Source organism: Pseudomonas sp. CG7 (assembly GCF_023701885.1).
Lineage (GTDB): Bacteria > Pseudomonadota > Gammaproteobacteria > Pseudomonadales > Pseudomonadaceae > Aquipseudomonas > Aquipseudomonas zanjanensis.
The window spans coordinates 1-57,671 of the sequence record NZ_JABAEE010000017.1; the positions used below are offsets into that span (position 1 = coordinate 1).

General features: G+C 61.8%; 44 protein-coding genes and 1 riboswitch (1 of these 45 running past the window's edge). Of the genes, 33 read left to right on the forward strand and 11 right to left on the reverse strand.

Translation table 11 applies throughout. The annotated features are described in order from the left end of the window. Nucleotides 1–282: 282 nt before the first annotated feature. Together aceF and aceE are read right to left on the reverse strand one after the other, a co-directional pair. The gene (gene aceF / locus HGO40_RS09575; RefSeq protein ID WP_250962789.1) at nt 283–1,917 is read right to left on the reverse strand and encodes a dihydrolipoyllysine-residue acetyltransferase; all 1,635 of its coding nucleotides are present in this window, start codon (nt 1,915–1,917) and stop codon (nt 283–285) included. Between the two features lie 11 nt (nt 1,918–1,928). After that, nucleotides 1,929–4,574 carry a pyruvate dehydrogenase (acetyl-transferring), homodimeric type gene (gene aceE, locus HGO40_RS09580; protein ID WP_250962790.1) on the reverse strand — a complete coding sequence of 882 codons (2,646 nt, stop codon included), beginning with the start codon at nt 4,572–4,574 and terminating at the stop codon, nt 1,929–1,931. Between the two features lie 382 nt (nt 4,575–4,956). On the opposite strand from aceE, the gene glnE reads away from it, so the two are divergent. From glnE to HGO40_RS09620, 8 genes are all read left to right on the forward strand, one after another. Next, nucleotides 4,957–7,896, forward strand: coding sequence for a bifunctional [glutamate--ammonia ligase]-adenylyl-L-tyrosine phosphorylase/[glutamate--ammonia-ligase] adenylyltransferase (gene glnE / locus HGO40_RS09585; protein WP_250962791.1), 2,940 nt, complete (start codon nt 4,957–4,959; stop codon nt 7,894–7,896). 342 nt (nt 7,897–8,238) lie between these two features. Beyond that, complete coding sequence (waaF, locus tag HGO40_RS09590) at nt 8,239–9,273, forward strand: lipopolysaccharide heptosyltransferase II (RefSeq protein WP_250962792.1); 1,035 nt, start codon at nt 8,239–8,241, stop codon at nt 9,271–9,273. Nucleotide 9,274: 1 nt separating this feature from the next. Continuing rightward, entirely contained in the window at nt 9,275–10,333 is a 1,059-nt protein-coding gene (gene waaC, locus HGO40_RS09595) for a lipopolysaccharide heptosyltransferase I (RefSeq protein WP_250962793.1), read from the forward strand. Further along, nucleotides 10,333–11,457 (forward strand): glycosyltransferase family 4 protein, encoded by a 1,125-nt coding sequence (locus HGO40_RS09600; RefSeq protein ID WP_250962794.1) that lies wholly within the window; start codon nt 10,333–10,335, stop codon nt 11,455–11,457. Before waaC ends, HGO40_RS09600 begins: the two co-directional genes overlap by 1 nt. Then, nucleotides 11,454–12,260 carry a lipopolysaccharide core heptose(I) kinase RfaP gene (gene rfaP, locus HGO40_RS09605; RefSeq protein WP_186708074.1) on the forward strand — a complete coding sequence of 269 codons (807 nt, stop codon included), beginning with the start codon at nt 11,454–11,456 and terminating at the stop codon, nt 12,258–12,260. Before HGO40_RS09600 ends, rfaP begins: the two co-directional genes overlap by 4 nt. After that, nucleotides 12,260–12,994 carry a lipopolysaccharide kinase InaA family protein gene (locus HGO40_RS09610; RefSeq protein WP_250962795.1) on the forward strand — a complete coding sequence of 245 codons (735 nt, stop codon included), beginning with the start codon at nt 12,260–12,262 and terminating at the stop codon, nt 12,992–12,994. The genes rfaP and HGO40_RS09610 overlap by 1 nt, the downstream gene beginning before the upstream one ends. Further along, nucleotides 12,991–13,743 (forward strand): lipopolysaccharide kinase InaA family protein, encoded by a 753-nt coding sequence (locus tag HGO40_RS09615; RefSeq protein ID WP_250962796.1) that lies wholly within the window; start codon nt 12,991–12,993, stop codon nt 13,741–13,743. Before HGO40_RS09610 ends, HGO40_RS09615 begins: the two co-directional genes overlap by 4 nt. Beyond that, a complete protein-coding gene (locus tag HGO40_RS09620) occupies nt 13,743–15,203 on the forward strand; it encodes a lipopolysaccharide kinase InaA family protein (RefSeq protein WP_250962797.1) in 1,461 nt (486 codons plus the stop codon). The genes HGO40_RS09615 and HGO40_RS09620 overlap by 1 nt, the downstream gene beginning before the upstream one ends. A gap of 683 nt (nt 15,204–15,886) precedes the next feature. Here HGO40_RS09620 and HGO40_RS09625 read toward each other — a convergent pair. After that, nucleotides 15,887–16,309 carry a hypothetical protein gene (locus HGO40_RS09625; RefSeq protein WP_250962798.1) on the reverse strand — a complete coding sequence of 141 codons (423 nt, stop codon included), beginning with the start codon at nt 16,307–16,309 and terminating at the stop codon, nt 15,887–15,889. 1,457 nt (nt 16,310–17,766) lie between these two features. On the opposite strand from HGO40_RS09625, the gene HGO40_RS09630 reads away from it, so the two are divergent. From HGO40_RS09630 to HGO40_RS09640, 3 genes are read left to right on the forward strand one after another with little or no spacing between them, the layout of a single operon-like run. Beyond that, a complete protein-coding gene (locus HGO40_RS09630) occupies nt 17,767–19,515 on the forward strand; it encodes a carbamoyltransferase family protein (protein WP_250962799.1) in 1,749 nt (582 codons plus the stop codon). After that, nucleotides 19,508–20,413: a glycosyltransferase family 2 protein gene (locus HGO40_RS09635; protein ID WP_250962800.1), complete on the forward strand. Its 906-nt coding sequence runs from the start codon at nt 19,508–19,510 to the stop codon at nt 20,411–20,413. The genes HGO40_RS09630 and HGO40_RS09635 overlap by 8 nt, the downstream gene beginning before the upstream one ends. Beyond that, complete coding sequence (locus HGO40_RS09640) at nt 20,410–21,696, forward strand: CDP-glycerol glycerophosphotransferase family protein (RefSeq protein WP_250962801.1); 1,287 nt, start codon at nt 20,410–20,412, stop codon at nt 21,694–21,696. Before HGO40_RS09635 ends, HGO40_RS09640 begins: the two co-directional genes overlap by 4 nt. 8 nt (nt 21,697–21,704) lie before the next feature. Here the strand turns inward: HGO40_RS09640 and HGO40_RS09645 are convergent, their stop codons facing one another. Beyond that, nucleotides 21,705–22,337 (reverse strand): BUD32 family EKC/KEOPS complex subunit, encoded by a 633-nt coding sequence (locus HGO40_RS09645; RefSeq protein ID WP_250962802.1) that lies wholly within the window; start codon nt 22,335–22,337, stop codon nt 21,705–21,707. A 153-nt stretch (nt 22,338–22,490) separates the two neighbouring features. On the opposite strand from HGO40_RS09645, the gene HGO40_RS09650 reads away from it, so the two are divergent. From HGO40_RS09650 to hldE, 7 genes are all read left to right on the forward strand, one after another. Continuing rightward, on the forward strand, nt 22,491–23,597 hold the full coding sequence (locus tag HGO40_RS09650; protein ID WP_250962803.1) for a capsular polysaccharide export protein, LipB/KpsS family: 1,107 nt from the start codon (nt 22,491–22,493) through the stop codon (nt 23,595–23,597). Between the two features lie 150 nt (nt 23,598–23,747). Next, nucleotides 23,748–24,794 (forward strand): O-antigen ligase family protein, encoded by a 1,047-nt coding sequence (locus HGO40_RS09655; protein ID WP_250962804.1) that lies wholly within the window; start codon nt 23,748–23,750, stop codon nt 24,792–24,794. A gap of 133 nt (nt 24,795–24,927) precedes the next feature. Continuing rightward, the gene (msbA, locus tag HGO40_RS09660) at nt 24,928–26,718 is read left to right on the forward strand and encodes a lipid A export permease/ATP-binding protein MsbA (protein WP_250962805.1); all 1,791 of its coding nucleotides are present in this window, start codon (nt 24,928–24,930) and stop codon (nt 26,716–26,718) included. Beyond that, the gene (locus HGO40_RS09665; protein WP_250962845.1) at nt 26,718–27,614 is read left to right on the forward strand and encodes a GNAT family N-acetyltransferase; all 897 of its coding nucleotides are present in this window, start codon (nt 26,718–26,720) and stop codon (nt 27,612–27,614) included. The genes msbA and HGO40_RS09665 overlap by 1 nt, the downstream gene beginning before the upstream one ends. 37 nt (nt 27,615–27,651) lie before the next feature. Beyond that, nucleotides 27,652–29,085: a PIG-L deacetylase family protein gene (locus tag HGO40_RS09670; RefSeq protein WP_250962806.1), complete on the forward strand. Its 1,434-nt coding sequence runs from the start codon at nt 27,652–27,654 to the stop codon at nt 29,083–29,085. A gap of 80 nt (nt 29,086–29,165) precedes the next feature. Further along, on the forward strand, nt 29,166–29,768 hold the full coding sequence (gene cysC / locus HGO40_RS09675) for an adenylyl-sulfate kinase (RefSeq protein ID WP_502943246.1): 603 nt from the start codon (nt 29,166–29,168) through the stop codon (nt 29,766–29,768). Between the two features lie 94 nt (nt 29,769–29,862). Continuing rightward, the gene (hldE, locus tag HGO40_RS09680) at nt 29,863–31,284 is read left to right on the forward strand and encodes a bifunctional D-glycero-beta-D-manno-heptose-7-phosphate kinase/D-glycero-beta-D-manno-heptose 1-phosphate adenylyltransferase HldE (protein WP_250962808.1); all 1,422 of its coding nucleotides are present in this window, start codon (nt 29,863–29,865) and stop codon (nt 31,282–31,284) included. A 145-nt stretch (nt 31,285–31,429) separates the two neighbouring features. On the opposite strand, the gene HGO40_RS09685 is transcribed toward hldE, so the two are convergent. From HGO40_RS09685 to HGO40_RS09700, 4 genes are all read right to left on the reverse strand, one after another. Next, nucleotides 31,430–32,395, reverse strand: coding sequence for a hypothetical protein (locus HGO40_RS09685; protein ID WP_053117832.1), 966 nt, complete (start codon nt 32,393–32,395; stop codon nt 31,430–31,432). A 34-nt stretch (nt 32,396–32,429) separates the two neighbouring features. Further along, on the reverse strand, nt 32,430–33,242 hold the full coding sequence (locus HGO40_RS09690) for an aldo/keto reductase (RefSeq protein ID WP_250962809.1): 813 nt from the start codon (nt 33,240–33,242) through the stop codon (nt 32,430–32,432). Beyond that, nucleotides 33,239–34,414, reverse strand: coding sequence for an FAD-dependent oxidoreductase (locus HGO40_RS09695; protein WP_250962810.1), 1,176 nt, complete (start codon nt 34,412–34,414; stop codon nt 33,239–33,241). Before HGO40_RS09695 ends, HGO40_RS09690 begins: the two co-directional genes overlap by 4 nt. 262 nt (nt 34,415–34,676) lie before the next feature. Beyond that, entirely contained in the window at nt 34,677–35,009 is a 333-nt protein-coding gene (locus tag HGO40_RS09700) for a DMT family transporter (protein WP_003197153.1), read from the reverse strand. 103 nt (nt 35,010–35,112) lie between these two features. Here HGO40_RS09700 and HGO40_RS09705 point away from each other — a divergent pair, with 103 nt between their 5' ends. Together HGO40_RS09705 and waaA are read left to right on the forward strand one after the other, a co-directional pair. Then, complete coding sequence (locus tag HGO40_RS09705; RefSeq protein WP_186708041.1) at nt 35,113–36,003, forward strand: LysR family transcriptional regulator; 891 nt, start codon at nt 35,113–35,115, stop codon at nt 36,001–36,003. Between the two features lie 22 nt (nt 36,004–36,025). Beyond that, nucleotides 36,026–37,300, forward strand: coding sequence for a lipid IV(A) 3-deoxy-D-manno-octulosonic acid transferase (gene waaA, locus HGO40_RS09710; protein ID WP_250962811.1), 1,275 nt, complete (start codon nt 36,026–36,028; stop codon nt 37,298–37,300). A gap of 188 nt (nt 37,301–37,488) precedes the next feature. Here the strand turns inward: waaA and HGO40_RS09715 are convergent, their stop codons facing one another. Beyond that, complete coding sequence (locus tag HGO40_RS09715) at nt 37,489–38,928, reverse strand: TolC family outer membrane protein (protein ID WP_186708037.1); 1,440 nt, start codon at nt 38,926–38,928, stop codon at nt 37,489–37,491. Nucleotides 38,929–39,084: 156 nt separating this feature from the next. After that, nucleotides 39,085–39,190: riboswitch (TPP riboswitch) on the forward strand. Between the two features lie 161 nt (nt 39,191–39,351). Here HGO40_RS09715 and thiC point away from each other — a divergent pair. Beyond that, nucleotides 39,352–41,241: a phosphomethylpyrimidine synthase ThiC gene (gene thiC, locus HGO40_RS09720; RefSeq protein ID WP_186708035.1), complete on the forward strand. Its 1,890-nt coding sequence runs from the start codon at nt 39,352–39,354 to the stop codon at nt 41,239–41,241. 197 nt (nt 41,242–41,438) lie between these two features. Further along, nucleotides 41,439–42,731, forward strand: coding sequence for a putative hydroxymethylpyrimidine transporter CytX (gene cytX, locus HGO40_RS09725; protein ID WP_250962812.1), 1,293 nt, complete (start codon nt 41,439–41,441; stop codon nt 42,729–42,731). On the opposite strand, the gene HGO40_RS09730 is transcribed toward cytX, so the two are convergent. Further along, nucleotides 42,700–43,446: a DUF3298 domain-containing protein gene (locus HGO40_RS09730; RefSeq protein ID WP_250962813.1), complete on the reverse strand. Its 747-nt coding sequence runs from the start codon at nt 43,444–43,446 to the stop codon at nt 42,700–42,702. The genes cytX and HGO40_RS09730 overlap by 32 nt on opposite strands. A gap of 214 nt (nt 43,447–43,660) precedes the next feature. Between HGO40_RS09730 and HGO40_RS09735 the strand changes: the two genes are divergently transcribed. From HGO40_RS09735 to HGO40_RS09780, 10 genes are all read left to right on the forward strand, one after another. Continuing rightward, entirely contained in the window at nt 43,661–44,278 is a 618-nt protein-coding gene (locus HGO40_RS09735) for an NUDIX domain-containing protein (protein WP_250962814.1), read from the forward strand. After that, the gene (locus tag HGO40_RS09740; protein WP_092205313.1) at nt 44,269–44,721 is read left to right on the forward strand and encodes a DUF1249 domain-containing protein; all 453 of its coding nucleotides are present in this window, start codon (nt 44,269–44,271) and stop codon (nt 44,719–44,721) included. The genes HGO40_RS09735 and HGO40_RS09740 overlap by 10 nt, the downstream gene beginning before the upstream one ends. A 99-nt stretch (nt 44,722–44,820) precedes the next feature. Further along, nucleotides 44,821–45,636 carry a 3',5'-cyclic-AMP phosphodiesterase gene (gene cpdA / locus HGO40_RS09745; protein ID WP_250962815.1) on the forward strand — a complete coding sequence of 272 codons (816 nt, stop codon included), beginning with the start codon at nt 44,821–44,823 and terminating at the stop codon, nt 45,634–45,636. A gap of 1,103 nt (nt 45,637–46,739) precedes the next feature. Further along, nucleotides 46,740–47,072 carry a DUF6124 family protein gene (locus HGO40_RS09750; protein ID WP_250962816.1) on the forward strand — a complete coding sequence of 111 codons (333 nt, stop codon included), beginning with the start codon at nt 46,740–46,742 and terminating at the stop codon, nt 47,070–47,072. 242 nt (nt 47,073–47,314) lie between these two features. Continuing rightward, the gene (locus HGO40_RS09755) at nt 47,315–47,923 is read left to right on the forward strand and encodes a YqiA/YcfP family alpha/beta fold hydrolase (protein WP_250962817.1); all 609 of its coding nucleotides are present in this window, start codon (nt 47,315–47,317) and stop codon (nt 47,921–47,923) included. A gap of 41 nt (nt 47,924–47,964) precedes the next feature. Then, nucleotides 47,965–49,869, forward strand: a complete 1,905-nt coding sequence (gene parE, locus HGO40_RS09760; protein ID WP_250962818.1) for a DNA topoisomerase IV subunit B — start codon at nt 47,965–47,967, stop codon at nt 49,867–49,869. Next, a complete protein-coding gene (locus tag HGO40_RS09765; protein WP_250962819.1) occupies nt 49,869–50,855 on the forward strand; it encodes an esterase-like activity of phytase family protein in 987 nt (328 codons plus the stop codon). The genes parE and HGO40_RS09765 overlap by 1 nt, the downstream gene beginning before the upstream one ends. Then, nucleotides 50,852–51,373, forward strand: coding sequence for a retropepsin-like aspartic protease family protein (locus HGO40_RS09770; protein ID WP_250962820.1), 522 nt, complete (start codon nt 50,852–50,854; stop codon nt 51,371–51,373). Before HGO40_RS09765 ends, HGO40_RS09770 begins: the two co-directional genes overlap by 4 nt. 10 nt (nt 51,374–51,383) lie before the next feature. Beyond that, entirely contained in the window at nt 51,384–53,648 is a 2,265-nt protein-coding gene (gene parC, locus HGO40_RS09775; protein WP_250962821.1) for a DNA topoisomerase IV subunit A, read from the forward strand. A 179-nt stretch (nt 53,649–53,827) separates the two neighbouring features. Next, nucleotides 53,828–54,535, forward strand: a complete 708-nt coding sequence (locus tag HGO40_RS09780; RefSeq protein ID WP_186708017.1) for a PqiC family protein — start codon at nt 53,828–53,830, stop codon at nt 54,533–54,535. Between the two features lie 404 nt (nt 54,536–54,939). Here the strand turns inward: HGO40_RS09780 and HGO40_RS09785 are convergent, their stop codons facing one another. Further along, nucleotides 54,940–56,457 carry an AhpA/YtjB family protein gene (locus HGO40_RS09785; RefSeq protein ID WP_250962822.1) on the reverse strand — a complete coding sequence of 506 codons (1,518 nt, stop codon included), beginning with the start codon at nt 56,455–56,457 and terminating at the stop codon, nt 54,940–54,942. A 133-nt stretch (nt 56,458–56,590) separates the two neighbouring features. On the opposite strand from HGO40_RS09785, the gene serB reads away from it, so the two are divergent. After that, nucleotides 56,591–57,671, forward strand: the 5' portion of a protein-coding gene (serB, locus tag HGO40_RS09790; RefSeq protein WP_250962823.1) for a phosphoserine phosphatase SerB. It continues 134 nt past the right edge of the window; 1,081 of the gene's 1,215 nt are visible here — the first part of the coding sequence; the start codon lies at nt 56,591–56,593; the stop codon falls past the right edge of the window.

The window sequence follows — 57,671 nt, forward strand, 5'->3', positions numbered from 1 at the left end:
AAAACTGGCGGGGTAGGAAAATTGCCGGGCTGTCTGACATACCGCTATCGCGAGCAAGCTCGCTCCCACAGGAGGGGCTCATCAGTTTCAGGTGCAGTGCGGCACCACAAGACCCTTGTGGGAGCGAGCTTGCTCGCGATGAGGCCGGCCCATCCAGCATCCCTGTACCTGGCTTGATTTCCAGGCAAAAAAAAGCCCCGCCAAACGGACGGGGTTGAGGTACGAGCGTGGCGCTCGGAAACGGTGCTCCGAATGGCCCTCCCAAGGGAGGGCCGCCCGGTGTTACAGCAGGATGGTGCGGATGTCGCCCAGCAAGTCGCTCAGGCGCTTGGTGAAGCGTGCGGCGGCGGCGCCGTTGATCACACGGTGATCGTAGGACAGCGACAGTGGCAGCATCAGCTTCGGCTGGAAGGCTTTACCCTCCCAGACTGGCTGGATGGTGGCCTTGGAAACACCCAGGATCGCCACTTCCGGCGCGTTGACGCTCGGCGTGAAGCCGGTGCCGCCAATGTGGCCGAGGCTGGAGATGGTGAAGCAGGCGCCCTGCATGTCGTCAGCGGTGAGCTTCTTGTTCCGGGCTTTTTCGGCGAGGGCAGCGGCTTCGCCAGCCAGTTGCAGCAGGCTCTTCTGGTCGACGTTGCGGATGACCGGTACCAGCAGGCCTTCCGGGGTGTCGACGGCAAAGCCGATGTGCACGTATTTCTTGCGGATCACAGCCTTGCCGCTTGGGGCCAGGGAGCTGTTGAAGTCCGGCAGTTCCTTGAGCAGGTGCGCGCAAGCCTTGAGCAGCAGTGGCAGCACGGTCAGCTTCACGCCGGCCTTTTCCGCCACGGCTTTCTGCGCGACGCGGAAAGCTTCCAGCTCGGTGATGTCGGCCTGGTCGAACTGCGTCACGTGGGGGATGTTCAGCCAACTGCGGTGCAGGCTCGACGCGCCGATCTGCATCAGGCGAGTCATGGCCACTTCTTCGGTTTCGCCGAAGCGGCTGAAGTCCACCGCCGGAATCGGCGGGATGCCCGCGCCGCCGGTGGCGCCTTCGGCCGGTGCGTTCTTGGCCTTTTGCATCATGGCCTTGACGTAGGCTTGCACGTCTTCCTTGAGCACGCGACCGTGAGGGCCGCTCGGGCCTACGGCGGACAGCTCGACACCGAATTCACGGGCCAGCTGACGCACTGCAGGGCCAGCATGCACCTTGGCACCGCTAGGCGCAGTGGCGACCGGAGCAGGGGCTGCTTCAGCCTTGGCCACAGGCGCGGCGGCTGGTGCTGGAGCGGCCTCAGCCTTGGCGGCTGGCGCAGCGGCCGGGGCAGGCGCGGCAGGTGCCGAGGCGCCGGCTACTTTCAGCTTCAGGATCAGGTCACCGGTGCCGACTTCGTCGTCCAGCTTGACCTCGACGCTTTCCACCACGCCGGCGGCCGGCGATGGGATTTCCATGCTGGCCTTGTCGGATTCCAGGGTGATCAGCGACTGGTCGGCTTCGACGGTGTCGCCAGCCTTGACCAACACTTCGATGATCTTGGCCTTGCCCGACGAACCGATGTCCGGGACATGAATGTCCTGGACGCTGGCAGCGGCAGGCGCCGCAGCGGGCGCGGGAGCCGCTTCGGCAGCCGGCGCGGCGGCAGGCGGTTCAGCCGCTGCCGGGGCAGCCGCAGGGGCGGCCGCTTCAGGCGCCGCAGGGGCGCCCTCGACTTCCAGCTCCAGCAGTTCGTCGCCTTCCTTCAAGCGGTCGCCCAGCTTCACTTTCAGGCTCTTGATGACACCGGCCTTCGGCGCAGGCACTTCCATGCTGGCCTTGTCCGATTCAAGCGTCAGGATGCTCTGGTCGGCTTCGATACGGTCGCCGACCTTCACAAACAGTTCAATTACTTCACCTTCACCGCTGCCGATGTCAGGTACGCGAATGAGTTCGCTCACGAAAATTCTCCTCAGCAGTCCAGTGGGTTGCGTTTTTCCGGATCGATGCCGAACTTGGCGATGGCTTCGGCCACCACTTTAGGTTCGATATCGCCACGGTCAGCCAGGGCTTCCAGGGCTGCCAACACAACGAACTTACGGTCGACTTCGAAGAAGTGACGCAGCTTCTTGCGGCTGTCGCTACGGCCGAAACCGTCGGTGCCCAGCACTTTGAATTCCTTGGAAGGCACCCACTGGCGGATCTGCTCGGCGAACAGCTTCATGTAGTCGGTAGAGGCGATGACCGGACCTTTGCGACCGTTCAGGCACTCTTCGACGTAGCTCAGCTTTGGCTTCTGGCCAGGGTGCAGGCGGTTGCTGCGTTCTACGGCCAGGCCGTCGCGACGCAGTTCGTTGAAGCTGGTGACGCTCCAGACGTCGGCACCGACGTTGAACTCTTCACGCAGGATCTTCGCCGCTTCACGCACTTCACGCAGGATGGTGCCGGAGCCCATCAGCTGGACGTGATGCGCCGCTTCGCGGGTGTCTTCCTCGAGCAGGTACATGCCCTTGACGATGCCTGCTTCCACGCCGGCCGGCATGGCTGGCTGCTGGTAGGACTCGTTCATCACGGTGATGTAGTAGAAGACGTCCTGTTGCTCTTCGGTCATCTTCTTCATGCCGTCCTGGATGATCACCGCCAGCTCGTAGCCGTAGGTCGGATCATAGGTGCGGCAGTTCGGGATGGTCCCGGCCAGCATGTGGCTGTGGCCGTCTTCGTGCTGCAGGCCTTCACCGTTGAGGGTGGTACGGCCGGCGGTGCCGCCGATCAGGAAGCCACGGGTACGGCTATCGCCAGCGGCCCAGGCCAGGTCACCGATACGCTGGAAGCCGAACATCGAGTAGAAGATGTAGAACGGCAGCATCGGCTGGTTGTGGCTGGAGTACGAAGTACCGGCGGCAATGAAGGAGCTCATGGCGCCCGCTTCGTTGATGCCTTCCTCGAGGATCTGGCCCTTCTTGTCTTCGCGGTAGAACATCACCTGGTCTTTATCGACTGGCTCGTAGAGCTGGCCGACGGACGAGTAGATGCCCAGCTGGCGGAACATGCCTTCCATACCGAAGGTACGGGCTTCGTCCGGGATGATCGGGACGATGCGCTGGCCGATTTCCTTGTCCTTGACCAATTGCGCGAGGATCCGCACGAAGGCCATGGTGGTGGAGATTTCACGGTCGCCCGAGCCGTCCAGGATCGCCTTGAGGGTTTCCAGTGGCGGGGTCGGGATGCTGAAGCTCTTGGCGCGACGCTGTGGCACGAAACCGCCCAGTGCGGCACGGCGCTCGGCCAGGTAACGGGCTTCGGCGCTGCCTTCTTCAGGCTTGAAGAACGGCAGGTTTTCCAGCTCGCTGTCCTTGACCGGAATGTCGAAGCGGTCGCGGAACAACTTCAGGCTGTCGACATCGACTTTCTTGGTGTTGTGCGCGGTGTTCTTCGCTTCGCCGGCACCGGTGCCATAACCCTTGATGGTCTTGGCCAGGATGACGGTCGGCTGTTCTTTGTGGTTGACCGCCTGGTGGTACGCCGCGTAGACCTTGTACGGGTCGTGGCCGCCACGGTTGAGCTTCCAGATCTCGTCGTCGGACAGGTCGGCGACCATGGCCTTGAGTTCAGGCGAGTTGAAGAAGTGCTCGCGGACGAACGCGCCGTCCTTGGCCTTGTAGTTCTGGTATTCGCCGTCGATGACTTCGTCCATGCGACGTTGCAGGATGCCGTCGACGTCCTTGGCCAGCAGTGGGTCCCAGAAGCGGCCCCAGATGACTTTGTTGACGTTCCACTGGGCGCCACGGAACACGCCTTCGAGTTCCTGGATGATCTTGGCGTTGCCGCGAACCGGGCCGTCGAGGCGCTGCAGGTTGCAGTTGATGACAAAGATCAGGTTGTCCAGCTTCTCGCGGCCGGCCAGGGAGATCGCGCCCAGGGATTCCGGCTCGTCGCACTCGCCGTCGCCCATGAAGCACCAGACCTTCTGCTTGCCTGGCTGGATGAAGCCACGGGCTTCCAGGTACTTCATGAAGCGTGCCTGGTAGATCGCCTGGATCGGGCCCAGGCCCATGGAAACGGTCGGGAACTGCCAGAAGTCCGGCATCAGCCAAGGGTGCGGGTACGAGGACAGGCCGTTGCCGTCCACTTCCTGGCGGAAGTTGTTCATCTGGTCTTCGGTAATGCGGCCTTCCATGAACGCACGGGCGTAGACGCCTGGCGATGCGTGACCCTGGAAGTAGATCAGGTCGCCGCCGTGTTCGTCGGTCGGGGCCTGGAAGAAGTAGTTGAAGCCGATGTCATACAGCGTCGCGCTGGAGGCGAAGCTGGAGATGTGACCGCCCAGGTCAGAATCTTTCAGGTTGGTACGCATGACCATGGCCAACGCGTTCCAGCGTACCAGCGAGCGAATGCGGCGTTCCATGAACAGGTCGCCAGGCATGCGTGCTTCGTGGGTAACGGGGATCGTGTTGCGGTACGGCGTGGTGATGGCGTAGGGCAGTTGCGAACCGCTGCGGGTCGCGAGTTCGCGCATACGGGTCATCAGATAATGAGCACGGTCTTCGCCTTCTTTGTCGAGAACCGATTCCAGGGCGTCCAGCCATTCCTGGGTTTCGACGGGATCGAGGTCTTGCATGGCTTGCTCCAGGGCGGAAAGGCTACCAGAATCGGTTGCCTGAGTTTGCGACTGGCCTTGTGGGCAGACGATATAAATTCTTGGATTGCCGAAGGTTGTTTCGGCGGCGTGTAGTTTTACTACAAATCGTCGGCCGTTTCAGCCTTTCGAATGTATAGACGAGTAGTAAAACTACACCTGAGCGGCTCGTGGCCCCTCGTTTCGTTGTGAGAATAATCGTTACTGTTGGTCTTTAGCCAACTCGAACAGGTAAAAACTTGATGCCGGCTGCCAATAAAATCAGATTTTCAGCTATTTATCATCTTTGTTCGACAGTCGATCAGGTAGTGTCTTTTGAAAAAACACTACATCCAGCCTTTCCCGCGCCGATCAAGGATAGACCATGAGCCTGCCCTCGCTTGTCGAAGTACCTGCGATTCTCCAGTCATTGGTCAGTCGTGCCGAGCAGTCGTTCCGTGCGGCGGTCGCCTGCCTCGACGACGATCATGGGCTGTCGGCCTGGACCCCGCAACGCTGGGAGGCGTTCAGCCGCATTGCCGCCGCCAGCGACTTTGTCATCGAGCAGAGTGTCCGTGACCCGGTGATGCTCCTGGAGCTGGTGCGCAGCGGTGAACTGGACCGTAGCCTGGCACCCGGCGAAATGTGTACGCAGATCGGCGCGGCCGTCCAGGCCGCCGAAACCGAAGACGAACTGGGCCGCGTCCTGCGTCGCCAACGTACCCGCCAGCAGGTACGGATCATCTGGCGCGACCTGACCCGCCAGGCCGATCTGGTCCAGACCTGTCGCGACCTCTCGGACATGGCCGACACCTGCATCGACCAGGCTTACCGATGGTTGTACCAGCGCCTCATCCAGCAGTTCGGCACGCCCACCGGACGACGCAGCGGCGAGCCGCAGCAGATGGTCATTCTCGGCATGGGCAAGCTGGGGGCGGTGGAGCTGAACCTGTCGTCGGACATCGACCTGATCTTCGCGTACCCCGAGGGCGGTGAAACCGTGGGCGTCAAGCGGCCGCTGGATAACCAGGAATTTTTCATCCGCGTCGGCCAGCGCCTGATCAAGGCCCTCGACCCGATGACCGTCGACGGTTTCGTGTTCCGCGTCGACATGCGCCTGCGCCCCTATGGCTCGGCCGGTGCGCTGGTGCTGAGCTTCAATGCCCTGGAGCAGTATTACCAGGACCAGGGCCGCGACTGGGAACGCTACGCCATGATCAAGGCGCGGGTGGTGGCCGGCGACCAGGTGGCCGGCGCGCAACTGCTCGACATGCTGCGTCCGTTCGTCTATCGCCGTTACCTGGATTTCTCCGCCATCGAAGCGCTGCGCACCATGAAGCAACTGATCCAGCAGGAGGTGCGGCGCAAAGGCATGGCCGACAACATCAAGCTGGGCTCGGGCGGCATTCGCGAGGTCGAGTTCATTGCCCAGGCGTTCCAGCTGATCCACGGTGGACGCGACTTGAGCTTGCAGCAGCGGCCGCTGCTCAAGGTGTTGAACACCCTGGAGGGCCAGGGTTACCTGCCGGCCAAGGTGATCGATGAGCTGCGCCAGGGCTACGAATTCCTGCGTTATACCGAGCATGCGATCCAGGCCATTGCCGATCGCCAGACCCAGATGCTGCCAGACAGCCCGCAGGATCAGGCGCGCATTGCGTCCATGCTGGGTTTTGCCGACTGGTCGGCCTTTCATGAGCGACTGATGTACTGGCGCGGGCGCGTGGCCTGGCATTTCGGCCAGGTCATCGCCGACCCGGATGAAGAAGAGGGCGGTGAAAGCGAAGTGGTGGTCGGCGGCGAATGGTTGCCGTTGTGGGAAGACAGCCAGAATGAAGAAGTGGCGTGCCGTCAGTTGGAAGAGGGCGGTTTCGTCGATGCGCCCAAAGCCCTCAAGGCCCTGGCCGTCCTGCGTGGCAGCCCGCAATTGCGTGCCATGCAGCGCTTGGGGCGCGAGCGCCTGGATGCATTCATTCCACGCCTGCTGGCCCAGGCTGTGGAGCATGCCGATCCGGACCTGGTGTTGGAGCGGGTGCTGCCCTTGGTAGAAGCTGTGGCCCGCCGTTCGGCCTATCTTGTGTTGTTGACAGAAAACCCCGGGGCCCTGCGGCGCTTGCTGACGCTGTGCGCAGCGAGCCCGTGGATTGCCGAGCAAATCACCCGTTTCCCGCTGCTGCTCGATGAATTGCTCAACGAGGGCCGGCTGTTCAAGCCGCCCCTGGCGCCGGAATTGGCGGCGGAGTTGCGTGAGCGCCTGACGCGCATTCCCGAGGATGATCTGGAGCAGCAAATGGAGGCGTTGCGGCATTTCAAGCTGGCGCACCGTCTGCGGGTGGCGGCGTCGGAAATCGCCGGCAGCCTGCCGTTGATGAAGGTCAGCGATTACCTGACCTGGCTGGCCGAGGCGATTCTCGAACAAGTGCTGGCCCTGGCCTGGCGCCAGACGGCCGCCAAGCACGGCGTGCCGTTGCGCACCGACGGCAGCCTGTGTGATCCGGGCTTCATTATTGTCGGTTATGGGAAAGTCGGCGGCCTGGAATTGGGGCATGGTTCTGACCTGGACCTGGTGTTCATCCACGATGGCGACCCGCAGGCGGAAACCGATGGCCCGAAACCCATCGACGGCGCGCAATTCTTCACCCGGCTTGGCCAGCGGATCATTCACCTGCTGACCGCCCAGACCAACTCCGGGCAGTTGTATGAAGTGGATATGCGCCTGCGACCGTCCGGGGCGTCGGGGTTGCTGGTCAGTTCCCTCGGGGCGTTTGCCCGCTACCAGGAGAACGAAGCCTGGACCTGGGAGCATCAGGCGCTGGTGCGAGCCCGTGTGCTGGTGGGCAGCCAGGACGTGGGCCAGGCGTTCGAAAAGGTCCGCGTCCAGGTGTTGGGACGCAAGCGTGACTTGCCGACGCTGCGCCAGGAAGTCAGTGAGATGCGCGCCAAGATGCGTGACAACCTTGGCAGCAAGACCACCGCCGCCGGGACCGCGCCGAATGCCTTCGAGGCCGCGGCACCCTTCGACCTCAAGCAGGATGCCGGAGGTATCGTCGATATTGAATTTATGGTGCAATACGCGGCCCTGGCGTGGTCCGAAGAGCATCCATCGCTGGTGCGCTACACCGATAACATCCGCATCCTGGACGGGTTGCAGGAAGTCGGGTTGATGCCGGCCGAAGACGCGACGCTGTTGCGCGAGGCCTACAAAGCCTACCGCTCCGCCGCTCACCGCCAAGCCTTGCAGAAAGATGCCGGGGTGATCGCAGGCGACCAGTTCGTGGATGAGCGCCGGCAGGTAGTGCGGATCTGGCGGGAGCTGGGACTGAGCTGAAGCTTTAAATGTGGGGGCGAGCTTGCTCGCGAAGGCGGAGTGTCAGGCGACATTGATGTTGGATGGGCTGGCCTCATCGCGAGCAAGCTCGCTCCCACAGTTGATTGGCGGTGCTGCACGGTGCTGGAAACGTATGCAGGCCCCCTGTGGGAGCGAGCTTGCTCGCGAAGGCGGAGTGTCAGGCGACAATGATGTTGGATGGGCTGGCCTCTTCGCGAGCAAGCTCGCTCCCACAGTTGATTGGCGGTGTGTTGTAGATTAGGGCAACAGGCAACGACCTAAGCCACAGTGATTCTCGAGGCGGGGAGGCGTAGGCCTCCCCGTATCGTTTTTGGAAAGCACATGAATATTTTGATCGTTGGGCCCAGTTGGGTCGGTGACATGGTGATGGCGCAGACACTGTTCCAGTGTTTGAAACAGCGTCATCCGCAGTGCGAAATCGACGTCCTGGCCCCTGAATGGAGCCGGCCGATCCTGGAACGTATGCCCGAAGTGCGCAAGGCCTTGAGCTTCCCGCTCGGCCACGGCGCGCTGGAGCTGGCGACCCGTCGGCGCATCGGCAAATCCCTGGTCGGTCAGTACGACCAGGCGATCCTGTTGCCCAACTCGTTGAAGTCGGCGCTGGTGCCGTTCTTCGCCGGCATCCCCAAGCGCACCGGCTGGCGTGGCGAGTTTCGCTACGGCCTGCTCAACGACGTGCGCAAGCTGGACAAAGAACGTTATCCGTTGATGATCGAGCGCTTCATGGCCCTGGCCTACGAACCTGGCTCCGAGTTGCCCAAGCCGTATCCGCGGCCGAGCCTGCGGATCGACCCGGTGACCCGTGACGCGGCGCTGGCCAAGTTCGGCCTGAGCCTGGATCGTCCAGTGCTCGCCCTGTGTCCAGGTGCAGAGTTCGGCGAATCCAAGCGCTGGCCGGCGGAGCACTACGCCCAGGTGGCCGAGGCGAAAATTCGCGAAGGCTGGCAAGTCTGGCTGTTCGGTTCGAAAAAAGATCACCCGGTAGGCGAGGACATCCGCTCGCGGCTGATCCCGGGTCTTCGGGAAGAGTCGGTGAACCTCAGTGGCGACACCTCCCTGGCCGAGGCCATCGACCTGCTGTCCTGCGCCGACTCGGTGGTCTCCAACGACTCGGGCCTGATGCATGTGGCCGCGGCCCTGAATCGTCCATTGGTGGCGGTCTACGGTTCCACCTCGCCAGGCTTCACGCCGCCGTTGGCCGACCAGGTCGAGGTCGTGCGCCTGGGCATCGAGTGCAGCCCGTGTTTCGACCGCACCTGCCGTTTTGGTCATTACAACTGCCTGCGTCAGCTCATGCCGCCGTCGGTGAACGAGGCCCTGGAGCGTTTGCAGGGCACCCCCGTGGAGGTCCGGTAACTTGCGGGTATTGCTGATCAAGACCTCTTCGCTGGGGGATGTGGTCCACACGTTGCCGGCGCTGACCGACGCGGCGCGGGCGATTCCCGGCATCAAGTTCGACTGGGTGGTGGAAGAAGGCTTTGCCGAAATCCCCACCTGGCACCCGGCCGTGGGCAAGGTCATTCCCGTGGCGATCCGTCGCTGGCGCAAGAACCTTTGGCAAACCATCAAGAGTGGCGAATGGCGACGCTTCAAGCAGAACGTGCGCGCCGAAAAGTACGACCTGGTGATCGATGCCCAAGGCCTGTTGAAAAGTGCCTGGCTGACCCGCTACGTCAAGGCGCCGGTGGCTGGCCTGGATAAGGATTCTGCGCGTGAGCCCCTCGCGGCGCGCTTCTATTCGCGTCGCCTGGCCGTGGCCCGTGGTCAACATGCGGTCGAGCGGGTGCGTCAATTGTTCGCCTTGGCGCTGGGCTATGACTTACCGAAAACCCAAGGCAGCTATGGCCTCGACATCGACCGATTGGTGGAATTGCCGCGTCCTTACCCTTATGTGGTGTTCCTGCATGGCACGACCTGGGAATCCAAGCATTGGCCCGAGCTTTACTGGCGCCAGCTCACCGAGCGCATGGCCCAGTTCGGCGTGGTCGTCAAACTGCCGTGGGGCAACCCTGCCGAGAAGGCCCGGGCCGAACGCATCGCCAACGGGCTGCGCAACGCCCTGGTACTGCCGAAGCTGAACCTCGGCGGCATGGGCAAGGTGCTTGCCGGGGCCCAGGCTTGCGTGGCCGTGGACACGGGCCTCGGCCATCTGGCCGCGGCCCTGGACGTGCCGACCATTTCCTTGCTCGGCCCGACCAATCCGGTGCTGACCGGCGCCTATGGCAGGGGCCAGATTCACCTCGCCAGTGATTTCCCTTGCGCGCCGTGCATGCAGAAACACTGCACTTATCCGCCAACCGCCGAGGATGCCCGGCGGTTTGACCTGAAACGCGAGCAGCCCCTGTGCTTCACGCGTCTGAACCCCGAGCGTGTTGCCAGCCACCTGAGCACGTTATTGGCTGAGGAGCCGCGCTGATGCAATTGGCTTTTGTCCTTTACAAGTATTTCCCCTTCGGTGGCCTGCAGCGTGACTTCATGCGCATCGCCCTGGAGTGCCAGCGACGCGGCCACCAGATCCGCGTCTACACGCTGATCTGGGAGGGTGACGTGCCGCCAGGCTTCGAGGTGCTGGTGGCGCCGGTCAAGGCGCTGTTCAATCATCGTCGCAACGAGAAGCTCACTGCGTGGATGGAGGCCGACCTGGCCAAGCGCCCGGTAGACCGGTTGATCGGCTTCAACAAAATGCCCGGCCTGGACGTGTACTACGCCGCCGACGGCTGCTTCGAAGACAAGGCGCAGAACCTGCGCAATTCGCTGTACCGGCGCTGGGGCCGCTACCGGCATTTCGCCGAGTATGAGCGGGCCGTGTTCGCCAAGGATGCCAAGACCGAAGTCCTGATGATCTCCGAAGTCCAGCAGCCGGTGTTCATCAAGCACTACGGCACGCCGCTGGAACGTTTTCACCTGCTGCCGCCGGGCATCGCCCAGGACCGTCGCCGGCCCGCCCACGCCGACGAGATTCGCGCCGCGTTCCGGGCCGAATTCGAGCTGGCCGACGACGACCTGCTGCTGGTGCAGATCGGCTCCGGGTTCAAGACCAAGGGCGTGGATCGCAGCCTCAAGGCCCTGGCCGCGTTGCCAGCCGAGCTGAGAAAACGCACCCGGCTGTTTGTAATTGGCCAGGACGACCCCAAAGTATTCCAACTGCAAAGCGCCGCGCTGGGTCTGGGCGACAACGTGCGATTCCTCAAGGGCCGCAGCGATATCCCGCGTTTCCTGCTGGGCGCCGACCTGTTGATCCACCCGGCGTACAACGAGAACACCGGCACCGTATTGCTCGAAGCACTGGTGGCGGGGTTGCCGGTGCTTGTCAGTGCGGTGTGTGGGTACGCCCATTACATCGCCGAGGCCGACGGTGGCCTGGTGCTGGATGAGCCGTTCGAACAAGCCCAGCTCACCGACTACCTGGGGCGCATGTTGAACGACGCCCAGGCACGGGCGGCCTGGAGCCGCAACGGTCTGGCCTTCGCCGAGACGGCCGACCTCTACAGCATGCCGCAGCACGCGGCGGATGTGATATTGGCGGAGCACGCGCAATGAAGTTGATGCTGGCCGAACCGTTCAAGAGCCTTTGGGCCGGGCGCGATGCGTTCGCCGAAGTCGAAGCGCTCAAGGGCGAGGTCTATCGCGAACTGGAGGCCCGGCGCACCTTGCGCACGGAGGTGGACGGTCGCGGTTTTTTCGTGAAGATCCACCGCGGAATCGGTTGGGGCGAGATCTTCAAGAACCTGTTCACCGCCAAGCTGCCGGTACTCGGCGCAGGGCAGGAGTGGAAGGCGATCCAGCGCTTGCAGGAAGCGGGTGTGCCGACCATGACGGCGGTCGCCTACGGCGAGAAGGGCAGCAACCCGGCGGACCAGCACTCGTTCATCGTCACCGAAGAGCTGGCACCGACCGTCAGCCTCGAAGACTTCAGCATCGACTGGGTCAAGCAACCGCCGCAGCCGACGCTCAAGCGTGCGCTGATCGCCGAAGTGGCGCGCATGACCGGCATGATGCACCGCGCCGGGGTCAACCATCGTGACTGCTACATCTGCCACTTCCTCCTGCACACCGACAAACCGGTGACACCAGGGGATTTCAAGCTCTCGGTGATCGACCTGCACCGCGCCCAGACCCGTCCAGCCATCACCACTCGCTGGCGCAACAAGGACCTGGCGGCGCTGTATTTTTCGGCGCTGGACATCGGCCTGACCCGCCGTGACAAACTGCGTTTTCTCAAAGGCTATTTCCAACAGCCGCTGCGTCGAATCCTCGCTGAAGAGGCTTCGCTGCTGGCCTGGCTCGAAGGCAAGGCCAACAAGCTCTATGCCCGCAAGCAGCGGTACGGGGACGCGCTCTGATGTCGGGTTGGAATCTGGAACCGGCATATGCCGAGTTGGCAGAGGATTTTGGCAGCCTCGAAGCGGTGTTCGCGTTGCAAGGGGAGCGCTTGACCCGCGACCCGTTGTCCGAGGTGATCCGGGTACAGCGCAACGGCGTGAATTATTACGTCAAGCGCTACGTCGGGGCCGGCAAAGGCTTGCGGCGCTACCTGGGCAAGCCACGGGTCAAGTCCGAATGGCAGAACCTCAAGCGCTTCGCCAAATGGGGCATCCCCACCGCTGAAGTCGTGGGCTGGGGCTTGGAGCGAAACGGCGCGACCTATGCCCGTGGCGCGCTGATCACCCGCGAATTGCCGCATACCGAAGACCTCTCGGCCCTCGCCGAGCGCCACGATCCGAGGCTGGCGGACCGTGCCTGGGTCGATAACGTCAGCCGGCAACTGGCCGGTTATACGCGAACGATGCACGACCACCGCTTCACCCATAACGATCTCAAGTGGCGCAACCTGCTCATCGACGACCGTTCGCAGCTGTTTCTGATCGACTGCCCGAACGGCGATTTCTGGCGCGGTTTCTGGCTCAAGTACCGTATCACCAAGGACTTGGCGTGCCTGGATAAAGTGGCCAAATACCATTTGTCGGCCACGCAGCGCCTGCGTTTTTACCTGCAATATCGCCAGCGCGACCGGCTCGATGCGTGCGACAAGAAGCGCATCCGCCACGTGGTGAGATTTTTCGAGGGGCGTGAATGACTGATTTTTTGGCCGCTGAAGATCGGGCGTTGTTGCAACGTCATGGCCTGGACAGCTTCGAGGCGTTGTGGGCGCGGCAACTGGAAGCGGTGGACGAACCCAACACCTCGGGCGATGGCTGGAGCAGCGTGTTCCGGCTGGAGCTGGAAGGGCAGGGTTATTACCTCAAGCGCCAGAGCAATTACCTGACCCGGACCTGGTCCCACCCGGTTGGCGAACCGAGCTTGTCCCGGGAGTTTCGCAATATCAGCCGTTATCGGCAGTTGCACATTCCCGCGCTGCAAGCGGTGTTCTACGGCCAGCGCAAAGTGAACGGCGAGGCACGGGCGGTCCTGCTGACGCGTGCGCTGGACGGCTGGGATGACCTTGATTCACTGCTGCAGCGCTGGTCGACGCTGAGTGCCGGACAACGTACAGGCATCCTTCAAGCCTGTGGTCACTTGGCGCGTCGCCTGCACAATGCCCATCAAATGCATGGCTGCTTCTATCCCAAGCATATTTTCCTGCAAGCCACCGACGGTCACTACCAGGCACAGCTGATTGACCTGGAGAAAACCCGGCCGCTGTTGTTCGGCCAACGTGACCGGGTCAAGGACCTCGAGCCGCTGTTGCGACGGGCAGGCGCCTGGAAGAGCGACGATGTGCGTCAATTGCTGTCTGTTTATCTGGAGCAGCCGCTCGACAGCGCTCTCGTCGACAGCTGGATGACCCGGCTGGCCGCCCGACGTAGCGACAAGGAGGCTCGTTGATGCTTTTGTCCGAACTGAAAAATGCCGGTCGCAATCCTGGCCTGCCCCTGAGCCTGGAGCTGGCGGACGCCGCCGGCCCGGCGCAGTTGCAGTTGTTGACGCTGCTGCGGGTTTTGCCAGGACAGCGCTACGTGGGCGCCGGCATATGGCGAGGCCGCCCGGTGTTGGCCAAGTTGCTGGTGGGCAGCAAGGCACCCCGACATTTCCAGCGTGAGCTTCAAGGCGTTCGCCTGCTGGCGGAGCAGGGGCTGACGACGCCGTTGCTACTGGCCGATGGCTTGAAGGAAGGCGAAGGTGGCTGGTTGCTGTTCGAGCTTCTGGAAGATGCCGAGAGTCTTGGTGACGCCTGGAAGCAGGTCGAACATCTGCCGATACTGGCGGATGAGCAAACGGCGGTGCTGGCCGAGGCCTTGGACGCGATTGCGCGGCTGCACAGCAAAGGCCTGTGGCAGGAAGACCTGCACCTGGACAATTTGTTGCGCCACGGCGGCAAGCTTTATCTTATCGATGGCGCTGGCAGTCGCGTCGAAACCCCCGGCCAGCCATTGCCGCGGCAAAAAGTCTTGGAAAACCTGGGCGTATTCTTTGCCCAGCTTCCCAAATCCATCGAGCCGTTCACCGAAGAACTGCTGGTGCACTACCTGCTGGGCAACGCTGAACACGCGCTGCCCATGGAAGCGCTGCAAAAGCAGATCGACAAGGTCCACGCCTGGCGACTGAAGGACTTTCTTGAAAAAGTCGGGCGCGAGTGCAGCCTTTTCAGTGTGCAGCGCGGGCCGTTCGGGCTGCGGGCGATCCGCCGCGAAGAAGAGGCCGCGATGACGCCCGTGCTCGAGCAGGCCGCTGCCTTGCTCGACCAAGGCCACCTGTACAAGACCGGCGGCGCGGCGAGTGGCGGAAAAGTGGTTGCGAACGGCCGCACACTGATCATCAAGCGCTACAACATCAAGGGGTTCGCCCATTGGCTCAAGCGCTTCTGGCGTCCGAGCCGTGCCTGGCATGCCGGGCGCGAAGGCCATCGCCTGGCCTTCCTCGGCATTGCCACGCCCAAGCCGCTGGCGCTGCTGGAAAAGCGTTTCCTGTGGCTGCGTCGTGGTGCCTATCTGGTCACTGAGCACCTGCCTGGCCCAGATATCATCGAGCGCTTCGCCCCTTACGTGGAGAGCGGCGAAGCCCCCGAGACTGAGCTGCTGGCGCTGGATCGTTTGTTCGCCGACCTTATTCGCGAGCGCATCAGTCACGGTGATTTCAAAGGGCATAACCTGTTCTGGCAAGACGATCGCTGGGCGCTCATCGCCCTCGACTCCATGTGCCAGCACCGTAGCCAGGCCAGCTTCGCCCCGGCCTACGCCCGGGATCGGGCGCGGTTCATGCGCAATTGGCCGCAGGGCAGTGCGTTGTATCGGGTGATCGATCAGCGGATGCCGAAGGGCGTCGATAGCGCGCCATCTGTCTTGTAACCGGGCACCGTGGCGAGGGAGCTTGCTCCCGCTGGGCTGCGCCTGTAGGAGTTGTCGAGCGAAGCGAGGCTGCGATCTTTCCCCAGGCACTTGAGTCTCAAGCGAAAAATCAAAAGATCGCAGGCTTCGCCAGCTCCTACAGGGCCGAGCGGGAGCAAGCTCCCTCGCCACGGACCGCGTACACCTTTAGGCCGAGAAAGGGGCGGACTCGGGTTTGAAATGGACTGCCGCTATCGGCTATTGCGAGCAAGCTCGCTCCCACAGTTTTTTGTATCGTCTGCAAACATTGTGAGCATCCGCAAAACCATGTGGGAGCGAGCTTGCTCGCGCTAGCGGTGGTTCAGCTCCATAGAGGCCTACTTACCCCGCTCTTGCTTTGCTTTGGATCTTGCGTCCTATTAGACACGTTGGCCCAGTGGCGCCTGGCCGCAGAACAGTGCGGTGTATCGGGTCATTGAGGGGGCGGTTGCCGAAAGCGGTTGAGCGTTCGGTCTGATGTGATGAGCGACCTGGCAAAGGGAGTTTTTCAACTGTTTTTTGCAGCCTGGGTAAGGAAGGTTGACTATGTGGGATTTTTTTTCATGGCTGTATTCCCGCTTCCTGTAAATATCGTCCAACGCAAAGCGTTGGACGTTAAAAGGCGAGGCTTTAATATATCTATTTTTTATACCGATATTCTCGTGTTATTCATAAAAATTTACGTTGAATTCGGTCGATTGGGAAAAGCCGCAAACAGGATCATGAATTGTTAGTTTAGTGAAAACGTTACGGCCACCTCCTTCGCCTGGATTTTTGGGTATAGGAGTGACCGTTATAATTGCATCCGAAAATGATGTGTATTGTAATCCCCCCGTTCCCTCTTTCCATTCATATCCAATTTGCCCGCTAGGAGTTCTCGACCCGCTGGCATTGTAAGTCGCAGATTCCGACATTTTTCCGCTGTCTGGACGCTGGATATCGATGTGGATAGGTTTTTGTGCCCCGTCTTCCATCTGGCCAGTGTTAGGGTTGTGTGTAGGATAGTAGCAAGTTTCATTAAGTGCGTGCGCACTCATGTTGAAGCATAGAAAGCTAACCGCCGCAGTCGTGAGCAATAACGTTCTCATGTTGTTTCTCTCCAAAGTTTTGCTGTTTAGTGCAAACATCCATAAATTCTGTTTGCAATGAGATGTTAGATGGCGTTGCTTCCATTGGGGCCTGTCAACTACGACAGTTTTTAATAATCAGTTGCGCTATTGATGTGATTTTTTAGGCTCTGTACGTAAAGAGATGTCCCAGACAACGCATGGAACAAGCCAGTGAGACCATGGCTGCGTGCTTTTCTCGAGCTTGTCGAGACGTGTGACGATGCGGTGGCTTTCTTTCAGCAACCGCTCATGCATTCGATAATGTTGCGCTGCCGGTATTTGGGTCGATCAAACGTAAGCGATCCATGACCTATATATTCAGCTGTCGTGAGCAGCCTACTGTGTTAGGTCAGACTTCTGGCGCTGCGAAGTGACAAGACGCCGGCGAGTTAGCGCAGCACTGTTCCGCAGCACAGCGGCTTAGTTTAGAGGGCAAAAAGAGCGCTTTATGATTTTTGGTGATGTGGTTGATAACAAAAAACAATAAAAAACTGTCAGTCTTGACAGTTTGATTTTTAATTGTTTTTTTTATCTTTGGGTGACTGTCAATATTGAATTGACAGGGTGAAGAATTTACTGAGGAAATTCATATGTCACAGGAGCAAGCACTTATATGCCGGCGAAATAGTGAGCAGGCTATAGCGGGCGTTTATCGAGACCTGATTATCACTTCGGCAGACTCAGGTTCAGGAAAGATGGAGGGTCGATTGGACTCCTTTAATCTCGCATCGAAATTGGGGGGCGGCGCGATACATGACGCTGGGTTCCATTACGATGTCCCTTCAGAAGGCTCAACCGTGTGGTTTACGGTTGATACTGCAAAGTTTATTTTGAAAGCAGACGATAGAACATTTAGCAGGTTGTATGGCGAGGTGACTTTTGAAGACGGATCGGTCGAGGCTTGCGCATTTAAGAAGCCTTTCCCATAAAGCTTTTCTCTTCGCTGTATTCTTGGAAGAGGGAGCCGTATGGCTCCCTTTTTAAGAGCTGTGCTTTTGCTGTATCGGACATCTTCGCGTTTTTTACGTCGTACGGTTTGCGCGGATCATCAACCACTCAGTACCAGCCTTACAAAGTAATGAAAAACTTCATGCGTGGAATGTGGGGGCTGCGGATGTGTGGCGTATGACCGTGAGATTGCCCACCGCCGATGGTTATGAAGCAATCCATGTCATGACTACTGGTCTCGGCCACCATGACTATGAATGCCCATAAATGGCTTTTTAAATAACATCATCGCAGCGAGCCGCCTATCCGGTGGGCAGGTTTTCCATTGGTCTATTGGCAACGCCTCGCAGGCCCCACTCACCGCTAGAGGCTTAAGGCCGCTTTTACGCTATAATCCCGCCCTTTAGCTGCCCCGCACCCCTGATGCGCGGCACATCCATTTTTTGCGGCGCTTGTCGCCCGTATGCAGACATAAGAGGCTAGACCCTGTGGCATTGACGATTCTTGGCCTGTCCGGCGCCCTTAGCCATGATCCTTCCGCAGCGCTGTACATTGACGGCAAGCTGATCGCGGCGGCCGAGGAAGAGCGCTTCGTACGCGATAAACATGCAAAGAACCGCATGCCCTACGAGTCGGCGAAGTTCTGCCTGGAGCAGGCCGGCATCAAGCCTTCCGACGTTGATGTGGTGGCGATCCCCTTCGCCCCGATCAGCCTGTTCGGCGAAGCGCGCTGGCACTACGCCAAGCGTTACTGGTACGCCCCGGACCGCGCCCTCGACGCGATCCTGATGGGCAACCGTCGCTACAAGCGTTATCGCCGCAAGATTGTCTGGTGCCTGGAACAACTGGGCTTCGATCCGAAAAAGATCAAGATCGAACCGGTCGAGCACCACCTGGCCCACGCTTCCAGCGCCTACCACTGCTCGGGTTTCCAGGAAAAAACCGCGATCCTGGGCATCGACGGCAAGGGTGAGTACGCCACGACCTTCTTCGGCTATGGCGAAAACGGCAAGATCCACAAGATCAAGGAATGCTTCGACCCGGACTCCCTGGGTGGCCTGTACGGCGCGATCACCGAGTTCCTCGGTTTTGAAATGCTCGATGGCGAATTCAAGGTCATGGGCATGGCGCCCTACGGCGATGCCAGCAAGTACGATTTCTCGCGCCTGGCCTCGTTCGAAAACGGCGAATTGGTGATCAACACCGACTACGCCAACGTAATCGGCCTGCGCCGTTATAAAGAGAAGGGCAAGGGCTTCTACTTCTCGCCGAAACTGATCGAGTGGCTCGGTCCGAAACGTGAAGGCGACATCGCCGACGAACCGTACATCCACTATGCGGCGAGCATGCAGGCGCTGTTCGAGAAGCTCGCACTGCAAATGATCGACCACTACCTGGGTGACGTGCTCAAGGAAACCGGCAAGCTGGCCTTCGCCGGTGGCTGTGCGCTGAACGTCAAGCTGAACCAGAAGATCATCGCCCGTGACGACGTCAAGGAGCTGTTCGTGCAACCGGCTTCCGGCGACGCCGGCACGGCAGTGGGGGCGGCGGCTTATGTGTCCCACGCCCGTGGCGTGCCGGTGGAGAAGATGGAACACGTCTACCTCGGCCCCGCCTACAGCAACGAAGATGTGATCGCCGCGTGCGCCCGTCATCCGAGCAAGCCTGAGTGGCGCAAAATCGACAACACCCCAGAGCGCATCGCCAAGATCATGGTCGACGGCAACCCCGTGGCCTGGTTCCAGGGCCGCATGGAGTTTGGCCCGCGTGCCTTGGGCGGTCGCTCGATCATCGGGTGCCCAAGCGCCAGTGGCGTGGCCGATCGCATCAACGAACAGATCAAGTTTCGCGAGCGCTGGAGGCCTTTCTGCCCGTCGATGCTCGACACCGTTGCACCGCAGATGATCAAGGTCGACCATCCGGCACCGTTCATGACCTTCACCTTCGAAGTGGCCGAGGAATGGAAAACCCGCGTGCCGGAAGTCGTCCATGAAGACGGCACCTCCCGGGCCCAGGTGCTCAAGCGCGAATACAACCCGCGCTACTACGACATGATGAAGGCCCTGGAAGTCCTGACTGGCAATGGCGTGTCGCTGAACACCTCGCTCAACCGTCGTGGCGAGCCGATGATCTGCTCGCCGACCGACGCGCTGAACATGTTCTTCGGTTCCGACCTGCAGTACCTGATCATGGAAGACATTCTGGTGGTCAAGGACGGTGTGGACGCTTATGACTGAAGTGCTGGTCAGTGTCATCATTCCGGCCTACAACTACGCCGAGACCTTGCCTCGCGCGGTGAATTCAGTCATTGCGCAGTTGAGCCAAGCCCAGGCTGAGTTGTTGGTGATCGACGATGGTTCCACCGATGCAACGCCCCAGGTCCTGGAGCAATTGCAGGCCGAACATGCCGGGGGCTTCCGAGCCTTGCGCAAGCCCAACGGCGGTCTGTCATCGGTCCGAAACCGCGGGATTGAGGAGGCTCGGGGGCAATACCTGATCTTCCTCGACGCCGATGATGAGATGGCACCCGGTGCCCTTGCCGCGGTGACCCAGCATATAACCAGTCATCCCGAGACTCGCCTGGTCATCGGCGGCCACTGGTCGGTGTTTGCGGACGGACGTCGTGTCGAGCATGAAGTAAAGCCACTACCGACCACACCGCGTGGGCGTGTTCGGGGTTATCTGCTGGACAAGACGGTGACGCTGTCCAACGGTGCCTGTGCAATGCATCGCGAAGTATTCGGGCCGGGCAACTACCCAGAGCATCTGCGCAACGTCGAAGATATCCCGGTGTTTGCCCAGGTGCTGGCGCGTTTTCCGTGCACCGTACTCCCACAGCCGCTGGCGCTGATCCACAAGCATGGCGACAGCATGCGCCATGACCTCAGGCAGAGCCTGGCGGCGGGCGTGGGCATGGTGGACGAAGTGTTTTCCCCGGCACGCATGCCGCAGGAACTGCAGGACCTGCGCCAAGCCTTCATGGCCCAGCGATGCCTGTCGTTGTTCCGCGATTGCTACAGTGCCGGCGACTATGCCAATGCCAAGGTTTTTTATGCCCAGGCCATTCGTACCGATCTTCGGTCTATCACGCGCTGGTCCTACACGCGCAAGGCCATCCGGTTGTTGTTCAAGTGAGCGCCTCGAGGTCTGACGACAATAGGTTCCAGGCCGACGGAAGCTGGGCCCGAAAGGCGCATGAACTGGACCGCTATCGCTGGAAAGTGCTGCGCGAGCGTCACGGTCGCCTTGGCAGTCTGTTGCGACTGGCTCGTGATGTGCTGGTGGATGTCGCGACTGGACTGCGCGCCAAGGCGTGCCTGAAGCGTTCGACAGGCGCGGCACCCTGCCAAGTGCTGCTGTTGCATTCGGCACCGAAGTCCATGGCACTGCAGCGCAAGAACGTGCTGATCGATGCCCTGCGCAAGCGCGGCCATCAACTGACGGAGGCCGCGCTGCGCTCTCCTGCCGACGCGTGCGCCCAGCGTATGCTCGTGGCGCCGCCACAGGCCGTACCCCTGCGTTACCTGGTCTATGCCGCCCACGCTCAATGGCTGGTGGAGACCTACCGACCCAAAGTATTGATCAACGAACGCAATGGCAGCCTCCATGCGCCGTTCCTGCGCCTGGCGTTGGCTGCGCAGGGTGCCCGGTTGCTGCACCTGGCCCATGCCACGACGTTGGAGTCATCCCGCCGGCTGGGTATGAACGACTACGATTATTACGGCGTTTTCGGGCGCAGTTCGCTGGAAGCCTTGCAAGAGCGTCGACTGCGGTTCGGTGAGTCGACAGTGGTGCTGGTCGGTTCCTACCTTGTCGACGAAAGCTATGACCTGCCTGTCGCTGATCCCTGCATCAAGACATTGTTGGTCTTGGGGGTAGGGCCTGATCGAGAAAAAGAGTCCGGTTATGAGGATAGCTATCGGCTGCTGCGCGATTGGGCCGGGCGCAATCCGCATTATCGCCTGCTGTTCAAGCGCCACCCGCGCAGCAAGGCGCAATTCTGGATCGACGCGGCGACGCGATTCGCCAACGTTGAGCTGCTGGATATCGACTGCTCGCTGGCACAGGCACTTGCCCAGGCCAGCGTAGTCGTCAATATCATGTCCAATGCCGGCATCGAGGCGGGGCTGGCAGGCCGGCCGGTGATACATGTGAATGCTGGCAACGATGTGGATATTTTTTCCCACGCGTTGTTCTTCGGGCCGCAAGTGCGCGACGAGCAGGCTTTTTCCCAGCAGTTGCAGGCGCTAGAGCGCGATTATACGGATTGCGTGGTCAAGGCCCGCGGCTTCGCCGATTATCACTTGGTACACGGTTCCAAGGGGTTGGCAAAGACCGTCGAGCTGGTCGATGACTTGTTGCGCGACAGGGATCCCGCGCAGGACTTCGAATTATCCAGGCTGCCTGCCGCCGGCTGACTGGCGATTCAGGTACCGAGCGCGAGCCTCAGCTCCCGTTCGTTGCAGGTCTGCTGATGGCTGAGGTAGTGCTCCAGGAACCGATTGTTCCTGAGCAGCCATTCGCGATCCTGGCGGTAGCGCAACATGTGTTTGAAGTTGCGCAGGCGCAGCCCTTTGCGCAGCGGCTTGCCATAGGCCCTCAGGTCGGCGACGTCGATCAGCCCCAGCGTGTCTTCAGGTGTCAGCACGACGTTGCCCAGGTGCGCGGAGCGAAAATAGATGCCCTTCTGGTGGAGGCCAGCCATGAACTCACCGAGTCGTGCCTGAAGGTCGGCAGGGGCATCCCCGTCCAGCAATTGACGAAGGGTGCGACCAGGCAGCGGGTCGTAATGGACCGCGTCACGCTCGATGGAGGGAATGCGAAAGACCTGGCGAACCCGCGGACACTCAATGCCGCGCTCGTGCAAGGCCTGGCAGTTGTCGGCAAAGCGCCTGGCATACGGCGACCATAGCGCGGAGGTCAGCAGACGCTTGCGCCGGAACAGCTTGAGTATCGAGCCATCGGCCAGGCGCAGCACTTTATCCCCTTGGCGATCGGCTTCGAGGACATCGGCACCTTCGCGCAGGTCGAGGTAAACAGTAGGATCAAGCGTTTGCATCAAGGCTCCAAGGCTTGGCCCGATGGGAGGGGCAGCCGGGTATGTTAGCGCAGTGTGCAGGCGGCAAAAACCGCTGTGGTATAGTCGCGTCAATTTTCACCGGGGCGTTCGCCTTGTTCACGGCTCGCCTGGCGCCGTCTTTCTGGATATTCCATGACGAAAACGCTGTTCATTTCCCTGGCCAAGCACCAGGGTCTTTATTTCAATCGCTTGCTCAACGAAACCGAGCTGCAAGGTAAAGTCGTTTCTCCTCAACACATGCCCTGGCCAAGGTCTCTGCGAATCTCCAGGATTGTTTCGCGCATCGATTGGTCGAGCCTGATCGAAGAGAAATGCGAGGAGCGTCGGGTCAAGAAAAAAAACAATGGCACGCTGTATCGCCTGTTGCTACGCCTCGAACTCCTGTGGATGGCGCTGCGCGCCCAGGCCTTGCTTGACCGGGAGCGCCCCGATGCGTTGGCGTTCTGGAACGGCGCCCATCGTTACTGCCGGTTGCTGGCGGCACTGGCGCCGGCCGGTTGCAAGACCTTCTTCTTCGAAAACGGCCTGTTGCCCGACACCACTACGGTGGATCCGCGCGGCGTGAACTACCTGAACGCGGTTCCGCGCGACGCAAGTTTCTACCTCGATTACCCGCATCCAGTGCCGGAAAGCCAAGCTGCGCCGGTGCTGATTCCTCGTGCGCCACGCAGTGCCGGACCGGCCCCGATCATGCTGCCCGCGCAGTTCGTCTTCATTCCGTTCCAGGATGATCGCGACAGTCAGGTCCGCCTGTTTTCCCCCTGGATCAGGAACATGCGCGATATGTTTGCCTTAGGCGAGCGACTCGCCGAGGAGACGGGCATGACTGTGGTGTTCAAGGAGCACCCGTCCAGCCGCGAGACCTACCCCGAGCTGCACGAGCGCACCCATGAACGCCTGCTCTTCGCCAACGGCAATGCCACGCAACAGTTGATCGAGGCCAGTCAGTTCGTGATCACGGTCAATTCGACCGTGGGGCTGGAAAGCCTGCTGCTGGGCAAGCCCGTGCTCACGCTTGGCCAAGCCTTTTTCAATGTGGAAGGGCTGGTGATGCATGCTGATAATGCCGACCAGGTCATGGCGTTGGCCCGTGGATTCCCGCAATGGCCGCTCGATGAGCGCTTGAGGCGCAACTTCCTTCATTATCTTTCCGAGAGCTACTGCATCAAGGGCAGCTGGAAAAATGCCGATCAGGCTCAATTGCAACGGGTCGCCGATCGGATTCTGAGCAGAACCTGAATGTTGAACACTATAAAAAGACTTATCGACCAGGACGTCCTGGTGGCATGGGCGTCCATTGGCTTTCTGGTTCTTCTATGTGGTGCTTGGGTACTGCCGGAAAACAAGCTTTATCACCAGTTGTTGATTTTCCTGCTGTGGCTGCCTGCCTTGCTGGCGTTGTTCCGTCGGGATTTTCGGTTGTTGCTCAAGCAGCCCGAGTGCGTGTTCTACGCATTGTTCATGGCCTGGACGTTGCTGGTGCTTTGGATCGAGGGAGGAGAGAACGTCCTTGGCAAGGTCAAGGTCACGATCTATGTGACACTGACGCTGTCTGGCATATTGCTGGCGGCACAGAACCGTGCATGGCGGTTCGAGTCGATGTTGCTGTATGCATCGATCGTGGGCGGTGTTTTTGCTTTGGCCTCTTGGGTCTATTTCTACCCGTTCAGCGCCCGGCCTTTCAGCGCGCGAGTACTTGCGATCGGTTTGTGGGACACCGCCATCCCTGCCGCGCATGCGGTGGGAGCCCTTGCGATCATCGGCACATTCATGTTGCAGACCAAACGTTTCAGCCCTTGGGTGATGATGCTTCTGATCATTCCTGCCTTGGGGTACGCGGTATTTTTGGGCTTCAACCAGACCCGTGGTGTATGGATCGGCCTGCTGGCCGGTCTGTTGATGGCGGGCGTGGCGCGACCGTCGCGACTGGCCGCGGCATTGATCGCTCCGGTGATTGCCGGGATCGCATTGATCGCCGTATTCGCGCCGGAAATCTTTCTGCAGCGTGGTGTGTCCTACCGTCCAGAGCTATGGGGTGCTGGCATTCGATTGATGTTGGAGCATTGGGCAACAGGGCTGGGTTTCCATGAATATCTCATTCCTGTCGCCGAAATCCGGCGGCCATTCAAGCATCCCCATAACCTTTTCCTGGATACCGGTGTACGCCTCGGTGTGCCTGGCCTGATGTTGTATGGCTTGCTATGGCTGGCTGCGGGCTGGCGTGGTTGGATTTCGCGTGCGCAACCGCTGGGTCAGGTGCTGCTGATACTGTGGGTCTTCTCCGGCGTGTCATTACTGACAGATGGCATTGGCCTATGGCTCAAGCCCAACGCGGACTGGCTGATTACTTGGCTGCCCATTGCGCTGAGCATAGTATTGGCGGCTCGGGGTAACCCCGGCATCAAGGTTTCCAATGGGAGTGTTCCTGCCTCCTGATCATGCGGCCGTGCCGTGAGGAGCCCTCCTGACGGCACTCCCACTCCTTCGTCCTGGCTGGGCCAATGTTGCAATTGGTTCGCTGTTACAATCCGCAGCTTGTCTGTCTTTTCAAACGTGCGAGGCGCACCGAATGGCCAATTCCGACCAGCAATCGAGCATGAAGATTTACGTGCGATTGCTAAAGTACGTACTCCCGTATTGGGGCGCTTTCGCCGTCAGTATCGTTGGCTTCGTGTTGTTCGCATCCAGCCAGCCGATGCTGGCGGACATGCTCAAGCATTTTCTCGACGCACTGCAAAAGCCCAATGACACCCAGTTCATGGGGGTATCGCTGGTACTGGGGGTGCCGCTGCTGATCGTGCTGATCGCGGTCTACCAGGGTATCGGTTCTTTCCTGGGCAACTACTACCTGGCCAAGGTCGCCCGGGGTGTGGTCCATGACTTGCGTTGCGCGTTGTTCGACAACCTGCTGACCTTGCCCAACCGCTACTTCGACAACCACAACTCCGGTCACCTGATTTCCCGCATTACCTACAACGTGACCATGGTCACCGGCGCCGCCACCGATGCCATCAAGGTCGTCATCCGGGAGGGGTTGACCGTGGTGTTCCTGTTTGGCTACCTGCTCTACAGCAACTGGAAAATGACCCTGGTGTTGCTGGCGATCCTGCCGGTCATTGCCCTGCTGGTGAGCAGCGCGAGCAAGAAATTCCGCAAGCAAAGCAAGAAAATCCAAGTGGCGATGGGCGATGTGACCCATGTGGCGTCGGAAACCATCCAGGGTTACCGCGTGGTGCGCAGCTTCGGCGGCGAAAGCTATGAGATCGAACGGTTCCACAAGGCCAGTGCCGATAACATGAACCGCAGCCTGGGCATGACGCGCACCCAGTCGATCTACACGCCGATGCTGCAACTGGTGATCTACATCGGCATGGCCGTGTTGATGTACCTGGTGCTTTACCTGCGTGGCGATGCCTCGGCAGGTGAGCTGGTGGCCTATATCACCGCCGCCGGCTTGCTACCCAAGCCTATCCGCCAGTTGTCGGAAGTCAGCGCCACGATCCAGAAAGGGCTTGCCGCGGCGGAGAGCATTTTCGAGCAACTCGACGAAGAGCCTGAAGTCGATACGGGGACCCAGGAGATGGCCCGGGTCAATGGTCGGCTGGAAGTGCGCAACCTGAGCTTCCAGTACCCGGGCACGGAAAAACTCGTGCTCGACGATATCTCCTTTACCGCCGAAGAGGGCCAGATGATCGCCCTGGTAGGGCGCTCGGGCAGCGGCAAGTCGACCCTTGCCAACCTCATCCCGCGTTTCTATCACCACGACAAGGGGCAGATACTGCTCGATGGCGTGGATGTCGAGCAATACCGGCTGAACAACCTGCGTCGACACATTGCCTTGGTGAACCAGCAGGTCACGCTGTTCAACGACAGCGTGACGAACAACATTGCCTATGGCGATCTCGCCGGTGCACCGTTCGAAGATGTCCGCAGGGCGGCCGAAGATGCCTACGCCGCCGAGTTCATCGAGCAAATGCCGCAGGGCTACGACACGCTGGTGGGCGAGAACGGCGTGCTGCTTTCCGGGGGCCAGCGCCAGCGCCTGGCGATTGCCAGGGCGTTGCTCAAGAACGCTCCGCTGTTGATCCTCGATGAGGCGACATCGGCCCTGGACACGGAGTCCGAGCGCCACATCCAGGCCGCCCTGGACCAGGTGATGAAAGGACGCACCACGCTCGTCATTGCCCACCGGTTGTCGACGATCGAAAAAGCCGACCTGATCCTGCTGATGGACAAGGGGCGTATCGTCGAGCGTGGCACCCCCGCCGAGCTGTTGGCGCTGAATGGCTTCTATGCACGCCTGCTCGATAAGGATTTCGTCGAGGGCGCCGACGAGCCGGCGAAGGAGTCCTTCGTTTGATCCTGAGTTACTGGCGGGCCTGGCGAGAAAGCGGGTGGACCCCGATAGACGCAGCGACTTATGCCCAAGCCTGGCATCAGTTCGGCGGCAGCGTGGCGCCACACCCCGATGTGGGCGAGCGCCTGGCCGGGCTGGTGGGTATTCCGGTGCGCTACCTGGGATGGCTCGTCGATGGCCAACTGCACGCCGCCATGCCCACCTGGGGGCGGCATGTGGCGCTAGCCAAGGATGTGCTCAAGCGTGAGGGCAAGCGTGGCATGCTCGACCTGGGCAATGCCGAGGTCATCCTGCCGGTCAGCCAAGGCGCCCAGGTTCGCCTGCGGCACCGCGTGCGGTATGTGTCCGAACTCAATGCTCCGCACGTCACTGGCCTCGTCGAGCAACCGGAAGGCCTGGCGCTGGCGCGTGAGCCAGAGGACTACAGCAAGAAGTTCCGCTACAACCAGCGCCGCGAACAGCGGCTGCTGGAAGACGCGGGGGGCAGTATCCGGCCCATGCTCGAACTGACCCCCGGCGAACAGGCCGCAGTGTATGCCGACCTGTTCCAGCGTCGCTGGAATTTCGAAGTGCCGGGCAAGACGCATCTGGCCGAGGTGTTCAGCCTGATGCGCGAATTCATGACCGGGTCGCTGATTTATCTGAATGACGAACCGGTGGCGATCCAGATTCTGTATCGGGTCGAGGCGCCCGGCTGGTTCAGCCTGGAATATATCAATGGCGGGGTTGATCCGCAGAGCCGCGACTTCAGTCCGGGCAGCGTGCTCAGCTTTGTCAACACCCAGGCCGAGTGGGAACTCGCCCGGGCAGCGGGCAAGCCGCTGCGCTACTCGTTCGGCCGCGCCGATCGCGAATACAAGGATCGCTGGTGCAACCGGGTTCCGGTCTATCAGGTTTGAGGGAGCACACGCAGCCCATGAGAGAGAGAAGAGAACCGTGAGCGCACGCAAGCAGCAACTGCTCAAACGCCATCGTCAACGCAAGCGCCTGGTACTCGCTGGCGTGCTGCTGGCGGCGCTGGTGCTCGGCTTTACGGTTTCGTGGTGGTCGTTGCCGGTATTTCTCCTGCTGGGCTGGGTTGCCCACGAAGCCTGGTTCTCCGATCATCTGTTCTATGCTCCGGGGGACGATTATCGCTATGACTTCCCGCCAGGTACGCCTCGGTTTCCCGTCAGTTTGACGGGGGGGAGGCTGCAACTCACGGGTGAATTCGACGCCGGGCAGACGCTGATCTTGCAGGTACGGGTAAAAAACCATTGGCTGGGACGCTTCCTCGACCCCCAAGTCTGGATTGGAGATGATCGCCAGGATCTCGAACGGGGCGTTTTCGGCGAGCGTTTTCTCAACCTGTCCGGACAAGGTTCGGCACTCGCGGATGGCACCCTGGCATTGCGCGGGCGTTTTTGCAGCATTGCCCCGCAGGCTACGTTGCATGTGCTGAGCAATCCGGATTTCGGCCAGCAGCGCCTGCTCATCGTCGCCCCCCATGCCGATGACGCCGAACTGGCTGCATTCGGGCTGTACAGCCGTGCCAGCGATGTGGCTATCGTGACGCTGACCCAAGGGGAAATCGAAGCCGAGCGCTATCGCGACATGGGCCTGGACCCCGCCGAGGCCGCTCGTCTCAAGGGGCGCTTGCGCAGTTGGGACAGCCTGGCCGTGCCGTTATGGGGAGGCGTGGCGCAACAGCAATGCGTGCAGCTGGGTTATTACTGCTTGCAGTTGGATGCCATGGCGAAGGCACCCGACCAAGGCTTCGGCTCGCGGGAGTCGGGCGAGAGCGATATCCGCCAGGTCCGCAGGTTCAATGCCTTGAGCCTGCCGGGTGACAGTGATGGCTTGCCCACGTGGCGCAACCTGGTGGCCGACCTGGCACGTCTGCTCGAACATCACCGGCCCGAGGTGGTGTTGACGCCGCATCCCGAGCTGGATCCGCACAGCGATCATGTCGCCAGCACCCGAGCGCTGATGGAGGCGATCGAGCTCAGTGCCTGGCGGCCGCGGACCTTGCTGCTCTATGCCAATCATCTGCACGACAACGACCGCTGGCCGATGGGGCCGGCAGGCCATGGCATTGCGCTGCCGCCGGCCATCGAACCCTTGCCGGCCGATGGGTTGTGGAGTCCGTCACTGGACGCTTCCACCCGTATGGACAAGGCCATGGCCCTGGGCATGCAACATGACTTGCAGGGGCGTCCTCCGTTCAAGCGGCGTTTGCGCCGCGCCATCCAGCGCCTGCTGGCCGGGCGCCGCTGGCCGCGCACCGGAGAAGACGAGTTTTTTCGCAAGGCGGTCCGGCGGCATGAGCTTTTCTGGGTTCGGCACTTGGACACCTCGTTGCAGGATGATCGCCAGGCCAGCCGCTCCTGATTCGTTGACGTGCCCGAGCCCGCCTGTGCTTTACTTTTGAGCAGCCGGCAGAGCTGGGAGATGCTTGATTCATGGAAAAGATGTCAAAGGTATCGACACATCAACAGAATTCGCCTCATGCCTCGACGGTTTCCCCCGAGGCCAGGGCCGCGATCAAACGCCAACAACCGCTATGCGTCTGGCTGACCGGGCTTTCCGGGGCGGGGAAGTCGACACTGGCCAATGCGCTGGAAGTGCGGCTGCACGAGCAGGGGCTTCACACCTGCCTGCTTGACGGTGACAACCTGCGCCGGGGTTTGTGCAGCGACCTGGGCATGACGCCTGAAGCGCGCAATGAGAATATCCGACGCATCGCCGAGGTGGCGCGGTTGATGGTCGACGCAGGGCTGATTGTCATCGTTGCGGCCATCTCACCCTTTCGATCCGACCGTGAGGCGGCGCGCCAGTTGTTTCCCGAGGGTAGCTTCCTGGAAATCTATGTCAGCACGTCCTTTGAGGTCTGTGCCCAGCGGGATCCAAAGGGGCTTTATCGGGAAGCGCGTGCCGGCCGCTTGAAGAATTTCACTGGCCTCGACAGCCCGTATGAAGCTCCCCTGGCCCCCGAGGGCAATATCGACACGGACGGCCTGGCGCTGCGCGAGGCCTGCGAGCGCTTGTGGGCATTGGTACGGCGTTGCCCCTGAAAGCGGCTATTGCATCCGGTTGCAGCCGTGCAAGAGCCTTCCTCAACCCTGTGCTAATATCGCGCCCCTGTTCATTTTGTATGTGGGATGCTCCATGAAGTTGTCCATGCCGCGATTCGATCAAGCCCCTGTATTGGTGGTCGGCGATGTCATGCTCGACCGCTACTGGCATGGCGGTACCTCACGGATTTCCCCTGAGGCGCCGGTACCGGTGGTCAAGGTCGAACACATCGAGGACCGCCCCGGTGGTGCCGCCAACGTGGCCTTGAACATCGCTGCCCTCGGCGCGCCGGCGTCCCTGGTGGGCGTGACCGGTGACGACGAGGCCGCCGACAGCCTGACCAACAGTCTCAAGGGGGCGGGCGTACGCGCGATATTCCAGCGCGTCGCGCACCAGCCGACCATCGTCAAGCTGCGGGTCATGAGCCGTCACCAGCAACTGCTGCGCATCGATTTCGAAGAACCGTTCGCCACCGATCCGTTGGCCCTCGGTGCCGAGGTCGACAAGCTGCTCGAAGGCGTCAAGGTCCTGGTGTTGTCGGACTACGGCAAAGGCGCGTTGAAAAACCACCAGTCGCTGATCCAGGCCGCCCGTGCCCGTGGCATTCCGGTCCTGGCCGATCCCAAGGGCAAGGATTTTTCCATCTACCGGGGCGCCAGCCTGATCACGCCGAACCTCAGCGAGTTCGAAACCATCGTCGGCGGTTGCGTCGATGAGCATGAGTTGGTGAGCAAAGGCGCGCAGTTGATGCCAGACCTCGACCTCGGTGCCTTGCTGGTGACCCGTGGCGAGCACGGCATGACCTTGCTGCGCCCCGATCACCCGGCGTTGCACCTGCCGGCCCGTGCCCGTGAAGTGTGCGACGTGACGGGCGCCGGCGACACGGTGATTTCCACCCTGGCCGCGGCGATCGCTGCCGGTGAGGAATTGCCCCACGCGGTGGCCTTGGCGAACCTGGCGGCAGGCATTGTCGTCGGCAAGCTTGGCACGGCCGCCATCAGCGCCCCCGAGCTGCGTCGCGCCATCCAGCGCGAGGAAGGCTCCGAGCGCGGCGTGCTGGGCCTGGAGCAGTTGCTGCTGGCGGTGGACGACGCCCGCGCCCATAACGAAAGCATTGTCTTCACCAACGGTTGCTTCGACATCCTGCACGCCGGCCACGTGACCTACCTCGAGCAGGCCCGGGCCCAGGGCGATCGCCTGATCGTCGCGGTCAATGACGATGCCTCCGTCAGCCGTCTCAAAGGACCCGGGCGTCCGATCAACAGCGTCGACCGGCGCATGGCGGTCCTGGCTGGCCTGGGCGCGGTGGACTGGGTGATCAGTTTCAGCGAGGGCACGCCGGAGAACCTGCTGCGCCAGGTCAAGCCGGATGTGCTGGTCAAGGGCGGTGACTACGGGATCGATCAGGTCGTGGGCGCGGACATCGTCACGGCCTACGGCGGTACCGTGAAAGTGTTGGGGCTGGTGGAAAACAGCTCGACGACGGCGATTGTGGAGAAGATCCGCAATAACTGAGCCTGTGTACTGCAGCCAGCTTGCTTTTTGTGGCGAGGGAGCTTGCTCCCGCTTGGGTGCGAAGCGCCCATAAAAAATGGGATTGCTGCGCAACCCAGCGGGAGCAAGCTCCCTCGCCACAAAAGCGCTCTGAGTCGTGTGGTTTCTAACGAGCCACCTTGCGCGGCACGATCTTCTTGAGCAACTGCCGGGCCTTGCCCTTGAGTCGGGTCAGGCCCGACTCCTTGCCCGGTGGCGTCAGCCCTTGCTGGCGCAGCCAATCCTTCCAGCGAATCCGCTCGTCGCGCACCAGCCAGCCGTCCTGCCGGGCGAAACTTTCCGCCAGGTACAGGCCACGGGTGCTGGCCGGGTGCAACTGATCCTTTTTCAAGGTGTACAGCTCGGGCAAGGGCTGCCCGTCCTGCAGGGGCATCAGGTACAGGTCCGGGCGCTTGCGGTCCAGGCGGGCCACCAGTTGGTCACCTTCCAAGCGTTCATCGACGTGAAACAGGCTCAGGGACTTGGCTTCCTTGGGCACATCCAGGCGCAAGTCATAAATCAATTGCAGCGATGCCGTCGGCAGGTGCACGTAGGCCCGTGGCCGCTCGATCAGTTGCAGGTTGGCGCTGCGCACCGGGCGGGCCGAGCCCGACAGCGGCGTCAGGCGAAACGGCAAAGCTTCGCGGTAATGCAGGGCCGTGGCGTAGGGGGCCGGCAGCCAGGTGTCGTTGAAGCGTCCACCCAGCCAGCCTTCAGGGGTTTCCAGCAGGCACTCTTCGGCAATTTCGCTGATGGCGGTGAGCAGCGGCAGGTTCAGTTCGTGGGCCGGGACATAGCCGGAAATCAGCTTGAGCACCACGTCGCCGCGATCCTGCCGACGCTGGCGCACCAGCACCCAATAATCGCGGTTCTGCCAATGCAGCGTCAGGCGTACCGAGACGCCCAGATTGGCCAGCTCCAGGGAAAAACGCTCGGCATCGGCCACCGCGACAGGGCGGCGGCGCTGCAAGGTCTGGGCGAAATTCAGCGGCATCCCGACACTCTGGTAAGTCAGGCCTTCGGGGGTCGCTTCGACGAACAGGGGCAGGGTCTTGAAGTTGCTTGGGTTCTTTCTGATGAGCGTACGCGGCATGTCGGCTCCTTCCTTCAGGCCGCGTAGGGCGGCGTCAGTGTTTACGCAGGACCGTGGCGACGGTCGCGACGTTGTGGGCGAGGTGCAGCGGATTGATGGTGCCGACAATAGCACTGGCGACCCCAGGATGCTCAAACAACAGTTCGAAACTGGCGCGAACCGGGTCTACCCCGGGGCTCAGGCAGACGTGGCCGCTGGCCAGGGCTTTTTTCACCAGGATCGCTTTGCCGTGTTTGCTGGCGTAGTCAATGACAGCCTTTTCGTTTCGTTCGTTCAGATTGTAGGTGACCATCGCGCAATCGCCTTGCTCCAAGGCTCTGAGGCCGCCGTCGACGGTCTTGCCGGAAAAACCGAAGCCGCCGATCTTGCCCTCGCGCTTGAGCGCCGCCAGCGTCGGGTAGACCTCGCTGTCGTTGAGGATCGCCAGGTCGTTGCCGTCGGAATGCACCAGGATCAGGTCGATATAGTCGGTTTCCAGGCGCTTGAGGCTGCGCTCCACCGAGAGTCGGGTATGGGCGGCGCTGAAGTCGTGGCGCGACTGGCCGTCACTGAATTCTTCGCCGACCTTGCTCACAATCACCCAGTCCTGGCGTTGGCCACGCAGCAGCGGGCCAAGGCGTTCTTCGCTGCGGCCGTAAGCCGGCGCGGTGTCGATCAGGTTGATGCCCAGGTCACGCGCCAGTTTGAGCAACATGCGCGCTTCGTTGTCATCGGGAATCTGAAACCCGTTGGGGTATTTGACGCCCTGGTCGCGGCCCAGCTTGACGGTGCCCAGGCCCAGGGGGGAAACCCGCGGGCCGTTATGGCCGAGGGGGCGGTAGAGGTCATGCAGGGTCGCTTGGATCATGGCAGCAGTTGCTCCCAGGCAGGCACGCCCATGGGCGGCTTCGGCAGGTCCGGCAGCGGGGCCGGGTGACTGGGTTGGATGCCATCGCGTTGCAGCGCGTTGAACACCCGATCGGCGAAGTCCGGGGCCAGGGCCAGTTTGGTCGGCCAGCCCACCAGCAGGCGTTCCTGCTCGGCGAGGAAGGCGTTATCCGGGCGGGTCAGGCCTGATTGCAGCGGTTCGGCGCGGTCAACCCGCAGCGTGGCCCATTGCGCGGTGCTGAGGTCGACCCAGGGCAACAGTTGGCCGAGTTCTTTCTGAGCTGCGGCGATCTGTGCCGCGGGCTCGCGGGCGACGGCATCACCTTCGGCAAGGTCGCCCCCCAGGTACCAGACCCATTGGCCATCGGCGGCGGGATGGGTAGTCACGGTGACGCGTGGCTTCGGTCCGCCGCCCAGGCAATGGGCGTAAAGCGGCTTGAGGCTCGGTCCCTTGACCAGGACCATGTGCAACGGCCGCGTCTGCATGGCCGGTTTGTTCAGGCCCAGGGCCTTGAGCAGGTCGGCGGTGCCCGCGCCCGCGCTGAGGATAATGCGTTGGGCACGGATCTCGCGGTCGTCGACCTTCAGCCCGACCAGCTCACCGGCTTCGCGCAGTGGCTCGATGCGCTGCCCGGCCAACAGGCTGTCGCCGGCCAGTTCCGCCAGGCGCGCGATCAGGCTGGGCACGTCGACCACCAGTTCGGCCAGGCGATAGACCTTGCCCTTGAAGCGCTTGTCTTGCAGGGCCGGCGGCAGTTGATCGCCCTTGACTTGGTCGACCCGTCCGCGCACGGCCTTGCTGGCGAAGAAACTGGTGAGGTTGCCGGCCAGGGTGCCCGGGGACCAGAGGTAATGGGCGTCGGACAGCATGCGTACGCCGGACAGGTCCAGTTCGCCTTCACCTTTCAGGGCTTCGCGCCAGCGGCGCGGCATGTCGGCGATGGCTTCCGAGGCCCCGGTCAAGGCGCCATGCAACGCGTACTTGGCGCCGCCATGGATGATGCCCTGGGATTTGCCACTCTGCCCGCCGCCGAGGCTGGCGCTTTCCACCAGCACAGTCGAGAACCCCTGGCGACGCAGGCGGGCGTTCAGCCAGAGGCCGGCGACGCCTGCGCCGACAATCAGAATGTCGGTGGAAATAACGGATGGCATGAGCGACCTCAGTGTTCAAGACGAGGGCGCAGTATACAGACTCGCTGCGCAGGGCATTTGTTGGCGATCAACGTAGGCCACATGGGAGCAAAGCTTTTGTGGCGAGCGAGCTTGCTCCCGCTGGATCGGGCAGCGGTGCCCAGCTTTTTGGGGCTGCTGCGCAGCCCAGCGGGGGGGACCGCCCTCGGCACACCGGCCGTAAGCCCGCAGTTGGGGGGGGGCCAGCTCAATATCGGTGTGTTCCAACTCAATGGCAGTGTTTTCAGTGCCCAGCAGTCTTGGAAAAGAGTTGGATCACGACAACCCCAAGAACAATCAACGCCATCCCCAACATCGCCGGCACGTCCAGTTTCTGCCCGTAGATGAACAGCGCCGCCACGCTGACCATGACGATTCCCAGTCCGGCCCAGACTGCATAAGCCACGCCCACCGGTACGGTGCGCACCACCAGCGTCAGCATCCAGAACGCAGTGCCGTAGCCAACGATGACCAGCAGCAAGGGCAGGGGTGTGCTCAGGCCCTTGATCGCTTTCATCGAAACGGTGGCGATCACTTCGGCGCAGATGGCAATGGCCAGGTAGTAGTAGGCGTTCATGGGCGATTCCTCTTTGACGGTTGCATCTTTCGATGGGGCCATTCTAGAGATCGTCCAGATGCGGTAAAGTCATTACCTATCTGTATTGGAGATAGGTTGAGCCATGAACGTGCAGTGGAACCTGGAGCAATTGCGGTTGTTTGCCGAAGTCGCCGAGAAGCGTTCGTTTTCCGCCGTGGCCCGGGACCAGCGCAAGGCGCAATCGGCCATCAGCAGCGCGATTGCCTTGTTGGAAGACGACTTGGGGGTGAGCCTGTTCGACCGCAGCAGCGGTCGCCAGCCTAAACTCACCGATGCGGGCGTGGCGCTGCTTGAGGAGGCCAGGGAAGTGCTGCGCCAGTGCGAGCGCCTCAATGGTCGCGCCCTGGCCTTGATGCGCGGGCAGGAAGCATCGCTGCGCCTGGCCCAGGACGAGGCCATGCCTTATCAGCCGGTCATCGACAGCCTGGCGGCCCTGGCCGAGCAATTCCCCACCCTCGAAGTGCAACTGGCCAGCGCCGCCCAGGGCGATGTGGCGCGCAAACTGGTGGAGCGGCGCGCCGACCTCGGCTTGCTGTTCTATCACGATCAGATCCCCGAAGCGCTGGAGCGCCGGGTGCTGGGCAGCGTCGAGATGGTCACGGTGTGTAGCCGGGGCCATCCTTTGGCGAACCACGCGTATGTGAGCTGCCGGGACATGGCCCGGCACCGCCAGTTACTGATGGCGACCCAATCGAGCGTCTATCCCGGTAGCGAGCAGGCCAGCCCGCAGGTGTGGCGGGCCGACAGTTTCTATGTGTTGGCCGAATGGCTGAGGAGTGGCCTGGGCTGGGCGTGGCTGCCACGGCATGTGGTGCAATACCCGGCGTACCTGGGCGATATGATCGAGCTCAACAGCGAATGGACCCCGCCGGCCCTGGTGGTGGAACTGGTCTGGCGCCGCGATGAACCCCTGGGCCCGGCCGCTCGTTGGCTGGCGGAACGTTTTGCCGTGCAGTTGCAGGCGATCGGCTGAAAAACCGATAAACTCCGCCGCCATGAACAGAACTCTCTATAGCGCATTGTTTTATCTGGGGCTGCCACTGGTAGCGATTCGGCTGTGGCTGCGGGCCCGCAAGGCGCCGGCTTATGCCCGGCGCATTGGCGAGCGGTTCTCCTGGGGGCTGCCGGCCATGGCCCCGGGGGGCATCTGGGTGCACGCGGTGTCGGTGGGCGAGAGCATTGCCGCCGCGCCGATGATCCGCGCCTTGCTGCAACGTTATCCACAGCTGCCAATCACCGTTACCTGCATGACGCCCACCGGATCGGAGCGAATCCGGGCGCTGTTCGCCAACGAGCCGCGTATCCAGCATTGCTATTTGCCTTACGACTTGCCGTGCGCCGCCAAGCGTTTTCTTGACCAGGTTCGGCCGAAACTGGCGGTGATAATGGAAACCGAGCTGTGGCCCAATCACATTCACCAATGCGCCCGGCGCGGCATTCCCGTGGCCCTGGCCAACGCGCGGCTGTCGGAGCGTTCGGCGCGGGGTTATGCCCGCTTTCCCAAGCTCACCCGGCCGATGCTCGCCGAGATGAGCCTGTTCGCCGTACAGACGGAAGCCGAAGCCGAGCGTTTTCGCCAATTGGGGGCTCGGGCGGAAACCGTCGAGGTCACCGGCTCGATCAAGTTCGACCTGACCATCGATCCGCAGTTGCTCGAAAGTGCCAGTGCCTTGCGCCGTGAGTGGCAGGCGGTGGACCGCCCGGTGTGGATCGCCGCCAGCACCCATGAGGGTGAGGACGAAGTAGTGCTGGCCGCCCATCGTCGGCTGCTCGACAGTTATCCCGATGCGTTGCTGATCCTGGTGCCCCGTCACCCCGAGCGCTTCGATTCAGTGCATCAACTGTGTGTAAGCGAGGGGCTGGTCACGGTGCGGCGCTCCGGTGGGCAACCGGTTACCGCCCAGGCTTCGGTGTTGCTTGGCGACACCATGGGCGCACTGCTGTTTCTCTATGCGTTGGCCGACAGCGCGTTTGTCGGTGGCAGCCTGGTGCCCAATGGCGGGCACAACCTGCTCGAACCGGCGGCCCTGGCGAAACCGGTGCTCAGTGGGCCGCACCTGTTCAACTTCCTCGAAATCGCCGCGCAACTGCGTGCCGCCGGTGCGCTGGCCGAAGTGGAGGATGCCGAGAGCCTGGCCCTGGCGGTCCAGCGCCTGTTCGAACTGCCCCGGGACGCCCAGCGCATGGCCGAGGCGGGGCTTGCGGTGATGCGCCGCAATCAGGGCGCGTTGCAGCGGTTGCTGGAGGGGTTAGGGCGGTTGCTCGGCTGAGCTGTTGTGGCGCGGGAGCTTGCTCCCGCTCGGCTGCGAAGCAGCCGCTAACCGGTCATCACGATTCTGACTGACAGAGCGCGGTGACTGGTTTTGGGCCTGCTTCGCAGGCCAGCGGGAGCAAGCTCCCTCGCCACAGGTAGGTCGCCCCACCACAGGAAGCCCTCGTTGCCAGTGAGGACGGTAGGTTATTGCGCTGGTCGCGAGCGCAACTGCTGTGCCGCCGCCTGTGCCAAGTCCGGCGGCAGGAAGTCCTTGTCCGGGTTGTAGTCGGGCTTGAGGTAGCGGGACAGGGCTTGCAGGTCCTCCGGACTCAACGTCCCGGCGGCCTGCTTGAGGCGCAGGTTGTCGAGGATGTAGTCATACCGGGCGTTGTTGTAGTCGCGCACCGAGGTGTACAGCTGGCGCTGGGCGTCCAGCACATCGACGATATTCCGAGTGCCCACCTGGTAGCCGATTTCCGTGGCGTCCACCGCGCTCTGGTTGGAGATGATCGATTGGCGCCGGGCCTGGACCTGTTCCACATCGGTGTTCACCGCGCGATGCAGGTTGCGGGTGTTTTCCACCACCTGGCGGCGCAGGGCTTCGCGTTGCTGCTCGGTCTGGGTGAGTTGCGAATAGGACTCGCGAACCTGGGAGCTGGTCAGCCCGCCGCTGTAGATCGGAATACTCAATTGCAGGCCGATGGTGCGTTGCTCCGCGTCGCCACCGTAGCGCTGGCCGGTGGGGCTCGGGTTGGTAAAGCCGAGGCCGTCGTTGTCACCTTTGCGGTACTGGGCGATTGCATCGAGGGTCGGCGCGTGGCCGGCCTTGCGCTGGCGCAAGGTGTCTTCGGCGGCGTCGACGGCGTAATTGCTGGCCAGCAGGTTGAGGTTCTGCTTGGCGGCAGTGTCTACCCAGGCCTTGGCGTCGTTGGGCGCCGGCGGCAGGATCGGCAGGGTGTGGACGACGCCCTGGATCGAGTTGTACTGGCGGTTGGTCAGGGTGATCAGCGCTTCGAAGGCATCTTCGACCTGGCGTTGCGCGATGATCCGGTTGGCCCGCGCGGTATCGTAGCTGGCCTGGGATTGCAGCACGTCGGTCTTGTCCGACAGGCCCACGTCGAAACGTTCGTTGGACTGGTCGAGCTGGCGCTTGAACGCGGCTTCCTCGGCCTTGGTCGAGGCCAGGTTGTCCTGGCTGCGCAGCACATTGAAATAGGCTTCGGCGCTTTGCAGGATCAGGTTCTGCTCGGTGGCAGACAACTGCAGCGATGCCTGCTCATTGACCGATTTGGCCGCTTGCAGTTGGAACCAGCGGTCTGCGCGGAAAATCGGCTGGGACAGCGTGGCCTGGTAGACCGTGGAGCTGCGGGTGGCGGTCATCGCCGGTTGGTCGAGCTCGGTACGGGTGTTGTTCAGGTCGGCACCGGCCGAAAGGTTGGGCAGCAACCCGGCGCGGGCCTGGGGCACCACTTCCTTCTGGGCGCCATACTGGGCGCGGGCGGCGGCCAGGTCGGCGTTGTTGTCCACCGCTTCCTGGTACACGCTGACCAGGTCGGTCAGGGTGGATAAAGGCGCTTCGGCGGCCCAGGCCATTCCATTGGACGCACAAGACACGGCGAGGGCCAGTGAGAGTTTGCGCAGCATGAGGCGATCCCTACGTTCAAATTGAATGCGCATAACAGGCGCGCGGCGTAGCGAGTGTAGTTGCGCCTGGGCACGGCAACAATCCTGTATATGCGCCATTCATCACGCCTTTTGCCCTGGCGATGGCGTTCTGTCGTGGTTGTGTCTAGACTGGCCGGGTTCTTGTCGGGGTGCCTTGCTATGAGGCTGAGATCGAATAATTTCGGATCCCGTTGAACCTGATCAGGTTAGCGCCTGCGTAGGGAACAAGATTTCTCGTCACCCGGCGAGTCCTCTTGTGCTTCGTCCGGGATGTCGTTCGACCATCGAACGCACTCGAGCAGCAAGCACAGCGTCCGCATTTTCGTGCAGGGACGCGTCCATTCGTTACAGGTTCGCTCCGACAAAAATCCACTGCCTGGATGTGTGTCTGGAGAGCCCGTGATGACGACAAAATCAAAAAACGCGACCAACCTCAGTGAATCGGCCCAGGTCGATCAACAATCGGTTCAGCCCTTTACCCGCTCGCAAAAAATCTACGTCCAGGGCAGCCGCCCGGATATCCGCGTGCCCATGCGCGAAATCAGCCTCGACGTGACCCCCACCGACTTCGGCGGCGAAATCAACGCGCCGGTGGTGGTCTACGACACCTCGGGTCCGTACACCGACCCGAACGTGATCATCGACGTGCGCAAAGGCCTGGCCGATGTGCGCTCGCCATGGATCGAAGCCCGTGGCGACACCGAGCGCCTGGCGGGCCTGAGTTCCAACTTCGGCCAGGAGCGCTTGGCCGACCCCGAGCTGACCAAGCTGCGCTTCGCCCACGTGAACAATCCGCGTCGCGCCAAGCCGGGTGCCAACGTCAGCCAGATGCACTACGCGCGCAAAGGCATCATTACCGCCGAGATGGAATACGTCGCCATCCGCGAAAACATGAAACTTGAAGTCGCCCGCGCCGCTGGCCTGCTTGACCAGCAACACGCCGGCCACAGCTTCGGTGCCAGCGTGCCGAAGGTCATCACCGCGGAATTCGTGCGTGACGAAATCGCCCGGGGCCGCGCGATCATCCCGGCCAACATCAACCACACCGAACTGGAACCGATGATCATCGGCCGTAACTTCCTGGTGAAGATCAACGGCAACATCGGCAACAGTGCGCTGGGTTCGTCCATCGAAGAAGAAGTGGCGAAGCTGACCTGGGGTATCCGTTGGGGTTCGGACACGGTCATGGACCTGTCCACCGGCAAGCACATCCATGAAACCCGCGAGTGGATCATCCGTAACTCGCCCGTGCCGATCGGCACCGTGCCGATCTACCAGGCCCTGGAAAAAGTCGGCGGCGTGGCCGAAGACCTGACCTGGGAATTGTTCCGCGACACGCTGATCGAGCAGGCCGAGCAGGGCGTCGACTACTTCACCATCCACGCCGGCGTGTTGCTGCGTTATGTGCCGATGACCGCCAAGCGCGTCACCGGTATCGTCAGCCGTGGTGGTTCGATCATGGCCAAGTGGTGCCTGGCGCACCACAAGGAAAACTTCCTCTACACCCATTTCGAAGACATCTGCGAAATCATGAAGGCCTACGACGTCAGCTTCTCGCTGGGCGATGGCCTGCGTCCGGGTTCGATCGCCGACGCCAACGACGAAGCGCAGTTCGGCGAGCTGGAAACCCTCGGCGAGCTGACCAAGATCGCCTGGAAGCACGACGTGCAATGCATGATCGAAGGCCCGGGCCACGTGCCGATGCAGTTGATCAAAGAGAACATGGACAAGCAGCTCGAGTGCTGCGACGAGGCGCCGTTCTACACCCTCGGCCCGCTGACCACCGACATCGCGCCGGGCTACGACCACATCACCTCCGGCATCGGTGCGGCGATGATCGGCTGGTTCGGTTGCGCCATGCTTTGCTACGTCACGCCGAAGGAACACCTCGGCTTGCCGAACAAGGATGACGTCAAGACCGGGATCATCACCTACAAGATCGCCGCCCACGCCGCCGACCTTGCCAAGGGTCACCCGGGCGCGCAGATCCGCGACAATGCCTTGAGCAAGGCGCGTTTCGAGTTCCGTTGGGAAGACCAGTTCAACCTCGGCCTCGACCCGGACACCGCCCGCTCGTATCACGACGAAACCCTGCCGAAGGACTCGGCCAAGGTGGCGCATTTCTGCTCGATGTGCGGGCCGAAATTCTGCTCGATGAAAATCACCCAGGAAGTGCGCGAGTATGCGGCGAACCAGCGCATTGAAGCGGTGGATGTCGATGTCGCCCAGGGCTTGGCGGAGCAGGCCGAGCGGTTCAAGAAGGAAGGTAGTCAGCTTTACAAGAAAGTCTGACCTGGGCGGCACTCACCTGTGGCGAGGGAGCTTGCTCCCGCTGGGCTGCGAAGCGGGCCCAAAACCAGTCACCGCGTTCTGGCAATCAGAATTGTGGTGGCCGGTTTGGCGGCTGCTTCGCAGCCTAGCGGGAGCAAGCTCCCTCGCCACAAGGATGATCCGCGCCCCAAAACAATAATCTGCCCTGAGATATCTCTGTGAACATCCAACCCAGCACCTACTCCCCCGACACCGCCGTGCCCCTGGACAAACGCGTCTTCGGCGCCCGCGATCTGTTTTCCCTGTGGTTCTCCCTCGGCATCGGCCTGATGGTCTTGCAGGTCGGTGCCTTGCTCGCGCCGGGCCTGGGCCTGAGCGGTTCGTTGCTGGCGATTTTCCTCGGCACGCTGGTGGGCGTCCTGCTGCTGGCGGCGGTCGGGGTGATCGGCAGCGACACTGGCCTGTCGGCCATGGCCGCGCTGAAGCTCAGCCTCGGCAGCAAGGGCGCGAGCGTGCCGGCGGTATTGAACCTGCTGCAGCTGATCGGCTGGGGCTCGTTCGAAATCATCGTCATGCGTGACGCCGCCAGCCTGCTCGGTGCCCGGGCTTTCAGCGAAGGCAGCCTGGGTTCGAACCCACTGCTGTGGACGCTGTTCTTCGGCGCCCTGGCCACTTTGCTCGCCGTGAGCGGGCCGCTGACCTTTGTGCGCAAGGTTCTGCGCAAGTGGGGCATCTGGTTGCTGCTGGCGGCTTGCATCTGGTTGACCTGGAACCTGTTCGCCAAGGCTGACCTGGCCGCGCTGTGGGTCCAGGCGGGCGATGGTTCGATGCCGTTGGCGGTGGGGTTCGATATCGCCATCGCGATGCCGCTGTCGTGGTTGCCGCTGATCGCCGACTACTCGCGTTTCGGCAAGCGCGCCAAAAACGTCTTCGGCGGTACGGCGGTGGGCTTCTTCATCGGCAATTTCTGGCTGATGAGCCTGGGCGTGGCCTACACCCTGGCGTTCGCGCCGAGCGGTGAAGTCAACGCGTTGCTGCTGGCCCTGGCGGGTGCTGGATTGGGTATTCCGCTGTTGCTGATTCTGCTGGACGAGTCGGAAAATGCCTTCGCCGACATCCACTCGGCGGCGGTATCGACAGGCATGTTGTCGGGGTTGAAGGTCGAGCACCTGGCCTTGGCGATTGGTGTCATCTGCACCTTGATCGCCTGCTTTGCACCGTTGGCGCAGTACCAGAACTTCCTGTTGCTGATCGGCTCGGTGTTCGCGCCGCTGTTCGGCGTGGTGTTGGTGGACCACTTCATCCTGCGCAAACGCAGCAGCCAAGTGGTGTCAGCCGCGTTGCGCTGGCCGGCCCTGTTGGCCTGGTTGGGTGGGGTGAGCACCTATCACCTGCTGGCCAATTTCTATCCGGACATCGGCGCAACCCTGCCGTCGCTGATCCTGGCAGGGTTGCTGCAACTGTTGCTGGGCCGGGCCTTCAGCTACGGCCGGGAAACAGCTCGGGCTTGAGGATGCCATTGAGGCGTGGATAGGCGATCTTCAATTCGATGTGGCCCAGGGCGTACGGCGCGATGGTGCTCACTTCGTACTTGAGGATCACCCCGCCGTAGGTCAGCGCGATGTGTGGGGTTTTCTGGAAGGACCACTGTTTCAGGAACTCGGGTTCCTGATCCAGCTTGGTGCTGATCAGCCAGCTGTTGTGAGCCACTTGCGCGGCTTTCCAGAAGGCTTCTTCCTGGCCCGGCAGCAGCATGTCCGACAGTGTCAGCACCTTGTGCTGCTGGCGCGAATAGTTGATGAAACCGCGCCCCGGCGTGCCGTGGGCACCGCCGGTGTCCAGGTAGCTGGACAGTTCGATGATCACCAGGCCGTCATGTTGCTCACGTACCTTGGCCTGCAAATAGCTGCTGTTGCCTGGCGCGGCGTTGCGCAGGAACTGCTCGCGATAGGCCGCCAGCGTCGGTGCCGCCGGGGCGTCCGGGGTGGTGCGGGTCATTTGCAGCAGGCGTTTTTCGATGATGCCGTCCAGGGCGGGTTCGGCCGGAAAGTGCAGGGTATCGATGTTCACCAACGGGCAGTCGGCACTGGCGCAACCTGGTTGCAGTTGTTCCGAAGCGTCGCGAGTGGTCTCCAGCGGTGCGCGATAGTTGGGTTGGAACAGGCTTTGGCAAGCGCCCAGGGTCAGGGCAATGGCGGCCACGGAGGCGGTTTTGAAAAGCGACATGGGCGTCCGTCATGCAACACGGAAAGGCAAAAAGTTACCCGCTTCGACTGTCAGCAAGGCAATCAGTTCGCCACTAAGCTCATTAGAGTGATTTTAAGCGCAGCCGTCCATCCCGATCTCTGGCAGGGGGCTGCCCCAAAGGGTTCGAGCGCGTTAGGATGGCGCGAAGCCGAGGTTGGAACCTCGTATTGATCGACTGCACACGAGGATTGTCATGACCGATTTCGCCAACGCCACACCGAACGCCGTGGACATCGTCAAGCGGGAGACCTGCTTCAAGGGTTTCTATAAGCTCGACCGCCTCGTCTTGCGCCACGAGTTGTTTGCCGGTGGCATGAGCCGTGAGATCAACCGTGAATTGTTCGTGCGTCATGATGCGGTGTGTGTGCTGCCCTACGACCCGCAGCGCGATGAAGTGGTGTTGATCGAGCAGTTTCGCGTGGGGGCCATTGGCAAGACCACCAACCCCTGGCTGGTAGAGTTGGTGGCCGGGCTGATCGACAAGGATGAGCAACCGGAAGAGGTTGCTCATCGTGAAGCGCAGGAGGAAGCTGGGCTTGTCTTCGCTGCGCTCTGGCCGATGACCCAATACTTTCCATCGCCGGGCGGCAGCAATGAATTCGTACATTTGTACCTGGGGCGTTGCGACAGCACGGGGGCAGGCGGCCTGCATGGCCTTCTGGAGGAAGCCGAGGACATTCGGGTGAAGGTCTGGGCCTACGAAGATGCCTTGCAAGCCGTGCGCGACGGACGTATCTGCAACGCGGCCAGCATCATTGCCTTGCAATGGCTGGCCTTGAATCGCGATGAAGTGAGGGGGCTATGGTCCTGAACAAGCTGCGCGACCGCTATCGCGTCGATCTGGTGGGGTTGCAGGCCGCCTGCGAGGCCAACTACGCCCGCCTGATGCGCTTGTTGCCAGACATGCGCAACGACCCGCTGCCACGCCGCATCGCCGTCACTCATGGCGACCAGATGCTCGGCGTGCTGGCCCTGGAAGTGCTGCAAGCCTGCCCCTACACCACCACCTTGCAGGTGCGTCAGGAGCACAGCCTGCCCTGGCTGCCGGTGCCGCAACTGGAAGTGCAGGTCTATCACGACGCGCGCATGGCCGAAGTCGTCAGCGCCGAACATGCACGACGCTTTCGTGGCATCTATCCTTACCCCAATGCGTCAATGCACCAGCCGGATGAAAAAGCCCAGTTGAACCTGTTCCTGGGCGAGTGGCTGAGTCATTGCCTGGCGCTGGGCCACGAGTTCGAAGTCGTTCGGTAGTTGTGAACCGGTTCCGGTTCGCGGGTTTCCCCTTTCGATCGTCCCCCAGCATAATTGCCGCTTCATGCAACGGCGTGATTGCGCCTGGGAGAAAGCGATTTGCCGAGCGTATCCAGCTTGACCACGGCCGATGTGGCGTTGTTGGTCCAACTGTCTGACAGCCATTTGTTCGCCGAGGCCGAGGCCTCGTTGCTGGGCATGAATACCCGTGACAGCTTGCGGGCAGTCATTGATTTGGTGCTCAAGCAGCAGCCGAACATTGACCTGATGCTCGCCACCGGGGATTTGTCCCAGGACGGCACGCTGCAATCCTATGAGGCGTTTCGGCAACTGACTGCGCGAATCGACGCGCCGGCGCGGTGGATTCCCGGCAACCATGATGAGCCGCAGGTGATGCTTGAGGCGGCGGTCAAGAGCACGTTGCTCGATCCGGTGGTGGACATTGGCAATTGGCGGGTGACGATGCTCGATTCGGCCGTGCCAGGTTCGGTGCCGGGTTTTTTGGCCGAGGAGCAGTTGATTCTGTTGGCCAATGCCTTGAGCGAGGCGCCGGAGCGGCATCATCTGGTGTGTCTGCATCATCACCCTGTTTCGATCGGGTGTGTGTGGATGGAGCCGATCGGGTTGCGTAATCCGGAGGCGCTGTTTGCGGTGTTGGATCGGTTTCCCCAGGTTAGGGCGGTGTTGTGGGGGCATGTGCATCAGGAGATAGACCGGGTGCGCGAGGGGGTTCGTTTGTTGGCTTCGCCTTCGACCTGTATTCAGTTTGAGCCGGGGAGTGAGGATTTTGCGGTGGGCTCGCAGGCGCCGGGGTATCGGTGGTTGCGGCTTTTGCCGGATGGGCGGTTGGAGACGGGGGTTGAGCGGGTGGTTGGATTTGCGTTTACCCCGGACTATGGTTCCAACGGGTATTGAGGACGAGGCGGCCTGACAGCCGGCCTATTTCTCACTGCTGTACTCCGATCCAATTGTGGGAGCGGGCTTGCTCGCGAAGGCGGCTTGACGGAGTACATATCCATTGCTGCGGTAACGGCGACTTAGGGTTCCGCCCTTACGGCGGCTCACTTTTTTTCAAACGCCAAAAAAAGTAAGCAAAAAAGGCTTGCCCCACCACTCGGTGCCTCGCCTAGGCTCGGCATGCCCGAACGCAGGCATTGCTCCGTGGGCCCACTGCGCAATGCCTGCGTTCGGCCATCGTGGTTAACGGGGCCCCAAGATCAAAAGCCAAGCCGAGGCGGCCTTAAAGCCGACCTGGCTCCCCCGCTCGTACACCCATCAGAACTGTGGGAGATCTGTGGGAGCAAAGCTTGCTCGCGAGGCGGCCTGACAGCCGACCTGATTCTCCGGTCATACCCCGAGCCGATTGTGGGAGCGGGCTTGCTCGCGAAGACGGCGGAACATCCAATACTGATGCAAGCTGGCCCACCGCTTTCGCGCGCAAGCCCGCTCCCACAGGGATCGGCAGTGGTCGCAAATTCATAGGTCACACTGACCCCATGTGGGAGCGAGCCTGCTCGCGAAGGCGGCGGCACATACAACCTGGATGCAAGCAGACCCACCGCTATCGCGAGCAAGCTCGGCTCCCACAGGGATCGGCGGTGGAGACTGATCTTATAAACGACCCAAAACCTGTGTGGGAGCGAGCTTGCTCGCGATGGCTGCCTGACAGCCGACCTGGATTGTGGGAATGGTCGGACAACCCTCCGGGCTGCAGCAGATTTTTCCGACGAGCCCTGGCGGTTGCCGGGTGGGAAGGGCTGTCGCTAGTCTTTTCCCGTCGCTGCAAATTCAGCGGTCGGGCCTGGAAACCCGATAAGTAAGGGTGCAACAGCGCGCCACATGAGATACTGCATCGCTTTTTTGCGTGTGCAGTTTTGCGTTATGGCGGCTGTGCGCGGGAGACTTTCGAGTCTGCCGGGTTTTGCTCCTTTACTCCGGTTTTCCAGCCCGCGCATAGCTGCCACCCTCTCGCCTGGAAACGGGAGATGGCGGTTCCACTACGTTAGAGGAGCTGCATCATGTTCAAAGCCACACCCAATCCCCCCGAAACCGATCCCCAAAAACTCGATGAAGCCGCCAAGCGCGCCATCGATCATTATCTCGACCCCAAGCCCGACCCCAAGAAGAAACAACCTTCAGGCCCATTGTTCTCTGTCTCGGAGAGCGCAGACACCGAAACCCTTCTAGCCTACCTCAGCGAAACCCTGGCCTCCGCCAACGCCATGCTCGGCGACCTAACCTTCGACCTGGAAGGCTCGCGTCGGCATTTTGCCCTGGGAGTCCAGCAGATGATCGAGATCAGTGAGTTGTTGGCGAACCGGGCGTTGGACATTGTTGCGCCGAGACAATGATGATTTTACGGCTGACAACGTAACCCGTGGCGAGGGAGCTTGCTCCCGCAGGCCTGCGAAGCAGGCCCTAGACCAGGCTCCGCGTTCTGTCAGTCAGATGGGGCATTGCAGGTTTGGGGCTACTGCGTAGCCCAGCGGGAGCAAGCTCCCTCGCCACAAAGCGGAGTGTCATTCAAAACACCCCAAACCACCTCGAACTCCCTGTAAACTCCGGCCTTTGCCCAACACCCAGGGAGTCGGCAATGTCGGGTTCGATCCTTTATATCCATGGCTTCAACAGCGCCCCAGCATCGACCAAAGCCTGCCAACTGGTCGAAGTGATGGCACGCCTTGGCCTCAGCGACCAGCTACAGGTGCCGGCCCTGCATCACCACCCCCGCCAGGCCATCGGTCAGCTGGAACAGGCGATTACAGAACTGGGGCGGCCGCTGCTGGTCGGCAGCTCGCTCGGCGGCTACTATGCGACTCACTTGGCCGAGCGCCACGGGCTCAAGGCCCTGTTGGTCACTCCTGCCGAGAGCCCGCATCGGATGTTCGACGGGTACCTGGGGACGCAGAAGAATTTATACACCGACGAAACCTGGGAATTGACCCACGACCACGTGACGGCCCTGGCCGAGCTGGAAGTGCCGGCGCCCCGGGATCCGCAGCGGTATCAAGTATGGTTGCAAACCGGTGACGAAACCCTGGATTATCGCCACGCCCAGCAGTATTACCGCGCCTGTGCCTTGCGCATCCAGGCCGGCGGCGACCACAGTTTCCAAGGGTTTGCCCAGCAGTTACCGGCATTGTTGAGTTTTGCCTGCATTGGCGCCGATTTGTACCAGGCGATCGACTTCACGTCGCTGTGAACCATCGCCCCTTTTTCATTGAACACTGACGACGAGACCCCATGGCCACTCCCAGCGCTAGCTCTTATAACGCAGACGCCATCGAAGTCCTCTCGGGCCTCGACCCGGTGCGCAAGCGCCCCGGCATGTACACCGACACCAGTCGGCCGAACCACCTCGCCCAGGAAGTCATCGACAACAGTGTCGACGAAGCCTTGGCCGGGCATGCGAAATCGGTGCAGGTCATCCTGCACGCCGATCACTCGCTGGAAGTCAGCGATGACGGCCGCGGCATGCCGGTGGACATTCACCCTGAAGAAGGTGTGTCGGGCGTCGAGCTGATCCTCACCAAACTCCACGCCGGCGGCAAGTTTTCCAACAAGAACTACCAGTTCTCCGGCGGTCTGCACGGCGTGGGTATTTCCGTGGTCAACGCCTTGTCGACCCAGGTGCGGGTGCGGGTCAAGCGTGACGGCAATGAATACCAGATGACGTTCGCCGACGGCTACAAGGCCACCGAGCTGGAAGTGGTGGGCACCGTCGGCAAGCGCAACACCGGGACCAGCGTGTATTTCGCCCCGGATCCGAAGTATTTCGATTCGCCGAAGTTTTCCGTCAGCCGCCTCAAGCACGTGCTCAAGGCCAAGGCCGTGTTGTGCCCGGGGCTGCTGGTCAGTTTCGAGGACAAGGCCACCGGCGAAAAAGTCGAATGGCATTACGAAGACGGCCTGCGCTCTTATCTGGTGGATGCGGTCAGTGGTTTCGAGCGCCTGCCCGACGAGCCGTTCTGCGGCAGCCTGGCCGGTAACAAGGAAGCCGGGGACTGGGCGCTGTTGTGGCTGCCCGAAGGCGGCGAAAGTGTCCAGGAAAGCTACGTCAACCTGATCCCCACGGCCCAGGGCGGTACCCACGTCAACGGCTTGCGCCAGGGACTGCTCGACGCCAGGCGCGAGTTCTGCGAGTTCCGCAACCTGCTGCCCCGTGGCGTGAAGCTGGCGCCGGAAGACGTCTGGGAGCGCATTGCCTTCGTCCTGTCGATGAAGATGCAGGAACCGCAATTCTCCGGCCAGACCAAAGAGCGCCTGTCGTCTCGCGAAGCGGCGGCGTTCGTTTCCGGTGTGGTCAAGGACGCGTTCAGCCTGTGGCTCAACGCCAACCCGGAAACCGGCCTGGCCCTGGCGGAGCTGGCGATCAACAATGCCGGTCGTCGTCTGAAAGCGAGCAAGAAAGTCGAGCGCAAGCGCATCACCCAGGGGCCGGCATTGCCGGGCAAGCTTGCCGATTGCGCCGGGCAGGACCCGATGCGTTCCGAGCTGTTCCTGGTGGAAGGTGACTCCGCCGGCGGCTCGGCCAAGCAGGCGCGGGATAAAGAGTTCCAGGCAATCCTGCCGCTGCGGGGCAAGATCCTCAATACCTGGGAAGTGGACGGCAGTGAAGTGCTGGCCAGCCAGGAAGTGCATAACATCGCCGTGGCCATTGGCGTCGATCCGGGCGCCGCGGACATGAGCCAGCTGCGCTACGGCAAGATCTGCATCCTCGCCGACGCCGACTCCGACGGCCTGCACATTGCCACGCTGCTTTGTGCCTTGTTCGTCCAGCATTTCCGCCCACTGGTGGACGCCGGCCACGTCTACGTGGCGATGCCGCCGCTGTACCGCATCGACCTGGGCAAGGAAATCTACTACGCCCTGGACGAAGCCGAGCGCGACGGCATCCTTGACCGCCTGGTGGCCGAGAAGAAACGAGGCAAGCCGCAGGTCACCCGATTCAAGGGCCTGGGTGAGATGAACCCGCCGCAGTTGCGCGAAACCACCATGGATCCAAATACCCGCCGCCTGGTGCAGTTGACCTTGGATGATTTTGAAGCGACTTCGGAAATGATGGACATGTTGCTGGCCAAGAAACGCGCCGGCGACCGCAAGTCCTGGCTTGAATCCAAAGGGGACCTGGCCGAGGTACTGGCCTGATGCGCAACGGTTTCGCCCTGGCGTTGTGGCTGTGGGCGGGGATGGTGGTCGCAGGGCCAGCGCCGGAATTGAAGCTGCTGTCCGAGCACGCCGTCGACGGCATGCGCGGTGGCAACCTGTCCGGGCTGGCGCTGTGCGGCGGCGAGATGTGGACCGTGTCCGATCGCGACGATGACCGGATCTATCGCCTCATGCCCTCCGAGGCGCCGGTCTGGCAGGCCGAGGCGGTTGGAATCGAGGTGCCGAAGGTGCCTGACAGCGGTTTGCCCTGGGGCTTGAGATCGCGAACCTGGGCGGCGTCGTTCCTGCGCGGTGGCGAGCTGGATTTCGAAGGCATCAGCTGTGACAGCGCCGGCAATCGTTATGTGGTCAGTGAATCCCATGCCGCCGTGCTGTACATACCGCCGACGGGGGCCGCATCCTGGCTGAAAATTGCCCCGACGATGATCCGCCAGGCCCGCGCCAGTGGCATGTTGCTGCATTTCAATGCGTTGTTCGAAGGCCTTGCGGTCAGCCCGGCCGGCGACCAGTTGTGGTTGGCGGCCGAGCGTGAGCGTCGCGGCCTGGTGCTGATCAAACGCCAGCAAACGGTGTGGGACTGCGACGGCAATTGTGTCTTGCTCAGCGAAGCGGGCCAGGAAATGCAGCCGGCGCAGTTCCCCAAGGCCAAGGCGGTTTCCCGGGATTTCGCCGACCTGTCATTGTTCAATGGCAAGCTGTTTACCTTGGAGCGCAACGCCTATCAGATCTGCCGGCGTGACCCGCAGACCGTCCAGGTGGAACGTTGCTGGTCGTTCGCCGCCGAGGCGTTGCAGGATAACCGTCGTTATCCCCAGCCTTATGGGCTGGCCGAAGCGCTGGTGGTGGACGCCGACGGAGCCTGGATCGGCCAGGACAACAACGACGGTACGCGGGCCGATGGCGAACAGCGGCCGATTGTCTGGCGCTTCGCCGCGCCTGACGGTGGCTGGAGTGCCTCGCCGTGAGCCAGCAACCACCGGGCAAGCGCGCCGGCCGGGTGCTGATGATCCTGGCCTGGTGCGCGGCGCTGTTTCTGGCGACACGGTTTTTTGCCCAGTGGGAGCAGCGGGAACTCAACCCCAATGCCCAGGTGCAGTCGCAAAAAGGCGAAGGTTTTATCGAGGTGAAGCTGGTCGGCAACCGGCAGGGGCATTTCGTCGCCAGCGGCCAGATCAACGGCCAGCCGGTGGACTTCATGCTCGACACCGGTGCCACCGACGTGGCGATTCCGTTGGAATTGGCCGAACGCCTCAAGCTGGAAAAAGGTTTCGGCGTGACCTTGAGCACCGCCAATGGTGTGAGCGAGGGCTACCGCACGCGCATCGACCGGCTGCAGTTGGGTGACATCGTGCTGCGCGATGTCCGTGCCCTGGTGGCGCCTGGCCTGGGTGGCACGCAAGTGCTGCTGGGCATGAGCGCCCTGAACAAACTTGAATTTACCCAGCGCGACGGCACCATGCTGCTGCGCCAGACAACGAACTGATGAGGCCCGCATGAGCGACATTCTTGCAGACAGCTTAGACGGCGTAGAACGCCGATCGCTGGCTGACTTCACCGAAAATGCCTACCTCAATTACTCCATGTACGTGATCATGGACCGCGCCTTGCCGCACATCGGCGACGGCTTGAAGCCGGTCCAGCGGCGGATCATCTATGCCATGAGTGAACTGGGGCTGGATGCGGATTCCAAGCACAAGAAATCGGCGCGTACCGTCGGTGACGTGCTCGGTAAGTTCCACCCCCACGGCGACTCGGCCTGCTACGAAGCCATGGTGCTGATGGCCCAGCCGTTCAGCTATCGCTACACGCTGGTGGACGGCCAGGGTAACTGGGGTGCGCCGGATGATCCCAAATCCTTCGCGGCCATGCGTTACACCGAGGCGCGGCTGTCGCGTTATTCCGAGGTGCTGCTCAGCGAACTGGGCCAGGGCACCGCGGACTGGGGGCCGAACTTCGACGGCACCCTCGACGAACCCCTGGTGTTGCCAGCACGTTTGCCGAATATCCTTCTCAATGGCACCACCGGCATCGCCGTGGGCATGGCCACCGACGTGCCGCCCCACAACCTGCGGGAGGTGGCCACGGCGTGCGTGCGTCTGCTGGACGAACCGAAAGCCACGGTGGAGCAGCTTTGCGAGCACATCCAGGGCCCGGACTATCCGACCGAAGCCGAAATCATCACCCCGCGCGCAGACCTGCTGAAAATCTACGAGACCGGTCGCGGTTCGGTGCGCATGCGCGCCGTGTACCACATCGAAGATGGCGACATCATTGTCACGGCGCTGCCGCATCAGGTGTCCGGGGCCAAGGTCTTGGAACAGATTGCCGCGATGATGCAGGCAAAACCGTCGAAAGCGCCGCAAGTGGCTGACCTGCGCGACGAATCCGACCACGAAAACCCGTGCCGCATCGTGATCATCCCGGTCAACAGCCGGGTCGACCACGACGCGCTGATGCAGCACCTGTTCGCCAGCACCGACTTGGAGTCCAGCTACCGCGTCAACATCAACATCATCGGCCTGGACGGCAAGCCGCAACTGAAGAACTTGCGGGCCTTGCTGGTGGAGTGGCTGGAGTTCCGGGTCAAGACCGTGCGCCGGCGCCGGCAATTTCGCCTGGACAAGGTCGAGCGCCGCCTGCACCTGTTGGACGGCTTGCTGATCGCCTACCTCAACCTGGATGAAGTGATCCACATCATCCGTACCGAGGAGCACCCCAAGGCCAGCCTGATCGAGCGTTTCGCCCTGAGCGAAATCCAGGCCGACTACATCCTCGACACCCGCCTGCGGCAGTTGGCGCGGTTGGAAGAGATGAAGCTGCGGGCCGAGCAGGATGAGTTGCTCAAGGAACAGGCCAAGCTGCAAGCCTTGCTGGGCAGCGAAGCCAAGCTCAAGAAGCTGGTGCGCACCGAACTGCTCAAGGACGCCGAGACCTACGGCGATGACCGTCGTTCGCCGATCGTCGAGCGCGCCGAAGCCAAGGCGCTGAGCGAACACGATCTGCTGCCGAACGAGAAAGTCACCGTCGTGCTGTCGGAAAAAGGCTGGGTGCGTTCGGCCAAGGGTCATGATATTGACGCGACGGGGCTTTCCTATAAGGCCGGGGACGGCTTCAAGGCCTTGGCGGCCGGGCGCTCCAACCAGTTTGCCGTGTTTGTCGACTCCACCGGACGCAGTTATTCGGTGCCGGCCCATACCCTGCCATCGGCTCGCGGCCAGGGCGAACCGCTGACCGGTCGTTTAACACCGCCACCGGGTGCAACTTTTGAATGCGTGCTGATGCCTGATGATGATGGGCTCTACGTAATCGCATCGGACGCGGGTTACGGGTTCGTGGTCAAGGGAGAGGACCTGCAAGCCAAGAACAAGGCGGGCAAGGCGTTGTTGAGCCTGCCGAACAACGCCAAGGTGATTGCGCCGCGTCCGGTTGCGGATCGAGAGAGCAACTGGCTGGCGTCGGTCACCACCGAAGGTCGGTTGCTGGTGTTCAAGATCAGTGACCTGCCACAGCTGGGTAAAGGCAAGGGCAACAAGATTATTGGTATTTCCGGCGAACGGGTCGCCAGTCGTGAGGAATTTGTCACGGATATTGCAGTATTACCGGAGGGTGCGACGCTTGTGCTGCAGGCAGGCAAGCGCACGCTTTCGTTGAAAGCAGACGATCTTGAGCATTACAAGGGTGAACGTGGTCGTCGGGGCAATAAGCTTCCGAGAGGGTTTCAGCGGGTCGATGCGCTGCTCGTCGAAAACCTCAGTTAGGCGTACTAGAGGGCCCGGTCTGCGATTAAATGCCGCAGATCGTTGCTTTCGCGCTGGAGTCGGCGCGCATATTCACGGATGATAGGCCCTTTCAAGCGCCGGCGTGGCCGAGCGTTCTTCATAATGACCGAGTATTTTTTCACTGTGGCAAGCCTTGTGGCTGCCACCTGGACGGAACGATGACTGCTCTGCGCCTCCCTATTTTGTGGCTCGCCGGCCTGCTTGGCCTGGCGGGCTGCAGCATGAACCAGCCGGTGTCGCTGTACCAACTGGACAGCGGAACCCCGTCCCAGCCTGCGCAAAGCACAGGCATGGCCGTATTGCTCGGCCCGGTTCTGATCGCTGACTACCTGCAGCGTGAAACCTTGTTGCAACGTCAACCGGACGGCAGCCTGCAGGCCGCCACTGACGGTCGTTGGGCCGGCAGCCTTTCCTCTGACATCGATCAATTGCTGCTGCGCCAAGTCGCCGGGCATCTGGACAGCCAGCGCGTGGTGCTGGCACCTGCGACCCAGGGCTTCACCCCGGATGTACAAGTGCTGCTGTCGATTACTCGCCTGGACTCGGGCAAGGATCAGCCGGCAGTGCTCGATGCCCAATGGCGATTGATCGACCGTCGTGGCAAGGTGCGTGAGAACCGCATCGTACATCTGCAAGAGGTCCATGCCGGCACCACCGCGGCACAGGTCCAGGCCCAGGGCGTGCTTCTGCAACGCCTGGCCGAACAGCTGTCGGTGTCGCTCAAGCCCCTGGCCAACCAGCCGCCTGTCGCTGAAGCAGTGCCCCGTAAGTCCGCTCCTGCCCCGGCCAAACCGGTGGAAAAGGAAAAGGACAAGATCCCCATGGCCTTGCCAATTCGTACGGACATGGAAGTGTTCAGGTTCTGATGCCTGGACCGGATATACGACGAAGCCCGCAGTGATGCGGGCTTTGTTGTTTCTGTCGGATGGAATTCTCCAGTGGTTGTGCTGGCCTCATCGCGAGCAAGCTCGCTCCCACAGGGGTTCCTGCGAGCCACAGATCCCTTGTGGGAGCGAGCTTGCTCGCGATGGCGGCATTGAAAGCACAAAAAAGCCCGCAGGCAATCATTCGCCTGGGGCCCGGTGTGATTGGTCTTGGGGCTGCTGCGCAGCCCAGCGGGAGCAAGCTCCCTCGCCACGGGTTCAGTGCGGATCTGTAGCTTGCATAGACCCCTGTGGGAGCGAGCCTGCTCGCGATGGCGGCATTGAAGGCACAAAAAAGCCCGCAGACAATCCTCATCTGCGGGCTTCGTTATTTCAGGCAATCAGGCTCAGACCTGGCGTTCATGCATCCGCGCCAGCTGCCGCTCCAGCATCGACGGGTAAGGCTCCATCAAGCGCTCCACGCAGCACGCGCCTTCGGGGCTGGCGATGGGGCGGATGCGGGCGCGTTGGCGGATCAGGGCGTCGTCGTTGATCTTGCGCTCCACCAGCAGCAGGTTGCGGCTGTGTTGCGACAGCGCCAGGGCGTCCTGGGCGGTTTCGGTCAGCAGCAGGTCGATCTGGCTCAGGCCGAACAAGCCATCACCCAAAGTCAGGCCCAATTGCAGTTGCAGGGTAATGCCGCTGTCGGCGACTTCGATCTGCAACTGGTGACCCAAGGCACGCAGCAACTCACCGCAGCAAATGGCGTTGGTCAGGTAATCGTCGCCGCTGTCTTCGGTGTGGAACAGCATCAGCGTGCTGCCGTCGTTCAGGGTGTGCAATTCGCCCTGGTAGAGCGATGCGGCCTGGTCGAGGCAATCGCGGTAGCGCTCGAGCAACTCCTTCAGGCGCGCCTGGGGCAGGCGGCGCAGTTGATCCTGGGCGCCCAACTGCACGGCCAATACGGCGCTGTGCTGGGGCAGGTCCGAAGCAACAGGCCTGGCGACCGGTCGAGGTGCTCCGTCGACGGATTCGTCACGCAGGTCGGCGAAGGCGTCATCGTCTTCCTCGTCTTCTACCGTGCGCACCACATGACGTGGCGCCGGTTTGGAGGCGGGCATCGGCTGGCTTTCGTCGAAGCCCGGATCGCGCAGGTTACGCACTTCGAAACCCGGCTCGGCCTCGTCGTCGTCCACGTAGTCAATGTCTTCAGGTTCCGGCACCGGCTCAGGTTCCGGCGCGAAGCTGGCGTGCAGTTGCCGGGCCAGGTCGCCGATTTCGTCCTGGCGCTGGGTGGCGGGCGTGTGTTCATCGATGTCCCGCAGCCAGACGCGCAGTTGCAACAGCGGCGTGGAGATGTGCCGCCCCAGGCGCAGGCTCAAGGCCAATGCCAGTGCCAGCAGGATCGCGCTGAGGATGCCCATGCTTTGCAGGCTGATGGTCATCGGTTGCTGGAACTGGTCCATGTCCAGGCTGATGCGCAGTTGCCCGGCGGTCACGTCCTGGAAGGTGATCTTGCTCTGGTACATGCCGCCGGACTCGCCCAGCAGGCCAGGCTTGGGCCGCTGCCCGGCCTCGGCGAGGATGCGGTTGTCCACGCTGTAGATGGCGGCGTGGGCCACCAGCTTGTTCTTGGTCAGGTTGTTGAGCAGCACGTTGAGGCTGAGGATGTCGTTGGACACCAGCAGCTCGGTGGCGGACGTGGCGGTCTGGGTGGTCAGGCTTTCACCCAGGGCATCGGCCTGCTCGTGCATCGCCTGCTTGAATTGCAAACCCATCACGCAGGCATAGATGACCAGGGCCAGGGCGACCAGGATTACGTTATGGCTGGCAATGCGCAATGCAATCGGCACACGACGGTGACGCAGTGCACGGAAGATCAGCAGGAAGAAGTTGTCGGTTTTGACTGGCGTGGGCCGGTTCACTGAGCTCGGCTCTTTGTCCGTGAAATTGACGCGCAGTATAGCGACAGCCCCATGACCGGCAAAGCACTGGCGGTGCCCGATGGTCACTGAATGTGGGTAGAATGCGGTTTTTTTCCACCTGCGGGGGTGCGCCTTGCGCGAAATCGTCCTGATAAACATCACTGGCAGCGACCGTCCGGGTCTGACTGCGGCCATTACCGGCGTTCTGGCCCAGGGTGGTGTGAACATTCTCGACATCGGTCAGGCGGTGATCCATGACACGCTGTCGTTCGGCATCCTGGTGGAAATCCCGGACGCCGAACAAAGCAAGTCCGTGCTCAAGGACATCCTGTTCACCGCCTACAAGCTCGACCAGCAGGTGCGCTTCACCCCGGTGTCCGAGGACGATTACCAGCAGTGGGTGGCCGGCCAGGGCAAGAAGCGCCACATCGTGACCCTGTTGACCCGCAAGGTGACCGCCGAGCAATTGCAGCGTGTCAGCTCGATCACCGCCCAATATGGCCTGAACATCGACCACATCGACCGCCTGTCCGGGCGCATGCCCCTGGACACGCCGGCCGACAAGGGCAAGGGCTGCATCGAGTTTTCGGTGCGCGGCGAGCCCGCCGACCCCCAGGCGTTGCGTGCCGAGTTCCTCAGCGTGGCCCAGGAACTGAACGTCGACATCGCCTTCCAGGAAGACTCGCTGTTCCGCCGTAACCGCCGCCTGGCAGTGTTCGACATGGACTCGACGCTGATCGAAGCTGAAGTCATCGACGAACTGGCCAAGGCGGCCGGTGTAGGCGACAAGGTCTCGGCCATCACTGAGCGAGCCATGGCCGGCGAGCTGGATTTCCGCGCCAGCTTCAAGGAGCGCCTGGCCCTGCTGCAAGGCCTGGACGTCAGCGGGCTCGACTCCATCGGCGCTTCCCTGCGCCTGACCGAAGGCGCCGAGACCCTGTTCGCCGAACTCAAGCGCCTGGGCTACAAGACCGCCATCCTGTCCGGCGGCTTCACCTACTTTGCCAAGCAACTGCAGGCCAAGCTCGGCATCGACTACGTGTTTGCCAACGAATTGGAAGTGGTGGACGGCAAGGTGACCGGCGTGGCCGTCGAGCCGATCGTCGATGCCCAGCGCAAGGCGGACCTGCTGCGCGAACTGGCTGAAAAAGAAGGCCTGCGCCTGGAGCAGACCATCGCCGTGGGTGACGGCGCCAACGACTTGCCGATGCTGG

Excerpts from the sequence above, each read along its gene's own strand:
- aceE (WP_250962790.1), bottom strand. The coding sequence starts at position 4,574 with ATGCAAGACCTCGATCCCGTCGAAACCCAGGAATGGCTGGACGCCCTG.
- glnE (WP_250962791.1), top strand. The coding sequence starts at position 4,957 with ATGAGCCTGCCCTCGCTTGTCGAAGTACCTGCGATTCTCCAGTCATTG.
- waaF (WP_250962792.1), top strand. The coding sequence starts at position 8,239 with ATGAATATTTTGATCGTTGGGCCCAGTTGGGTCGGTGACATGGTGATG.
- HGO40_RS09600 (WP_250962794.1), top strand. The coding sequence starts at position 10,333 with ATGCAATTGGCTTTTGTCCTTTACAAGTATTTCCCCTTCGGTGGCCTG.
- rfaP (WP_186708074.1), top strand. The coding sequence starts at position 11,454 with ATGAAGTTGATGCTGGCCGAACCGTTCAAGAGCCTTTGGGCCGGGCGC.
- HGO40_RS09610 (WP_250962795.1), top strand. The coding sequence starts at position 12,260 with ATGTCGGGTTGGAATCTGGAACCGGCATATGCCGAGTTGGCAGAGGAT.
- HGO40_RS09615 (WP_250962796.1), top strand. The coding sequence starts at position 12,991 with ATGACTGATTTTTTGGCCGCTGAAGATCGGGCGTTGTTGCAACGTCAT.
- HGO40_RS09620 (WP_250962797.1), top strand. The coding sequence starts at position 13,743 with ATGCTTTTGTCCGAACTGAAAAATGCCGGTCGCAATCCTGGCCTGCCC.
- HGO40_RS09625 (WP_250962798.1), bottom strand. The coding sequence starts at position 16,309 with ATGAGAACGTTATTGCTCACGACTGCGGCGGTTAGCTTTCTATGCTTC.
- HGO40_RS09635 (WP_250962800.1), top strand. The coding sequence starts at position 19,508 with ATGACTGAAGTGCTGGTCAGTGTCATCATTCCGGCCTACAACTACGCC.
- HGO40_RS09645 (WP_250962802.1), bottom strand. The coding sequence starts at position 22,337 with ATGCAAACGCTTGATCCTACTGTTTACCTCGACCTGCGCGAAGGTGCC.
- HGO40_RS09650 (WP_250962803.1), top strand. The coding sequence starts at position 22,491 with ATGACGAAAACGCTGTTCATTTCCCTGGCCAAGCACCAGGGTCTTTAT.
- msbA (WP_250962805.1), top strand. The coding sequence starts at position 24,928 with ATGGCCAATTCCGACCAGCAATCGAGCATGAAGATTTACGTGCGATTG.
- cysC (WP_502943246.1), top strand. The coding sequence starts at position 29,166 with ATGTCAAAGGTATCGACACATCAACAGAATTCGCCTCATGCCTCGACG.
- hldE (WP_250962808.1), top strand. The coding sequence starts at position 29,863 with ATGAAGTTGTCCATGCCGCGATTCGATCAAGCCCCTGTATTGGTGGTC.
- HGO40_RS09685 (WP_053117832.1), bottom strand. The coding sequence starts at position 32,395 with ATGCCGCGTACGCTCATCAGAAAGAACCCAAGCAACTTCAAGACCCTG.
- HGO40_RS09690 (WP_250962809.1), bottom strand. The coding sequence starts at position 33,242 with ATGATCCAAGCGACCCTGCATGACCTCTACCGCCCCCTCGGCCATAAC.
- HGO40_RS09695 (WP_250962810.1), bottom strand. The coding sequence starts at position 34,414 with ATGCCATCCGTTATTTCCACCGACATTCTGATTGTCGGCGCAGGCGTC.
- HGO40_RS09700 (WP_003197153.1), bottom strand. The coding sequence starts at position 35,009 with ATGAACGCCTACTACTACCTGGCCATTGCCATCTGCGCCGAAGTGATC.
- HGO40_RS09705 (WP_186708041.1), top strand. The coding sequence starts at position 35,113 with ATGAACGTGCAGTGGAACCTGGAGCAATTGCGGTTGTTTGCCGAAGTC.
- waaA (WP_250962811.1), top strand. The coding sequence starts at position 36,026 with ATGAACAGAACTCTCTATAGCGCATTGTTTTATCTGGGGCTGCCACTG.
- HGO40_RS09715 (WP_186708037.1), bottom strand. The coding sequence starts at position 38,928 with ATGCTGCGCAAACTCTCACTGGCCCTCGCCGTGTCTTGTGCGTCCAAT.
- thiC (WP_186708035.1), top strand. The coding sequence starts at position 39,352 with ATGACGACAAAATCAAAAAACGCGACCAACCTCAGTGAATCGGCCCAG.
- HGO40_RS09730 (WP_250962813.1), bottom strand. The coding sequence starts at position 43,446 with ATGTCGCTTTTCAAAACCGCCTCCGTGGCCGCCATTGCCCTGACCCTG.
- HGO40_RS09735 (WP_250962814.1), top strand. The coding sequence starts at position 43,661 with ATGACCGATTTCGCCAACGCCACACCGAACGCCGTGGACATCGTCAAG.
- HGO40_RS09740 (WP_092205313.1), top strand. The coding sequence starts at position 44,269 with ATGGTCCTGAACAAGCTGCGCGACCGCTATCGCGTCGATCTGGTGGGG.
- HGO40_RS09750 (WP_250962816.1), top strand. The coding sequence starts at position 46,740 with ATGTTCAAAGCCACACCCAATCCCCCCGAAACCGATCCCCAAAAACTC.
- HGO40_RS09755 (WP_250962817.1), top strand. The coding sequence starts at position 47,315 with ATGTCGGGTTCGATCCTTTATATCCATGGCTTCAACAGCGCCCCAGCA.
- parE (WP_250962818.1), top strand. The coding sequence starts at position 47,965 with ATGGCCACTCCCAGCGCTAGCTCTTATAACGCAGACGCCATCGAAGTC.
- HGO40_RS09765 (WP_250962819.1), top strand. The coding sequence starts at position 49,869 with ATGCGCAACGGTTTCGCCCTGGCGTTGTGGCTGTGGGCGGGGATGGTG.
- parC (WP_250962821.1), top strand. The coding sequence starts at position 51,384 with ATGAGCGACATTCTTGCAGACAGCTTAGACGGCGTAGAACGCCGATCG.
- HGO40_RS09780 (WP_186708017.1), top strand. The coding sequence starts at position 53,828 with ATGACTGCTCTGCGCCTCCCTATTTTGTGGCTCGCCGGCCTGCTTGGC.